This is a genomic window from Formivibrio sp. oc-25, assembly GCF_055810895.1.
Genome location: NZ_JBVVOL010000007.1, coordinates 112,543 through 161,663, shown reverse-complemented (window position 1 = coordinate 161,663; position 49,121 = coordinate 112,543). Strand labels below are relative to the sequence as shown.

The 49,121-nt window shown below is 59.2% G+C and carries 38 protein-coding genes, 5 tRNA genes and 1 riboswitch (1 of these 44 running past the window's edge); of the genes, 14 read left to right on the top strand and 29 right to left on the bottom strand.

All coding sequences use genetic code 11. The annotated features are described in order from the left end of the window. Positions 1–1,174 precede the first annotated feature (1,174 nt). Complete coding sequence (locus AC0KVQ_RS06935; protein ID WP_473420415.1) at positions 1,175–1,600, bottom strand: ProQ/FINO family protein; 426 nt, start codon at positions 1,598–1,600, stop codon at positions 1,175–1,177. Positions 1,601–1,826: 226 nt separating this feature from the next. Here AC0KVQ_RS06935 and AC0KVQ_RS06930 point away from each other — a divergent pair, with 226 nt between their 5' ends. Further along, the gene (locus tag AC0KVQ_RS06930) at positions 1,827–2,834 is read left to right on the top strand and encodes an aldo/keto reductase (protein ID WP_473420414.1); all 1,008 of its coding nucleotides are present in this window, start codon (positions 1,827–1,829) and stop codon (positions 2,832–2,834) included. 36 nt (positions 2,835–2,870) lie between these two features. On the opposite strand, the gene AC0KVQ_RS06925 is transcribed toward AC0KVQ_RS06930, so the two are convergent. The 3 genes from AC0KVQ_RS06925 to AC0KVQ_RS06915 all read right to left on the bottom strand — a co-directional run bounded on the left by AC0KVQ_RS06925 (position 2,871) and on the right by AC0KVQ_RS06915 (position 4,913). Then, on the bottom strand, positions 2,871–4,574 hold the full coding sequence (locus AC0KVQ_RS06925; protein WP_473420413.1) for a tetratricopeptide repeat protein: 1,704 nt from the start codon (positions 4,572–4,574) through the stop codon (positions 2,871–2,873). A gap of 181 nt (positions 4,575–4,755) precedes the next feature. Continuing rightward, positions 4,756–4,831 (bottom strand) — tRNA-Gly (locus tag AC0KVQ_RS06920). A gap of 6 nt (positions 4,832–4,837) precedes the next feature. Then, positions 4,838–4,913, bottom strand: a tRNA-Asn gene (locus AC0KVQ_RS06915). 126 nt (positions 4,914–5,039) lie between these two features. Here AC0KVQ_RS06915 and AC0KVQ_RS06910 point away from each other — a divergent pair. After that, entirely contained in the window at positions 5,040–5,645 is a 606-nt protein-coding gene (locus AC0KVQ_RS06910; RefSeq protein ID WP_473420412.1) for an IMPACT family protein, read from the top strand. 46 nt (positions 5,646–5,691) lie between these two features. Here AC0KVQ_RS06910 and AC0KVQ_RS06905 read toward each other — a convergent pair whose 3' ends face one another. Both AC0KVQ_RS06905 and AC0KVQ_RS06900 read right to left on the bottom strand, forming a co-directional pair. Next, positions 5,692–6,837, bottom strand: coding sequence for a DUF1513 domain-containing protein (locus AC0KVQ_RS06905; protein WP_473420411.1), 1,146 nt, complete (start codon positions 6,835–6,837; stop codon positions 5,692–5,694). A gap of 10 nt (positions 6,838–6,847) precedes the next feature. Continuing rightward, positions 6,848–9,106, bottom strand: coding sequence for a TonB-dependent receptor (locus AC0KVQ_RS06900; RefSeq protein WP_473420410.1), 2,259 nt, complete (start codon positions 9,104–9,106; stop codon positions 6,848–6,850). A gap of 199 nt (positions 9,107–9,305) precedes the next feature. Between AC0KVQ_RS06900 and AC0KVQ_RS06895 the strand changes: the two genes are divergently transcribed. Continuing rightward, positions 9,306–9,836, top strand: coding sequence for a YkgJ family cysteine cluster protein (locus tag AC0KVQ_RS06895; protein WP_473420409.1), 531 nt, complete (start codon positions 9,306–9,308; stop codon positions 9,834–9,836). 1 nt (position 9,837) lies between these two features. On the opposite strand, the gene mltA is transcribed toward AC0KVQ_RS06895, so the two are convergent. From mltA to mfd, 4 genes are all read right to left on the bottom strand, one after another. Next, on the bottom strand, positions 9,838–11,004 hold the full coding sequence (mltA, locus tag AC0KVQ_RS06890) for a murein transglycosylase A (RefSeq protein ID WP_473420408.1): 1,167 nt from the start codon (positions 11,002–11,004) through the stop codon (positions 9,838–9,840). Then, entirely contained in the window at positions 11,004–11,264 is a 261-nt protein-coding gene (locus AC0KVQ_RS06885; protein WP_473420407.1) for a PhaM family polyhydroxyalkanoate granule multifunctional regulatory protein, read from the bottom strand. The genes mltA and AC0KVQ_RS06885 overlap by 1 nt, the downstream gene beginning before the upstream one ends. Before the next feature lie 173 nt (positions 11,265–11,437). Then, a complete protein-coding gene (locus AC0KVQ_RS06880; protein ID WP_473420406.1) occupies positions 11,438–12,409 on the bottom strand; it encodes a M14 family metallopeptidase in 972 nt (323 codons plus the stop codon). Positions 12,410–12,413: 4 nt separating this feature from the next. Then, positions 12,414–15,812: a transcription-repair coupling factor gene (mfd, locus tag AC0KVQ_RS06875; RefSeq protein ID WP_473420405.1), complete on the bottom strand. Its 3,399-nt coding sequence runs from the start codon at positions 15,810–15,812 to the stop codon at positions 12,414–12,416. Positions 15,813–15,962: 150 nt separating this feature from the next. Here mfd and AC0KVQ_RS06870 point away from each other — a divergent pair, with 150 nt between their 5' ends. From AC0KVQ_RS06870 to AC0KVQ_RS06840, 7 genes are all read left to right on the top strand, one after another. Then, a complete protein-coding gene (locus tag AC0KVQ_RS06870; protein ID WP_473420404.1) occupies positions 15,963–18,839 on the top strand; it encodes a bifunctional diguanylate cyclase/phosphodiesterase in 2,877 nt (958 codons plus the stop codon). Between the two features lie 3 nt (positions 18,840–18,842). Beyond that, positions 18,843–19,598 (top strand): 23S rRNA (guanosine(2251)-2'-O)-methyltransferase RlmB, encoded by a 756-nt coding sequence (rlmB, locus tag AC0KVQ_RS06865; RefSeq protein WP_473420403.1) that lies wholly within the window; start codon positions 18,843–18,845, stop codon positions 19,596–19,598. Positions 19,599–19,796: 198 nt separating this feature from the next. Further along, positions 19,797–19,916: riboswitch (guanidine-I (ykkC/yxkD leader) on the top strand. A gap of 49 nt (positions 19,917–19,965) precedes the next feature. Next, positions 19,966–20,757 (top strand): urea amidolyase associated protein UAAP1, encoded by a 792-nt coding sequence (locus AC0KVQ_RS06860; RefSeq protein WP_473420402.1) that lies wholly within the window; start codon positions 19,966–19,968, stop codon positions 20,755–20,757. 11 nt (positions 20,758–20,768) lie between these two features. Continuing rightward, positions 20,769–21,422, top strand: a complete 654-nt coding sequence (locus AC0KVQ_RS06855; RefSeq protein WP_473420401.1) for an urea amidolyase associated protein UAAP2 — start codon at positions 20,769–20,771, stop codon at positions 21,420–21,422. A gap of 261 nt (positions 21,423–21,683) precedes the next feature. Further along, on the top strand, positions 21,684–25,283 hold the full coding sequence (uca, locus tag AC0KVQ_RS06850; protein ID WP_473420400.1) for an urea carboxylase: 3,600 nt from the start codon (positions 21,684–21,686) through the stop codon (positions 25,281–25,283). Next, complete coding sequence (gene atzF / locus AC0KVQ_RS06845; protein ID WP_473420399.1) at positions 25,280–27,085, top strand: allophanate hydrolase; 1,806 nt, start codon at positions 25,280–25,282, stop codon at positions 27,083–27,085. Before uca ends, atzF begins: the two co-directional genes overlap by 4 nt. Before the next feature lie 17 nt (positions 27,086–27,102). Continuing rightward, positions 27,103–27,513: a gamma-glutamylcyclotransferase family protein gene (locus AC0KVQ_RS06840; RefSeq protein WP_473420398.1), complete on the top strand. Its 411-nt coding sequence runs from the start codon at positions 27,103–27,105 to the stop codon at positions 27,511–27,513. On the opposite strand, the gene AC0KVQ_RS06835 is transcribed toward AC0KVQ_RS06840, so the two are convergent. The 7 genes from AC0KVQ_RS06835 to AC0KVQ_RS06805 form a co-directional block, all read right to left on the bottom strand. Further along, on the bottom strand, positions 27,485–28,486 hold the full coding sequence (locus AC0KVQ_RS06835) for a DMT family transporter (protein ID WP_473420397.1): 1,002 nt from the start codon (positions 28,484–28,486) through the stop codon (positions 27,485–27,487). The two genes, AC0KVQ_RS06840 and AC0KVQ_RS06835, sit on opposite strands and share 29 nt — an antisense overlap. Positions 28,487–28,640: 154 nt before the next feature. Then, positions 28,641–29,168, bottom strand: a complete 528-nt coding sequence (nikR, locus tag AC0KVQ_RS06830) for a nickel-responsive transcriptional regulator NikR (RefSeq protein WP_473420396.1) — start codon at positions 29,166–29,168, stop codon at positions 28,641–28,643. A 238-nt stretch (positions 29,169–29,406) separates the two neighbouring features. Continuing rightward, the gene (gene glnT, locus AC0KVQ_RS06825; RefSeq protein ID WP_473420395.1) at positions 29,407–30,768 is read right to left on the bottom strand and encodes a type III glutamate--ammonia ligase; all 1,362 of its coding nucleotides are present in this window, start codon (positions 30,766–30,768) and stop codon (positions 29,407–29,409) included. Between the two features lie 41 nt (positions 30,769–30,809). Next, positions 30,810–31,568: a creatininase family protein gene (locus tag AC0KVQ_RS06820; protein WP_473420394.1), complete on the bottom strand. Its 759-nt coding sequence runs from the start codon at positions 31,566–31,568 to the stop codon at positions 30,810–30,812. 13 nt (positions 31,569–31,581) lie between these two features. Further along, a complete protein-coding gene (locus AC0KVQ_RS06815; RefSeq protein ID WP_473420393.1) occupies positions 31,582–32,505 on the bottom strand; it encodes an ABC transporter ATP-binding protein in 924 nt (307 codons plus the stop codon). 10 nt (positions 32,506–32,515) lie between these two features. Next, complete coding sequence (locus AC0KVQ_RS06810) at positions 32,516–33,481, bottom strand: ABC transporter permease (RefSeq protein ID WP_473420392.1); 966 nt, start codon at positions 33,479–33,481, stop codon at positions 32,516–32,518. A gap of 86 nt (positions 33,482–33,567) precedes the next feature. Beyond that, positions 33,568–34,566, bottom strand: a complete 999-nt coding sequence (locus AC0KVQ_RS06805; protein WP_473420391.1) for an ABC transporter substrate-binding protein — start codon at positions 34,564–34,566, stop codon at positions 33,568–33,570. A gap of 375 nt (positions 34,567–34,941) precedes the next feature. On the opposite strand from AC0KVQ_RS06805, the gene yccS reads away from it, so the two are divergent. Beyond that, positions 34,942–37,095 (top strand): YccS family putative transporter, encoded by a 2,154-nt coding sequence (gene yccS, locus AC0KVQ_RS06800; RefSeq protein ID WP_473420390.1) that lies wholly within the window; start codon positions 34,942–34,944, stop codon positions 37,093–37,095. Positions 37,096–37,295: 200 nt separating this feature from the next. Here the strand turns inward: yccS and AC0KVQ_RS06795 are convergent, their stop codons facing one another. Genes AC0KVQ_RS06795 through AC0KVQ_RS06755 form a run of 9 tightly spaced genes read right to left on the bottom strand, consistent with a single transcriptional unit; the run spans position 37,296 to position 47,151 of the window. After that, positions 37,296–38,162 carry a MurR/RpiR family transcriptional regulator gene (locus AC0KVQ_RS06795; protein WP_473420389.1) on the bottom strand — a complete coding sequence of 289 codons (867 nt, stop codon included), beginning with the start codon at positions 38,160–38,162 and terminating at the stop codon, positions 37,296–37,298. Positions 38,163–38,172: 10 nt separating this feature from the next. After that, positions 38,173–39,108: an N-carbamoyl-D-amino-acid hydrolase gene (locus AC0KVQ_RS06790; RefSeq protein WP_473420388.1), complete on the bottom strand. Its 936-nt coding sequence runs from the start codon at positions 39,106–39,108 to the stop codon at positions 38,173–38,175. Continuing rightward, on the bottom strand, positions 39,105–40,358 hold the full coding sequence (locus tag AC0KVQ_RS06785; protein ID WP_473420387.1) for a Zn-dependent hydrolase: 1,254 nt from the start codon (positions 40,356–40,358) through the stop codon (positions 39,105–39,107). The genes AC0KVQ_RS06790 and AC0KVQ_RS06785 overlap by 4 nt, the downstream gene beginning before the upstream one ends. Next, complete coding sequence (locus AC0KVQ_RS06780) at positions 40,355–41,593, bottom strand: diaminopropionate ammonia-lyase (protein ID WP_473420386.1); 1,239 nt, start codon at positions 41,591–41,593, stop codon at positions 40,355–40,357. Before AC0KVQ_RS06780 ends, AC0KVQ_RS06785 begins: the two co-directional genes overlap by 4 nt. A gap of 23 nt (positions 41,594–41,616) precedes the next feature. Beyond that, entirely contained in the window at positions 41,617–42,627 is a 1,011-nt protein-coding gene (locus AC0KVQ_RS06775) for an ABC transporter ATP-binding protein (RefSeq protein WP_473420385.1), read from the bottom strand. Beyond that, entirely contained in the window at positions 42,624–43,658 is a 1,035-nt protein-coding gene (locus tag AC0KVQ_RS06770; protein ID WP_473420384.1) for an ABC transporter ATP-binding protein, read from the bottom strand. Before AC0KVQ_RS06770 ends, AC0KVQ_RS06775 begins: the two co-directional genes overlap by 4 nt. Before the next feature lie 11 nt (positions 43,659–43,669). Continuing rightward, the gene (locus AC0KVQ_RS06765; protein WP_473420383.1) at positions 43,670–44,560 is read right to left on the bottom strand and encodes an ABC transporter permease; all 891 of its coding nucleotides are present in this window, start codon (positions 44,558–44,560) and stop codon (positions 43,670–43,672) included. 20 nt (positions 44,561–44,580) lie between these two features. Continuing rightward, positions 44,581–45,519 (bottom strand): ABC transporter permease, encoded by a 939-nt coding sequence (locus AC0KVQ_RS06760; protein ID WP_473420382.1) that lies wholly within the window; start codon positions 45,517–45,519, stop codon positions 44,581–44,583. A gap of 60 nt (positions 45,520–45,579) precedes the next feature. Next, positions 45,580–47,151: an ABC transporter substrate-binding protein gene (locus tag AC0KVQ_RS06755; RefSeq protein WP_473420381.1), complete on the bottom strand. Its 1,572-nt coding sequence runs from the start codon at positions 47,149–47,151 to the stop codon at positions 45,580–45,582. Positions 47,152–47,537: 386 nt separating this feature from the next. Here AC0KVQ_RS06755 and AC0KVQ_RS06750 point away from each other — a divergent pair, with 386 nt between their 5' ends. Then, positions 47,538–47,672, top strand: a complete 135-nt coding sequence (locus AC0KVQ_RS06750) for a transposase (protein WP_473420380.1) — start codon at positions 47,538–47,540, stop codon at positions 47,670–47,672. A gap of 341 nt (positions 47,673–48,013) precedes the next feature. Here the strand turns inward: AC0KVQ_RS06750 and AC0KVQ_RS06745 are convergent. From AC0KVQ_RS06745 to AC0KVQ_RS06735, 3 genes are all read right to left on the bottom strand, one after another. Further along, positions 48,014–48,087: transfer RNA gene (locus tag AC0KVQ_RS06745), tRNA-Cys, on the bottom strand. Positions 48,088–48,140: 53 nt separating this feature from the next. Beyond that, a tRNA-Gly gene (locus AC0KVQ_RS06740) sits at positions 48,141–48,216 on the bottom strand. A gap of 32 nt (positions 48,217–48,248) precedes the next feature. Continuing rightward, positions 48,249–48,324 (bottom strand) — tRNA-Gly (locus AC0KVQ_RS06735). Positions 48,325–48,569: 245 nt separating this feature from the next. Here AC0KVQ_RS06735 and AC0KVQ_RS06730 point away from each other — a divergent pair. Together AC0KVQ_RS06730 and AC0KVQ_RS06725 are read left to right on the top strand one after the other, a co-directional pair. Then, positions 48,570–48,887 carry a PilZ domain-containing protein gene (locus AC0KVQ_RS06730; RefSeq protein ID WP_473420379.1) on the top strand — a complete coding sequence of 106 codons (318 nt, stop codon included), beginning with the start codon at positions 48,570–48,572 and terminating at the stop codon, positions 48,885–48,887. Continuing rightward, on the top strand, positions 48,884–49,121 hold the 5' portion of the coding sequence (locus AC0KVQ_RS06725) for an SRPBCC family protein (protein ID WP_473420378.1). The gene runs 314 nt beyond the window's last position; 238 of the gene's 552 nt are visible here — the first part of the coding sequence; its start codon is at positions 48,884–48,886; its stop codon lies off the right edge, out of view. The genes AC0KVQ_RS06730 and AC0KVQ_RS06725 overlap by 4 nt, the downstream gene beginning before the upstream one ends.

Genomic DNA, 49,121 nt, shown 5'->3' with positions numbered 1-49,121 from the left:
AGAAGACTACCCAAAACCTCGCGCGCAGTGGCAAGTTTCAGGATACGTTGCGAGATATGATCGTACGAAACTAGACAATTAGGCCGTATGTGGAAGCGTGGAGCTCTCCTGCGATGTCTGTGGACCAGCGAGCTCCCTTATCAATGTCTTCGGAAGAAACATACGGTTCAATACTTTGTATGACCGAGGGAAGCCAATCTCTCAAAAGCACAGCTACTTTGTGGCTTGTAGGGCCTGACCAGCTAATAAATACTTTCATTGGGTCCTCTATACGAGAGTTCTAACGAATAGCGTTTATCAGCCGCAGCGGAAACGGTTGATGAGACGGCTGCATCATGGCGGCGGATAAACCTTGTTGGACTGAACCGCCTCAATGGCGGCGACTATGGGGATTGTAAGCGGGCTGTATTCGGAGTCAATGGACTTTCCGGTATGAATGAAAGGCAAGTCGGGCGTTTGGGTGGTTTTTTGTGTTCAAGCCCGGCGGGCAGTGGCCGCCCGTGTGGTTTTTGTGTCTTGGCTGTCTGGTTTTTCCAGTGCGCTGGCAAGCGGCCCGTCAGGATGCAGATGCCGACCTGGCAACAGCGGCAATACACCCAGTTCATCCGCTCCACCCGGCGCAGGAAGTCGGCGGCAGATTCCACGATGACGGGATCGGGTTCCGGGACGGACAAGGCGGCGCGTGTCTGCTCCAGCTTTACGACTTTGCCGGCCGGACCCGACAGACCGTAGTGACAGATACGTTTGAAGCCGCTCGGCAGGATGTGTAGCAAGAAGCGGTCGAGAAGTTATACCCACGATCCGGGATCGTGGCGGGGTAGGCCTGCAAAGCCCGCTGGATCGCTTGCATACTGCAAATTTTTCCGGGCCTTAACTTCCTTCGCTAGATATTATCTTGCTGCGGATCTATTGATTCCAATTGGGGAATAATCCCGCCGCATCAGCTATTTTTATCTTGCTTCACCCATGAATGACTGGCTTGCAGACGAAGCAAAGACTTCGGATCTACTATACGGAAAGCCAGAAAGCACAGATGTGGGGCGCTGGCGAAAGGGTGAACATGCCCACCAGCATTCGCATTGAGGACTGATCGAAGGGGATGGTGAAGCGGAGGAATCCGGTTTTTACCAAGACCAGGCGTTGCAGCCCCGGGTGCGGGGCTGCATGGCAGCGATTACTTGCGCGCGAATTTTTCGGCAAGTTTCTGCAGTTTTTCCTGATGTTCACGCGCGGCAGCCTCGGCGGCTTCAGCAGCAAGCTGCGCCTTGCGCTCTTCGGCTTTCTTCTTGAAATGCGTATGCAGGGTTTGTGCGGCCAGCGTGCGCTGTTCTTCGGCAACTTCCCCGGCAGCACTGCCATCCAGATTGAAGCGCGTGCTGGCGGTTTGCAGCGATTTCAAATAGCGCACCGATTTGGTGTGGATGGCCAGTGCACCGCGCAAGAGCTTGCGGTTGATCTCGGGCTGCACGGCGATCAATTGCTTGTCGATGCCGATGGCCAGAGGCTGGCATTCGCGGATAACCGGGAATTCCTGTTGAAGCTGCTTGAGTACACTGCGGGCGGTTTGGGTTGGCAAAGCGGGTGAAGTCGATTCGGTCATGATGTACTGCGATAAGTTGAACGACGCAATACTAGACGTTGTCGGCGCAAGACTCAAACCCGGATTGCATGAAAGGCACTGCCTGTTGGTGTTTTGCCTATGCTGAACGCGAAGCCATGCTGGAAAAGTGTGTGGCCGGCATAAATTTGCCAGAATGACCCTTATTCCGAGAAATGATGCCTGGTTTGCTGTATCAGGTCGCTTGTTTGTAATGGGAGAACTCGCCATGCAATACCGCCGTTTGGGCAGCAGCAATCTGCAAGTCTCTGTGCTTTGTCTGGGTACGATGATGTTCGGTGATCAGACCGATGAAACGGAAGCTGCCCGGATTGTGGCCTCGGCCCGTGAACATGGCATCAATTTCATCGATACCGCCGATTCCTACAGCCTGGGCGCTGCCGAAGAAATGCTTGGCCGCCTGCTGGCTGGCCAGCGTCACGATTGGGTGCTGGCGAGCAAGCTTGGCAATACCATGGCCGATGCGCCCAATCATGCGCATTACTCGCGCAGCTGGATCATGCGCGAAACCGACCATATCCTGCGCCGCCTGGCAACCGATCACCTGGATATTCTTTATCTGCATCGTGATTTTCATGGAGAAAACCTCGAAGAGCCGGTGCGGGCAGTGGGGGATTTGATTCGTGCGGGGAAGATTCGTTATTTCGGCGTATCCAACTTCCGTGGCTGGCGGATCGCCGAAATCATCCGCCTGTGCCGTGAGCTGGGGGTGCCGCAACCGGTGGTCTGCCAGCCGTATTACAACCTGCTCAATCGCGGACCCGAGGTGGAAATTCTGCCGGCGTGTGCGCATTACGGTCTGGGCGTGGTGCCCTATAGCCCGGTGGCTCGCGGTGTGCTGACCGGCAAATATCTGCCGGGCCAGGCACCGGCAGCCGGTACGCGCGCGGGCAGGGCGGATCGACGCATCATGGAAACGGAGTTTCGCGAAGAATCCCTGCATATCGCGGCGCAACTCAAGGCGCATTGTGATGCTCGCGGCATTCTGCTTGGCCAGTTCGCCACTGCCTGGGTGCTGGCCAATCGGCTGATCAGCAGCGTGATCGCCGGGCCGCGCACGCTGGCGCAGTTTGAGGACTATTACGCCGCAGCGGATCTGGCGATCAGTGCGGAAGAGGAAGCATTGGTCAATGCGCTGGTTGCACCGGGACACGCTTCAACGCCGGGCTACAATGATCCTTCTTACCCGTTCTTTGGCCGGATCGTTGCTGAGTAAATTGCAACCGACCCCGTTTGTCATGGCTGCCGGCGATCAGTAGTTCAGATTCTGCGCGAAATTCGGCTGCCGGCCCTGCTGGATATCCTGAATCCATTGATCCAGCGGGTTGCGCGGATAGCTCCAGAATTTCTTGCACAGTTTCAGGTACTGAATCACGGCTTCCTTTTCGCCATGCTCTAGCAATTCCTTGGCGAGGCTCATGTTTGGCCCGAATGAGGACAGCGTACCGCCGCCCGAGACTTGCGCGGACTTGAGCAGGTAAGCCTTGGCCTGGGCGAGGTTATCCTGTTGCAATGCCAGCCTGCCCAGCACCGTATTGCCAGTGTGGACGGCATTATCGTATTTCGGATCCTGGGTGTGCTTTGCCGTAATGGCCAGCAATTCCTGGGCGTATTGGCTGGCTTTGTCGTTAGCCTCGGCGGCCAGTGCGGTTTTGCTTAGTTCTGCCAGTTGATGGGCGCGATGCTCCGCATCCGCTGTTTTTGCTACGCCTTTTTCCAGTTGCGCCAGCGATTTTCTCGACCAGAGCAGTTTTTCCTCGCGCGTGGCGGAAGCTGTGCTTTTAAGGCTATAGAGTTGACCCAGTATGGCTGCCCAGTTGGCGTTGGCAGGCTCCAGGGATTGCGCCTTCAGCAGAAATCTTTCGGCGACCTCGCTGTAATCCTGCTGGCTCAGGCGCATGGCCCGCAGCATCAGGCCATATTGGCCCAGTACGGCACCCGTGGTGCCGATAAGCAATGGGTTGCTGGATTCGTCGACCTGCTTGAGTGCATGCTGGGCGAATGCGCCATTTTGTTCGGTCTGGCTGGCGGATATCGGAATGCCATTGGTGTTGAGGCCATCGATGCCCAGAATGCCCAGTGTATAGAGATAGCCCAGGCGCGTGGACCAATCCTGCTGTTGCGGATAAAGGTTCGCACCTTTTTTCAACAGGGTTTCGGTGAGCGGTTTATCGTGCAATTGCAGGAAATTCGCGGCATGCAGCAGGACCAGCGGTTTATCCGGCATGGCATCTGCCTGTTTCAGCCATAGCGCCCTGGCTTGCTCATAACCCGTGCGATCAGCCAAGGCATGGGTGCTGGGCGCAAGCAGGGCTTCACCCAGGGAGGCAAGGGTTGAATCCGGTTGGTGCTGGATAATCCACAGGATATGACGGCGACGCGCCTGAATGATGGCAGGCTTGCCCAGATCCTGCTGGGCGCGGTGATAGTAATAGCCGAGCAGGCGTGCCCTTGCTGCCTGATCTTCCGGGTTGGTCTTGAGCTGTTTTTCCTGCGCAGCAGCCTGTTCACGGCTCAGGCTTCGGCCTTCGCGCGCAAGGTTTGGCAGGAAAATCTTGCCACTTGGCGGTGATGCGGGAGCGGGCCTGATTGTTTTCTGTTGGCTAAGATCCTTGCGTCGCCAGTTGTCAGCAGTGGCCTGGTCAGCCGCCACGCCCTCGCCCCGTTCATACATATAGACCAGCATATCGCGCGCTTTGCCATGGCCTTGTTCTGCCGCCTGGGTGAACCACTTGATGGCCTCCGGGCCATTTTTCTTCATGCCCCAGCCATACAGATGCATCTTGCCCAGATTGAATTGCGCCGTAGCATCTCCCGCTTCGGCGCTTGGGGTGAGTTCCCGCAGCGCGGTGGTGTAATCACTCAGTTCCAGGGCGTGCAATCCGGATTTCAAATCGGCCCAGGCAAACGTAGCGCATAAAGCGAATAGCCAGGTAACGAGCAGTCGGCGTTTCATGATGCGGACTCCATGCAAAGCATGCATGGTTCATTTTTGCAGCAGGGGCGCGAGCTTGTACGTGCGGCTGCCATGGAAATGTGACAGGCGGAATTTGCTCGCGAAACGTACGCAAATGCAGATACGCAAGGAATCCGATACCGGAATTGGGGGGGCTAATCGAAAACGGATTGGGTGAAACTGGAGCGGGAGACGAGTCTCGAACTCGCGACCTCAACCTTGGCAAGGTTGCGCTCTACCAACTGAGCTACTCCCGCTTGGAGTGGCTCCCCGACCTGGGCTCGAACCAGGGACCTGCGGATTAACAGTCCGTCGCTCTACCGACTGAGCTATCGAGGAACATCTGTGAAGGGGGCGAACTATATCCGAATACTTTGCCCATGGGAATACCTTCGCCCGATTTTTTTCTGGCAATTGCAACGCGCCTGTTACCATTGCCAGCTCTTGCCCAATCCCATTCATGCCATGCCGCAAACCCTCGCCAGCCCAGTTCATAGCGAACTGCTGATCAAGAAAAGCCGCTTTATCGGATGCGTGCAACCGATGACGGATCGCACCGAAGCGCAAAAAGTGGTGGCGTCCTTGTGGGAGCAGCATCCAAGTGCCGCACATGTGTGCTGGGCCCTGCTGGCCGGCGGGCAATCGGCGGCGGTTGATGATGGCGAACCGAGCGGCACCGCCGGGCGGCCGATGCTCGATGTGCTGCGCCATCAGGATATGGAAGGCGTACTGGCCACGGTGGTGCGCTATTTCGGCGGCGTGAAGCTGGGCGCGGGCGGTCTGGTGCGTGCCTATACCGACAGCGTGGCATCGGCCTTGCTGCAGGCCGAGAAAATACCCATCGTGCGCCAGCGGCACCTGCGCTGTGCTGTGCCCTATGCGCTGGAAGGGCTACTGCGCCGCGAGATCGAACAGGCAGGCGCCCAGTTGCAGCAAGTCAGCCACGGTGAACGCGTGGAGCTGGCATTCAGCCTGCCGGATGTTTCGGCAGAGCGGTTACTGCAGCGACTGAGCGAAGCCGGGCATGGCCGTATCGACTGGCTCGATCCGGACACACTGGCGGCCGGGTAGTCGAGACGCATGGCCCATGCCGGGAGAGTGGGCCTTGCGGTGCCAATCATGCCGGAAGCGGCAATTCTACCCAGTGGTTATCCAGTGCCATTGGTTCCGGCCAGGGCAACAGCAACGGGGAAAGTTTCGGATGCCAGTGCCCCAGCCCCAGTGCGCCGGCCATGGCCACGCCGCCTTCTGTCGATGCCACCGGACTGATGGCGCAGGCTTCACGCAATTCGGCAATCACCTGCAGTTTTTCCGGCTGGTCGTAGCGCCACCATAGTGCCTTGCCGGCTTTCTGTGCCGTCACAACAAAGCCGCCCAGTGCCGGGGCGATATCGGCACCGTAGCCGGAGACTTGCGCTTGCGGACTGGGTAGTGAAAGCGATTTGCCATCCCACAGTGCCAGTACCGGGGCGCGATTGCGCAGGGATTCCTGATCGTGCTCGCCCTGCAGCGCAATGCCCAGTACCGGGGTCTCGCCTTCCAGCGTGTTCCAGGCCATGTGGCGCAGGCTCAGACGTGAATCGGGCAGGCGCCATTGGCCCAGCAGCTTGCCGGTTTTTGCATCCAACCGGACCAGCGATGAATCCATGCGCTCCAGATTCATTTTGTTGATGCCGTCTGGCGTACGGGGCACGCCGCCGTTGGCCAGGATGATCTGGCCCTGGGCATCGGTCAGCAACTGGTGCGGGTCGGTGCCAAAGGTGCGCCATTCGTCGACCTTCTTCAGTGTATGCAGATCGCGCACCCCAACCCAGCCTTCGCTGTTGCGTGGGTCGACTTCGGTGGTGAGCAGATTGCCGGCCAACGGGTTAAGAATCACGTGCCCGCTGAAACGGCGCTCGCCCGGTTCCTGGCGGATATCGATCTGCTGCATGATCTTGCCATCCGGCCCCATGCGCAGCAGCCAGGTGCCGGGGCGGTAGGCCATGGCCAAGAGGCTGCCATCGGCTTCGGCAAACAGGCCGTGCGCGCGGCTTGGAATCGGTTGGGCCGCATGGATGCGGATGCTTTGCTTATCCCAATCCACATCGAGCATGCCAACCATCTGCTGGCTGTCGCTGGCCGGGCCGCGCCAGGCGGCACCCAGCCGGAATTGCGCGCGGCCACCCATTGGCAGCAGCGACGTGCTGCCAAAAGCCAGGGCCGGCAAGGCCCCGACTGTCATGGCGCCGGCGAGCGTTTGCAGGAATTGCCGCCTGTGCATGCCGATCTCCTTAGAAGCGATAGGTGGCGGACAACTGCACCGAGCGGCCCTTGCCCGGCACATAGTGGCCACGGTAGAGGTAGTCGGCATAGTGCTCGTCGGTGATGTTGTTTACGTTGAGCTTGAGCGCGTAGCTGCCCAGATCGTATTCCGCCATCAGGTCGCCAATCACGTAATACGGTGCCTTGAGTGAAGACGTGGCGGCCAGGCCTGCTGGTTTGTCGCTGCTGCGGAAACTGATGCCGCCGCCCACGCGCAATTCCGGTGTGATCTTGTAGGTGGTCCAGAGCGTACCGGTGTGGCGCGGCGTCAGGCCCGGGCGTGAGCCGACCGCTTCGGTGCCGGTGGCGCCGGAAGAGCTATCCACCCGCGCGAACGGAATGTAGGCGTAAGAGGCAAACACTTCCCACTCGTGCGTCAGGCGGCCGGCCAGGTCGATCTCGAACCCTGCCGCATGGCGCTTGCCGGAAAGCACGTAGTTACACGCGTTCACCGATTCCGAGTCGCGGTTGCGTTCGTTGTATTTGGTCGAGTGGAACAGCGCCAGGCGCGTGGTGAAACGGCCATCGCTGGAATCCAGTTTGGCGCCCAGCTCGAGATTTCGGCTGGATTCCGGATCGACCTTCACATTGCCGGCATCGTACTGGTAGGTGTCGCCCGAGGTGTTGAACGAGGTGCCGTAAGAGAGGTGGTACGACTGGCGCAGGCTCGGTTGGTACAACACACCCAGGCGCTTGCTCAAGAGGCTGTCGGTACGGCCAATTTCGGCATTCGGCGTGACATTGCAAGGGTTGGTCGTATTGGTGTTGGCGGCCAGATTGGTGTAGTTGCCCTTGAGCAGATCCCAGCGCAGGCCGCCCACCACCTTCCAGTCATCGGCAAGCTGCAGCGTATCCTGGGCGTACACGCCCACTGCTTTGGAATCAAACTTGCGGTTCATGGTGACGATGCGCTGGGATTCATCCACCGAAGCGCCGTCATTGGGTGTACCGACCGTGGTGTTGGATTTGGTCAGCGAAACACCGCTTGGCAGCGAAGCGCCATAGTTGTGGAACTTCTCGTGCGCGGCATCGATGCCGGCCAGAATGGTGTGGTTCAGGCCGAACCATTGGTGGTTGCCGCTGTAGTCGCTTTGCAGATACTGGGTCTGCATGTCCTGGATCTTGACGCTGGTGCCGCGCGTAAGCACGGTGCTGTCGCTGACGTTATCCGACGTGACGGTCTGCCCGGTGGGTTGCAGGCTGGCATTTCCCCAGCGGATGGTGCTGGCGCGCTGGTCGCGGTTGTAGGTCGCCACGCGCAACTGGGTCTTGATTTCGCCGCCGCTTTCCAGCCGGTGCAGGTGGCTGCCGTAATACTGGGTGGTGCCGGTCTTGTTGTAATCGCTGGCCATGCCGTAGTAATTATCGGGATCCGTGTTCCACAGGTAATCGCCACCGTTCTGGGTGCCGGGCGTGAGCCAGGGCAGGCCGTAGTTGATGCCGTTGTCGTTCTTCAGGTAGTAGAAACCCAGGGTGAATTCATCATCGGTGCCGATGCCCCAGCGGAAAGTCGGGGCAATGCCGGCACGCTTGATGTCATTGCCGCTGTTGTCGGCCACATTGCCCATCACGTTGAGCCGCACTGCCGAGGTTTCGCTGGTCTGGATGTTGAAGTCGCCCGTGGTACGCGCATAGTCACCCGTACCCACCGTCAGGCCGACTTCATGCTGGTCGGCCAGTAGCGGTTGCTTGTTGACCTGGTTGACCGCGCCGCCGGTCGAGCCACGACCAAACAGCATCGAGGCGGAACCGCGCAGCACCTCCAGCCGATCCCAGTTGAAACTGTCGCGTTCATAGAAGGCTGGATCGCGCATGCCATCGATGAAGACATCACCCGAGGATTGCAGCGAGAAACCACGCAGGCGAATGTCTTCTTCACCGCCTTCTGCCGCCTGGAAACTGACGCCGGAGGTGTTTTTCAGGGCTTCCTTGAGCGTGTCGACATTGCGGTCATCCAGCAATTTTTCCGTCACAACCGTAACCGATTGCGGGATATCGCGCAGTGCCTGCTTGCCCTTGCCAATCGACGTGGTAGTGGCTTGCAGGCTTTGTTTGCCCGTTTGTTGCTCGGTGGTCGCTTCCACCTTGACGGTAGGCAGAACCGTTTCGCCATCAGCTGCCATGACAACAGGTGCAAAACCGCAGACACCCATGCCGATGAGCAGGCTGGCCAATGTCGACAAGGATGACGGCGGTTGAGATGAAATGTGATGCTTGCTGGACTTCATGTGATCACCTATTTGTAAACATTTGTCTATTTATGCAAATGATAATTATTATCAGTTAAGCGGCGCGATTATGTCACAGCTGTGTCAAATTGTGGCGATGCCGATGTTTGCGAAATCATTTTTTTTGTATGGGATGAGGGCTACTCAAGCCATGTGCTTGTAGGCATGATTTCGTCTTTGTTTTGGGAGTGGATTCAGGATGGAGCCATCAGATTCCAGGCAGAAGCTGGTGCAGTTGCATGGCGAGATTGATCAGCGGGTGGGCATGATTCGTGATGCACATCCCGATTGGCTGTGTGCCAAGGGCTGCGGCAATTGCTGCCGCAGGCTGGCGGAAGTTCCGCAATTGACTGCAGGGGAGTGGGCCTGGCTCAGACAAGGATTAGCTTTGCTGCCAGCCGGGCAATTACAACAGATCCGCCATGCCGTGGCGCTGCTGGCCACTCAGGTAACGCGCCCGATCACTTGCCCCATGCTGGATCAGGTAAATGATGCCTGCCCGGTCTATCCGTATCGTCCGGTAGCATGCCGCACCTACGGGTTTTATGTTCAGCGTGAACTGGGCGTGTATTGCGGCGAAATCGAAGCCCGCGTGGCTGCGGGCGAACTGGCCGAGGTGGTCTGGGGCAACCACGACAGGATAGATCGCAGCCTGGGAAAATTGGGCGAGTCTCGTCCGCTCACAGAATGGTTTGCCGACTGGCAGGAGACAGGCTCGCCCAAGGAATAAATCATTGTGGTAGCGGCTGATTTTTTGGCCACAGCAACCACAGCCGGCCCGGCTGTTTCATGATGCCGGCCAGTTCCCCCGGTTTGTGGCCGGTTCCCCAGAAATAATCCGCACGCACGCTGCCCTTGATCGCGCCGCCGGTATCCTGCGCGGCGACCAGCCGTGCCAGGGCTTCGCCGGTATCGGGGCGGGTAGAGGCCAAAAATACCGGGCTGCCCAGTGGCACGGTGCCCGGGTCGACCGCGATACTGCGCTCGGGCGTGAGCGCGATGCCCAATGAGCCGATCGGGCCGCTGTTCGAGGGCGGCAGGGTGCGGAAGAACACATAACTCGGATTGCTGTTGAGCAATTCTTCCACACGGGCAGTATTGGCCTGTGCCCAGGCGCGGATGCTCTGCATGCTGACTTCGGTGGCCGGCAACACGCCTTGCTGCACCAGCCAGCGCCCAACCGGCTGATAGGGGCGGCCATTTTGGTCGCTATAGCCCAAGCGCAGTTCCTGGCCATCGGGCAGGCGCACGCGGCCCGAGCCTTGCACCTGCATGAACTGCACATCAAGCGGATCTTCCAGCCAGGCCAGTACCGGTGCTTTCAGTCCGTTGCGCACGATTTCGGCGCGATCCGGATAAGGCAGCAATTTCTTGCCAACCAGCCTGCCGCGCACACGCTTGCCCTTGAGTTCCGGGTAGACATCGGCGAGCTCCACCGTGATGAGGTCATCAGGTTGGCCATACAGCGGGTATCTGGCCTTGCCGGTAGGGGTCAGGCTGCCGGGGTAAACCGGTTCGTAATAGCCGGTAATCAGGCCGGTGTTGCTGCCGTCGCTGTTGTTCAGCTGCAGGGGCACCAGCCGGTTTTGCAGAAAGCTGCGGATGGCGGAATCGCTGTCGGCAAGCTGTTGTGCCTCGGCGCAAATCGGGCCCCAGATGGCGTGCGATTTCAGTCGTGTGCAGCCTGATTTCCAGGTCTGAAACCCGGCGCGCAGATCATCCGCCTGCCAGCCAGGCAGATCGTTGAAGGAAACCTGCTGGTAGCGCGGCACAGATGGCGCGGCAGGGGTGACGGGGGGAGTCGGTACGGTTGGTGTGGAGACGGGTGGCGCCACGCAGGCTGTCAGCGCAAGGCTGGCGGCTAGCAGCCCCAGGCGGTAGATCAACATGGCATGCATCAGGGGGTATCGTCCTGCTTGGGTTCCATGCCTTGGCGGAAGGCATGCAGGCCGGCTTTTTGCAGTTCCAGCGTCTTGATCGTCATCTGCAGCATGCCTACCTGCATGGTCAGCCACTGCTCGACCGTCTTGCATTCCAGGATCTTGCGCTCGATTTCTTCCTCGCTCAGCGGTGGCATGAACGGGTTGCTGGTGCCGCTGCCGCTTTTCCATAGCTGGTTGAAGAAGGCAAACGGATCATTCGGGTTCGGGTCGCTCATGGTGCTTCCTTTCGCGGGGGGCATACAGGCATTGTAGTCGGGATGGTGTGCGGTTTGTCGATCTGGCTGTTTCCCTCTCCCCAACCCTCTCCCGCAGGCGAGATAGGGGGCAAAACCGGTGATCAGGCACGGAACCCCTCGCCCGCGTGCGGGAGAGGGTAAATCACTATTGGTCAATCATCTTCGCATTGCCCGAACCGCACCACGGTTACGCCGGGAGCGAGCTGGCGCAGCGAAGGCATGATCAGTATGCAATTATCGTAAGGTGTACGGATTTCCCGTCCATCCTCATGCGCAATCAGTGTGCCGGCCTTGGGGATCACCTCCAGCCCGCGGAAATCCTCGGTAAAACGAAAATCACCGGTTTGGGCAACAACCGCATGCGTGACCCGTATCCGCTGCTGACGTTCCTCCGGCAAGGTCAGCCAATGCGCCAGCGTGCCGGACGCGATGCAGCCGAGCGTGGACAGAAAGCGGGCAGTGACCTGACGGGCGACGCTGACGGCTTGCGCCTGCCAGTGCTGGCCACATTCCACCAGCAGCGCATTTTTCGGGCTGGCCGCATCGCCGAAGCCACCATAATCGCGCAGGCGTTTGCCCTGGGCATGGCCGGCATCGATCACGATATGCGCCGGGTAGCCCAGTTGCTGCGCAAAGCGGATGCCCTTGTCGAGCGGGCCGGACAAAACCAGCGGAGCGCAGGCTTCGTGCATGGAGTGCAGGTCGAGCAGAAAATCCACACTGTCGATCAGCGAACGCAGTGCCCGCGCCCGTGCCAGTTCTGCGCTCTGGCGCGAACCTTCGAGTACTTCCGTTGACCAGACCCGGTTGAAATCTTCATCGACAAAGCGCGCACGATCCGGATCATCGGCGTCGAAGCGGGAATAGGCGGCCACGTTGGCAAAAGCCAGCGTCAACCGGCCGCAAAGCGGGCGGATGCCAGACCTGAGCAGCTCATCCACCACGATCGCGCCGCAGACCTCATTGCCGTGCGTGAGCGCATTCACCATCACATGCGGGCCGGGCGCGCCCGAGTCGAAACTGTAGACATATTCCAGGCCGCCATTGCCGCTTTGCCAGCAGGCAATGTCGGGGAATGCCACCTCGATCGGATACGGCGGCAAGTTCAGTTCAGGCGCAGTCATGCCATCAAGCCTTGAGTTCGTTGAGGATTTCCTTCACCCGTACCGCGCGCAGTACGGCTTCGGGCCAGTTGCCTTCCACGCGCAGGCGCTCGGGGCCGGCGAGCTTGTAGTTCTTCTTGCTCTGGATCAGCTTCAGGATCGTGAACGGCTCGACTGGCGTCGATTTTGCGAAGGTGATGACGATGGCGCTGTCGGCGGCATCGATCTTTGAAATGCCCAGCGGCTTGGCCAGCATGCGCAGGCGGTGGCAATCGAGCAGCACCTTGGCCGCATCGGGTAGCAGGCCGAAGCGGTCGACCAGTTCCTGGGTCAGATCGTCCAGGTCTTCCGGGGTGTCGCAGTTGGCCAGGCGCTTATAGAGGCTCAGGCGTTCGTTTACGTCCGGACTGTAGTCGGTCGGCAGCAGTGCGGGCGCATGCAGGTTGATTTCGGTGGTCACGCCCAGTGGCTGGCTCAGGTCCGGCTCCTTGCCAGCCTTGAGTGCCTTGACGGATTCATTGAGCATCTGCGAGTACAGCGAGAAGCCGATCTCCTGCATTTCGCCCGATTGCGATTCGCCCAGCACTTCACCTGCACCACGGATTTCCAGATCGTGCATGGCCAGATAGAAGCCGGAACCGAGTTCCTCCATGGCCTGAATCGCTTCTAGGCGTTTCTTCGCAGCAGGCGTCAGCGCTTCGGGTTCGTTCACCAGCAGGTAGCAGTAAGCCTGGTGGTGCGAACGCCCGACGCGGCCACGCATCTGGTGCAGTTGCGCCAGGCCGAACTTGTCGGCGCGGTTCATCAGGATGGTATTGGCGTTCGGGATATCGATGCCTGTTTCGATGATGGTGGTGCAGAGCAGGATATTGAAGCGCTGCTGGTAGAAATCGCGCATTACGTGTTCCAGCTCGCGTTCACGCATCTGACCGTGCGCCAGACCAATGCGCGCTTCGGGCAAGAGGGCGGCGAGCTTTTCGCGCATGTTCTCGATGGTGTCGACTTCGTTGTGCAGGAAGAACACCTGGCCGCCGCGCTTGAGTTCGCGCAGCACGGCTTCGCGGATCACGCCGTCGCTGAACTTGGATACGAACGTCTTCACCGCCAGGCGCTTGGATGGCGCGGTGGCGATCACCGAGAAATCGCGCAGGCCTTCCAGGCTCATCGCCAGGGTGCGCGGAATCGGCGTGGCGGTCAGCGTCAGCACGTCGACATCGGCACGCAGCGCTTTCAGCTGTTCTTTCTGGCGCACGCCAAAGCGGTGCTCCTCGTCGATGATGACCAGACCGAGCTGCTTGAATTGCATATCCGGTTGCACCAGCTTGTGCGTGCCGATCACGATATCGACCGAGCCCTCGGCCAGGCCCTTGAGCGCAGCGGTGGTTTCCTTCTGCGAGCGGAAACGCGACAGCTCAACGATCTTGATCGGCCAATCAGCAAACCGGTCGGAGAAGTTCTGGAAGTGCTGTTCGGCCAGCAGCGTGGTCGGCACCAGTACTGCCACCTGCTTGCCACCGGCGACGGCAGCGAAGGCGGCGCGCAACGCGACTTCGGTCTTGCCAAAGCCGACATCGCCGCAGACCAGCCGGTCCATCGGTTTGCCCACACGCATGTCGACCAGTACGGCTTCGATTGCGGCGGCCTGATCCGGCGTCTCGTCAAAGCCAAAGCCTTCGGCAAAGGCTTCGTAATCGTGGTGCGACCAGTCGAAGGCATGGCCCTCGCGTGCCGCACGCCGGGCGTAGAGATTAAGCAGTTCCGCTGCGGTATCGCGCACCTGCTCGGCCGCCTTGCGCTTGGCCTTCTCCCAGGTGCCTGTACCCAGCTTGTGCAAGGGCGCGGCATCGATTGCGCCGCCGGAATAGCGGCTGATCACATGCAGCTGGCTCACCGGCACATAGAGCTTGTCGTTGCCGGCGTATTCCAGCACTAGCAGTTCGGTTTCGCCTTCGCCCAGATCCATCGAGATCAGGCCCTGGTAGCGGCCAATGCCGTGCGCCTCGTGCACGACAGGATCGCCGACCTTGAGTTCGGACAGATCGCGCAGCATGGCATCGGTATTGCTGCGTTTCTGCTGCTTTTTGCCGCGCGCCTGGGCCACCGAGGGATACAGGCTGGTCTCGGTGACGATGGCAAGCTGGTCTTCGCGCAGCAAAAAGCCGTTGAAGAGCGGGCTGGCGGCCAGCATCAGGCGGGCACTTTCCTGCTGGAAGCCTTCCCAGGTTTCGACCAGTTGCGGTTTCACGCCGTATTCGGCGAAGTATTGCGCCATGGTTTCGCGCCGGCCCAGGCTCTCGGCACAGAGCAGGATGCGTCCCGGATGCGCACTGATGAAGCGCTGCAGTTTGGCCAGCGGGTTCTCGGCGCGCCGGTCTACCGCCAGATCGGGCAGGGCATCGGTCAGGCTGGTTTCGCCCGAGGTCAGTTCGATGCGGCGGTAGTTCTTCAGCGTGCCAAACAGCTTGTCCGGCATCACGAACAACTGGGCCGGCGGCAGGATGGGGCGATCCTTGTCGCCCAGGCTCAGGCGATGGCGCTCTTCGATATCACGCCAGTATTGCTGCGCGGCGCCATGCAGATCCCCTTGCAGGGCGATGACGGTCTCGCTGGGCAGGTAGTCGAACAGCGTGGCGGTATGGTCGAAAAACAGTGGCAGGTAGTATTCGATGCCGGCTGGCGTGCTGCCGGTGCTGATATCTTTATACAGGCGTGATTTGCTTGGGTCGCCCTCGAATTCCTCGCGGAAACGCTGGCGGAACTTGGTGCGCCCGCCTTCGTCCAGCGGGAACTCGCGCGCCGGCAAGAGGCGGATTTCCGGCACCGGATACAGGCTGCGCTGGCTGTCGATATCAAAGGTGCGGATGGTTTCGATTTCGTCGTCGAACAGATCGATGCGGTACGGCAGCGGCGAGCCCATCGGAAACAGATCGATCAGGCCGCCACGGATCGAGAATTCGCCCTGGCCATACACCTGCGTGACATGGCTGTAGCCGGCAAAAGTCATGTCGGCGCGCAGCTTGTCGGCATCGAGCTTCTGACCCTTCTTCAGAAAGAACGAATAGGCAGTCAGGTATTCCAGAGGCGGCAGCACGCCCATCGCGGTCTGCACCGGCACGATGATCACATCGGCTTCGCCATTCCTGATCTGCCACAGGCTGGCGAGCCGTTCGGAAATCAGTTCGTGGTGTGGCGAGAAATGATCGTACGGCAGCGTTTCCCAATCCGGCAGCATGACTACGCTTTTGCCCGGCAGCAGCCAGCCGATTTCCTCCTTGAGCCGCTGCGCCGCCTGCGCGCTCGCAGCCAGAATGGTCAGCGGCCTGGCTAGGCCGGCGTAGTGGGTGAGCAGCAGGGCATCGGCCGAGCCGTGCGGCGTGGCCAGTTGCAGACGTTCCTGGGGGCGGGGAAGGGCAGGGAGGTGCATGATGCCGGTACTTCAAAAAGGAAAGGATTATAACAACCGATGTGAGCGGGATCGCACTCTGTAAGATACCGGGTTGATTTTTTACCCGGAATCGGCAAGGATGCGTGCTCTTTGTAATATTAGAAACCGCTTTTATAACATTGGTTTTCAATGCGATCCCACCACACATTCCGGCAAGCAGGAAGCTATCTCTGTGCGGCATCCCTGCTGTTCGCACTGCTGATCGCCGGCCTGAATACGACATTCGGGGTCATCCGGTTTATCTGCCCGGTCAATGCCGTGATCGTGGGATTGCTGTTGTTGAATGGCCGCCAGTACTGGCCCTTCGCCGTGCCGGCACTGTTTGTTCTTCCCTTGTCCAGCGGCCTGCCCTTGAGTCTGGCGGCTGGTCTGGTACTGATTTCTCTTGCCACGATCCTGCTTGCCTGCCGTTTGCTGCAGCCCCTGCGCAAGCGTACCCGCCTGCGTTTGTCGGAAGCTCTGCAGCTGATGCTGATGGGTGGCCTGCTGATGAGCCTGCTGTCCGTGGTGCTGGCTGCATTGCTGCATATGGTCACTGGCGTGGTTGGTGTGCACGAGGTCAGTGCCTATCGCATTTTGTCCAACTGGATTGCCGAAGCTTCCGGTTATCTCGTGGCCATTCCACTGCTCTTGCTGGTGCGCGTTGACTGGCGCGAAATCTGGCGCGGGCGCGGCATGGAGATGGTATTGGTGCTGGCGGTTGCCATCGCTGCAGTCCGGCTGTTGTATGGCCGTCAGGATGTCGATGCGGCCGGCTGGCAGTTCCTGTTTTTTCCGCTGATGATCTGGGTGGCCTTGCGCATGGGGCAGGGCGCTGCGGCCTTGCTTTCATTGGCGATTTCCGTATCGCTGGGGTTGGTGCTGTCACAGGCACATGGGTCGGCCATGTTGCCGATCCAGTTGCTGGTGCTCAACCTGACAGTGACCGGTTTGCTGCTGGCGGCATCCTCTGAGGAAGAGCGTTCGGCCAAGCGCGATATCGCGACCGAACACAAATCGCTGGATGCCATTCTCAACGCGCTGCCGATTCACATCTTCAAGGAAAACCGCCAGGGCATGCTGGTGTATGCCAACCGTGCCTTCGCACTGTTGACGGGTTTTCTTCCGCGCGAGCTCGCAGGACGATCGAGCGTGGAAATACGCAGTCGTCTGGGTTTGCCGCAAGAGATGACTATCGAGGAAGGGTTTGAATGCACCGTGCATGCCCAATCCCGTGCGCGTACCTTGCAAGGCAAGCGTTTGCCACTGTATGACGCGGAGGGTGTGCATTACGGCGATTGTTTCATGGCCATCGATGTCACCGACCAGTTGGTATCCGAGCAGCAACTGCGACTGGCGGCGCAGGTGTTCGACAGTGCTTCCGAAGGCATTGCCATGGCCGATGTTGAGGGCAGGATCATCGCGGTCAACCCGGCTTTTTCCCGCATTACCGGCTATGAGGCCGACGAGGCGCTTGGCAATACCAGTGAAATGTTCTGCCACCTTGAAGCCAGCTCGGTATTGGGCTTGCAGATTCTGGACAGTCTGCGGCGCGACGGGCGCTGGCAGGGGGAATTGCCGGGCCGGCGCAAGAGTGGCGATCTTTATCCGGCCTGGGGCTCATTGAGCGCCGTGCGTGACGAGAACGGCGAAGCCACGCACTACGTGGCGATTTTCAGCGATTTCACGGCACGCAAGGAGGTCGAAGGGCGTTTGCAGTTTTTGGCGCAGCGCGATCCGCTGACCTTGCTGCACAACCGCAGCGCCTTGCAGGAAAAGCTGGTGCAGGCCGTGCAACAGGCCGCGTTGCGCAGTACGCGCCTGGCACTGTTTTTTATCGATCTGGATCGTTTCAAGGTCATCAACGACAGTCTTGGCCATGCGATCGGCGATGAGCTGTTGCAGGTGGTGGCCCTGCGGCTTGGTTATTGCCTCAAGCGCCATGATTTCATTGCCCGCTTCGGCGGTGACGAATTCACCGTGCTGATCGAAGATGCTCCCGAGGATGCGGAACTGAGCGTGATTGCCGAGCGCATCATCAGCGAGGTTGGGCGTTCCTGCATCGTGCGCGGACATGAACTGTTCGTGACCTGCAGTATCGGCGTCAGCCGTTTTCCGCTCGATGCACGCGATGCCACTGCGCTGATGCGCATGGCAGACATGGCGATGTACCAGGCCAAGGAACAGGGCAAGAACACCTACAAGCTGCATGCCAACGACATGAGCGAACAGGTAAGCGAGCGCCGCCAGCTGGAAGGGCGCCTGCGCAATGCGCTGGTGCGCAACCAGTTCGTGTTGCATTACCAGCCCCTGTATGACCTGGCCGGCGAAGACTATTACGGCGTGGAGGCGCTGGTACGCTGGCAGCATCCGCAATTGGGCATGGTGCCGCCGGCCAGCTTTATCCCGCTGGCGGAAGAATCCGGTCTGATCGAACCGCTGGGATCCTGGGTGATTCATGAAGCCTGCCGCCAGTTGCGTGCCTGGCTTGATGACGGTATCGATCCGCACCGGGTATCCGTCAATATTTCCCCGCGCCAGTTCCAGCGCACCCACCTGGTAAGCATCGTACAGAACGCGCTGGATCAGGCCGGCCTGGAGCCGGAACGCCTCACGCTGGAAATTACCGAGAGCATCATCATGCAGAATCCGGATGAAGCGCGCGCGATTCTGAGCGAGTTGCGCGAGATGGGCGTACGGGTGGCCATCGACGATTTCGGCTCCGGTTATTCGTCGCTCGCGTACCTGAAACTCTTCCCGCTCGATACGCTCAAGATCGACCGGGCCTTTATCGCTCCGCTGCCGGATGATCAGGACAGCGCGGCGATTGTGGAAGCGGTGGTGGCCATGTCGCGCAAGCTCAAGCTTGCGGTGGTGGCCGAAGGCGTGGAAACTTCGGGGCAATCGGCCTTCCTGCGCGGCATCGGTTGCGATGTGGCACAAGGCTTTTTGTACAGCCCGCCCTTGCCCGCCGATCAACTGCCCACTGCCTTGCGGCCGCAAGATCTTCCTTCACAGGTTTATTGAAACATGCAAAAAAAGACTATCTACGGTTTTCATGCCGTCAATGCGCGCCTGCGCCGTTTGCCCGACAGCGTGCTGGAGCTCTATATCAGCACGGGGCGCCATGATCCGCGCATGCAGGATTTGCTGGCGCTGGCCGAGCGCGCCCAGCGCAAAGTCGTGGCAATCGATGCCGAGCGCCTGGCCGGCCTGGCGGGTTCGCCACGACATCAGGGCGTGGTGGCGGTGATCGACGCAGGAAAGAGTTTTCTGTCGGTTGATGAAGTGCTGGAAGACCTGGATGAGCCGCCTTTCCTGCTGGTGCTCGATGGCGTGACCGATCCGCATAATCTGGGTGCCTGCTTGCGCGTGGCCGATGCCATGGGCGTGCATGCCGTGATCGCGCCAAAAGACAAATCCGCACCGATCAATGCCACCGTTTCCAAGGTGGCCTGCGGCGCGGCCGAAGTGGTGCCCTACATCATGGTGACCAATCTTGCGCGCACGCTGCGCGAACTGAAGGATGCCGGTGTCTGGATTGTCGGCACCGATGCTGATGGCAGCAGCGATCTCTACCACTTCGAGCAGACCGGCCCGCTGGCCTGGGTGCTGGGTGCAGAAGGCCACGGCATGCGCCGGCTCACGCGCGAACATTGCGATGCGCTGGTGTCGATCCCGATGTACGGCACAGTGGAAAGCCTGAATGTATCGGTGGCCACCGGCATTGTGCTGGCCGAGAGTCGTCGCCAGCGGCAGATGCAGGCCGAACAATCGCGCAAGTGATAGATGCAAATTTCGATGGATCCGGCCTTGGGATGCATTGAATTGGTGCGCTGGCCCCGTCCTTGGGCATCGGTGCGTGGCCGGATTACCGGTTGGTACCGTTGTTGGTGCCTGTTTCATGGTTTTAAACGTGGCACGCTTTGTGCTGAGTATTCCCGTATGAGAGGGACGAATACGCTGTTCTGATGTTCGTTCAATCGAAAAGGTTGCTAGGGTTCCGGTTTCACTTCGCTGAAACGACTGGTCCGAGAGCAGCCGGCCTTGCCAGCAGATTCCTGCACATGCATGGCTCCACGGAGGGACAAAAGCCCGGGAGGATCGCTTTGACCAAGCGCCCTCTCGCTATTGAACCTCGAAGGAGCATGCGATGTATCCCCACACTGCCCTGACCCTGGAAGGGGTTGATATCGACCGGCGCTGGCAGCAGTTTGCTGCCGATCTGCCCGCCGATGCCGTGATGTTTTCCGATGTGATCCCCGGCGGTTGCCATTGGTCCTGGCGCCTGCCGCGTGGCACAGCCCTGCGCCTGACTGCGCTGGATGCCGGTGCCAATCTATCGCTGGTGCTCTACAGCGCCCAGGAAAAGCTCGAACGCTACAACATGCCGGATTCGCTCAAGGCCCAGCATACCGCGCACTACACGCGCGGCCATGTACTGATGAGCGATATGGGCCGTGCCATGGCCTCGATTATCCGCGACGATCTGGGCTGGCACGATCCGCTGGGCTTGCTGCTCGATAGCCAGCGCATGACTGAGAAATACGGCACACGCCCTTACCAGCAGTTTCGCAATGGCATGTACCGGGCCGGGCGTGATGGCTTGCTGATCGAGATCGGCAAGTATGGTCTGCAGCGACGCGATCTGGTCGCGCCAGTCAATTTCTTCAGCAAGGTCAGCGTGGATGGGGAAGGGCGCTTCCAGTTTGTGCCGGATCACTGCCCGGCAGGTGCCAGCATCGATCTGCGCCTGGATATGGATGTGATCGTGGCAGTTTCTGCCGCCCCGCACCCGCTCGATACCCGCACCGAGTACGCGCCGGGCAAGGTCGGCGTAGCAGCCTGGCGTTGCGGCCCGGCACCAGCAGACGATTATTGCCGCAGCTTCCGCCCCGAAGGCGGGCGGGCGCTCTATAACACCGATCTCTTGTATCTGGCCTGAGGAGACAAAACATGACTGCTGCTGCCATTCGTATTCAGGAAAGCCGGCTGGACCCGGCACAGGCTTGCTACAGCCAGACGCTACCCTCGGGCGAGCCGTGGCTGCATGAAGTGAAAAAGGGGCAAACCCTGCGCATCGTCGATCTGGAAGGCAACCAGGCCGCCGATGTGATTTTCTACAACCGCCATGACATCCACGAGCATTACAGCGCAACGCAGACCATGCTGCAGCAGGGCGGTATCTACCTGACTACCGGCTCGGTGCTCTGCAGCAATGAAGGCAATCCGTTGCTGACCATCGTGGCCGATACCTGTGGCCGCCACGATACGCTCGGCGGAGCCTGTGCCGCCGAGAGCAATACCGTGCGCTATGCGCTGGCCAAGAAATTCATGCACAGCTGCCGCGACAACTACATGCTGGCAATCCAGCAATCCGAAAGCGGGTTGACCAAGGCCGATCTGGTGCCGAACGTAAATTTCTTCATGAATGTCCCGGTTACGCAAGAGGGCCAGTTGAAGTTCGACGATGGCGTTTCCGGCCCGGGCAAGTATGTGGAATTGCGTGCGGAAATGGATGTGTGGGTGCTGGTTTCCAACTGCCCGCAGCTCAACAACCCGTGCAATGCCTATAACCCGACGCCGGTGCAATTCCTGATCTGGGACTGATCCAGCGGCTGCGCCTTTGCAGCTTGAAGGCGTAGGTTGGGCGTGCCAGCCCGATAGCCTTGCCATCGAGGCTGCCCCTCTCTCCCAACCTCTCTCCCCCAAGGGGCGAGAGGTGAAAGCAGTGCCACAGCAACGCTCCCTCCCGTTCGGGAGAGGATTGGGGAGAGGGTGGAGCGATATTTGAGTCAGTAAAGGCTCCCGCCGGGACGACCCGGTCGGTAAAAGAATAAGCGGGACGACCCGCGACAGCGAGACACCATCATGTTCAGCAAAGTCCTGATTGCCAACCGTGGGGCGATAGCCTGCCGGATTATCCGCACGCTCAAAAAACTCGGCATAGCTTCGGTGGCCGTGTATTCCGAAGCCGATGCCGGTTCGCTGCATGTCGGTTTGGCCGATGAGTCGGTCTGTATCGGGCCGGCGCCGGCGGCTGAAAGCTACCTCGCCATGGACAAAATTCTGGCTGCCGCACAGCAGACGGGCGCACAGGCGATCCACCCGGGTTATGGTTTTCTTTCGGAAAACCCGGCGTTTTCCGATGCCTGTGAAGCTGCCGGTATCGCTTTCATCGGCCCGACCAAGGCGCAGATGCTGGCTTTCGGCTTGAAGCATACCGCGCGTGAGCTGGCGCAGACGGCAGGGGTGCCCCTGCTGCCGGGCAGCGGCCTGCTCGATGATGCGGGCCACGCCTGCGCCGAAGCCGCCCGGATCGGTTACCCGGTGATGCTGAAGAGTACGGCAGGCGGCGGTGGCATCGGCATGCGCTTGATCTGGTCGGAAGACGAACTGGCCGAAGCCTATGCCTCGGTGGATCGGCTGGCGCGTGCCAACTTCAAGGAAGCCGGCATCTATCTGGAAAAATACGTCGAGGCCGCACGCCATATCGAAGTACAGGTCTTCGGCGATGGACACGGCCGAGTGCTGGCGCTGGGCGAGCGTGATTGCTCGGTGCAGCGCCGCAACCAGAAAGTGATCGAGGAAACCCCCGCGCCGGGGCTATCCGTCCAGCAGCGCCAGCGTCTGGCCGATACGTCGGTACGCCTGATGCAGACCGTGGGTTATCGTTCCGCCGGTACGGTGGAATTCGTGATGGATGCCCAAACCGGCGAGTTTTATTTCCTGGAGGTGAATACCCGTCTGCAGGTGGAACACGGGGTGACGGAAGAGGTCACCGGCGTGGATCTGGTCGAATGGATGGTGTTGCTGGCGTCCGGCGATCTGGCCTTGCCGGCAGCAGCACCTGCTCCGCAGGGTGCTTCGATCCAGGTGCGCCTGTATGCCGAAGACCCGGCCAGGAATTTCCAGCCATCTTCCGGGTTGCTGACCGAAGTCGCTTTCCCGGCCGATGCCCGCGTGGAAACGGCGGTTGCCACCGGCTCGGAAGTGCCGCCGTACTACGATCCGATGGTGGCCAAGCTGATCGTGCATGCCCCCACGCGCGAGGCAGCCGTGGAAAAAATGCTTGCAGCGCTGGCAGATACCCGTGTCTGCGGCATTGAAACCAACCGCGCCTACCTGATGCAGATCCTGCAAGGCGACGTGTTCCGCAGCGGCCTGCAGACCACGCGCTACCTCAACAGTTTCCACTATCGTCCGCTCACGCTCGAAGTGCTCGAACCCGGTGTGCAGACCACCGTCCAGGATTGGCCTGCGCGTATTGGTTACTGGGATGTCGGCGTGCCGCCATCTGGCCCGATGGACGATCTGGCCCTGCGTGCGGCCAACCGGCTGGTCGGCAATCCGCAAGGGGTTGCCGCACTGGAATGCACCATGAGCGGGCCGACACTGAAATTCAACTGCGATGCTGTCATTGCACTCACCGGCGCTGAAACCGCAGCCACGGTGGACGACAAACCCATCGCTTTCTGGCAAAGCCATTTCGTGCCTGCCGGCAGTATCCTGCGCATCGGCGCCGTCAAGGATTGCGGCAGCCGCAGCTATCTGGCGGTATCGGGCGGTTTCGATGTGCCGGATTATCTGGGCAGCAAATCCACCTTTACCTTGGGCCAGTTCGGCGGGCATGCCGGACGCAGCCTGCGTATGGGCGATGTCTTGCATGTGCCGGCCGCGCAGGCCGTGCATAACCCGTGCAGCATGCCGGCACCGGCCTATGCCCACCAGTGGGAAATCGGCGTGTTGTATGGCCCGCACGGTGCGCCGGATTTCTTCACCGATCCGGATATCGCCACGTTCTTTGCCTCCGACTGGGAAGTGCATTACAACTCCAGCCGCACCGGCGTGCGCCTGATCGGCCCCAAACCCGACTGGGCGCGGACCGACGGCGGCGAGGCCGGGCTGCACCCGTCCAACATCCACGACAACGCCTACGCCATTGGCGCAATCGACTTTACCGGGGACATGCCGGTGATCCTCGGCCCGGATGGCCCCAGCCTCGGCGGCTTTGTCTGCCCGGCGGCGGTGGTGCAGGCCGAATTGTGGAAGCTGGGCCAGTTACGTCCGGGCGATACGGTGCGCTTTGTGCCGGTCAGTGCGCAGACGGCCGCGCTGCGTTTGCAGGCACTGGATCATGCCCTGTTGCACGACGGCATCCTGCCTGCTGCGCCCGTGGCTGAGCCGGAAAGCGTGACGACGCCAGTACTGGCCGAGTTGCCGGCGCAGGGCGAATGCCTGCGGGTGGTCTACCGTCAGGCTGGCGATGCCTATCTGCTGATCGAATATGGCCCGCTGGTGCTGGATATCGAACTGCGCATGCGGGTGCAGGCCCTGATGACCTGGCTGCAAGCCCATCCCTTGCCCGGCATCATCGATCTGACGCCGGGTATCCGCTCGCTGCAGGTGCATTTCGATGCCCGCAGCACCGATCGCAACGTCTTGCTGCAACACTTGCAGCAGGCCGAATCGGCGCTGCCCAGCATTGATGACATGGAAGTACCCAGCCGCACCGTGTGGTTGCCGCTCTCCTGGGATGACCCGGCCACCAAGCTGGCCATCGAGAAATACATGCAATCGGTCAGGAAGGATGCGCCGTGGTGCCCGTCCAATATCGAATTCATTCGCCGCATCAACGGGCTGGATTCGATTGATGACGTTTACCGCACCGTGTTTGATGCCAGCTATCTGGTGCTGGGGCTGGGTGATGTGTATCTGGGCGCGCCGGTGGCCACGCCGATGGACCCGCGCCATCGTCTGGTTACCACCAAATACAACCCGGCCCGCACCTGGACCCCGGAAAATGCAGTGGGCATCGGCGGGGCGTACATGTGCGTCTACGGCATGGAAGGCCCGGGTGGCTACCAGTTTGTCGGGCGCACCGTGCAGATGTGGAACCGCTGGCATCGCACGCGCGAATTCAGCAAACCCTGGCTGCTGCGTTTCTTCGACCAGATCCGTTTCTATCCGGTAAGCGAAGGCGAGCTGCTGCAGTTGCGCAAGGATTTCGTCGCCGGTCGCGCTTCACTGCGCATCGAGGAAGGTGTTTTCAAGCTGGCCGATTACCGCCGCTTCCTGGCGGACAACGCTGCCGGGATCAATATCTTCAAAACCCGCCAGCAGGCCGCCTTCGATGCCGAGCGCGAGCGCTGGAAAGCCGCGGGCCAGGCCGAATACATCAGCGAGGCCGATATTGCCGCAGCCGGCGCGGATACCGAACTCGATCTGCCTGAAGGTGCGCGACTGGTGCCGGCGCATCTGCCCGGCAATGTCTGGAAAGTACTGGTGGAGCCAGGCCAGCAGGTAGAGGCCGGCGATGCGCTGGTGATTCTGGAATCGATGAAAATGGAATTTACCGTCACTGCACCGGCTGCAGGCGAAGTGTTGCAGGTGTTTTGCCGCGAAGCTTCGCCGGTTTCGGCCGGACAGGATTTACTGGTACTGCAAACCCTGGAAGGAGCTGCAGCATGATTCCCGCAAGCCTTGATCTGACAACCCTGGCGCAAGCCTACCGTGATGACCTGAAGCCCAGTGCCCTGATGGCGTATTTGCATGCGCAGGCCAGTGCCGATACCCGCCACGCCTGGATCAGCTTGCTGCCGCTTGAACGCGTGCTGGTAATGGCCAAGGCGCTGGAAGGGCAGGATCCGACCAGTCTGCCGCTGTATGGCGTACCGTTTGCGATCAAGGACAATATCGATCTGGCCGATCATCCGACCACGGCCGGCTGCCCGGACTACGCCTATGTGCCCGAATCCAGCGCCTTCGTCGTGGAGAAACTGATCGCGGCCGGTGCGATTCCGCTGGGCAAGACCAATCTCGACCAGTTCGCCACCGGGCTTAACGGCACGCGCTCGCCTTATGGTGCCTGCCACAATGCGTTCGATCCGGCGTTCATCTCCGGTGGTTCCAGCTCGGGCTCGGCTGTGAGCGTGGCCTGTGGGCAGGTCAGTTTTTCGCTCGGCACCGATACCGCCGGCTCTGGACGTGTGCCAGCCGCATTCAACAATCTGGTCGGACTGAAGCCCAGTTGTGGCCTGCTCTCGACACGTGGCGTGGTGCCGGCGTGCCGCTCGCTCGATGCCGTTTCGATCTTTGCCCTCACCGCAACCGATGCGCAGCAGGTCTTTGCCGTGGCGCAGGGTGAGGATGCGCAAGATCCGTATAGCCGCCAGGCACAGCCGCATGGGCGCGGGTTTGCAGCGGGCGATGCCTTCCGCTTCGGCGTTCCCAAGCCCGAACAACTGGCGTTCTTTGGCGATACGGAAAACCCGGCGCTGTTTGCTGACGCAGTCGCACGCCTGGAATTGCTGGGTGGCACAGTGGTGGAAATCGATTTTTCCCCCTTGCTGGAAACCGCGCGCCTGCTCTATGGCGGCCCATGGGTGGCCGAGCGCTACCATGCGATAAAGGATTTCATCGAGCGCCAGCCAGAATCGGTTTTCCCGGTGACGCGTGACATCACCCTGGGTGCGAAGAAGTTTTCTGCCGCTGATACCTTCGATGCGTTTTACCGGCTGCAGGCGCTCATGCGCCGCTGCGCCGAACTGTGGCAAGGCGTGGATGTGATGCTCACGCCGACGGCAGGGCGGCAATATACGATTGCCGACATGGTGGCCGATCCCCTCCGGCTCAATACCGATCTGGGCTATTACACCAATTTCATGAACCTGCTCGATTATTCCGCCGTGGCCGTTCCGGCCGCGATGCGATCGGACGGCCTGCCGTTCGGCGTGACCCTGTTCGCACCGGCGCATCAGGATCAGCCCTTGCTGCAACTGGCTGCTCGCTGGCAGGCCGATACAGGTTTACTGTTGGGCACCACGCAGCAATCCTTGCCGGTGCCGGAGAGTGCGCCACCAGCGGTGGTCAATGGCCAGGTGCGGGTGGCCGTGTGTGGCGCGCATCTTTCCGGCTTGCCGCTGAACTGGCAGTTGACGCAGCGCGGTGGCCGGCTGATCGCCGCCACCCGTTCGGCCCCGGAATATCGCTTCTACGCGCTGGCCGGTAGCCCGCCCTTGCGCCCGGGCATGGTCAAAGTGGCAGAAAGCGGCGCCAGCATCGATGTGGAAGTCTGGGAGTTGCCGGCCAGCGCGTTTGGCAGCTTTGTGGCAGGTATCCCGGCGCCATTGGGCATCGGCAAAGTCAGGCTGGTGGATGGCCAGGAGGTATGCGGCTTTATCTGCGAACCGGCCGGCTTAGTCGGAGCGGAAGATATCACGGCGCTGGGCAGCTGGCGCCGATGGCTGGCGCAGCGTTCCGCTGGCGTTTGAGCTAACGGGGAGTTTGCATGTCACACAACTGTTTTACCTATGGCTCGCTGATGTGCGAGGACATCATGGCTGCGGTGACAGGGGCGCACTACACGCACGAGCAGGTCACGCTCGGCGGTTATCGGCGCGGCCCGGTACTGGGGCAAACCTATCCGGGCGTGATCCCGGATGCGCAAGGGCGAGTGGAAGGCGTGTTGTACCGGGGTGTATCGGAAGATGCCTGCGATCTGCTCGATGCCTTTGAAGGCGAGGAGTACATGCGGGTCGCCGTGCAGGTGTCTCTGGCTGACGGCAGCTTGGTCCCGGCCTGGGCGTACGTGTTCAGGCCAGAGCATGCCCACCGGCTAGGTAACGAAGACTGGGATTTCGCGGAGTTCCTGCGCACCGGCAAGGCCCGCTTTACCGCGATGTTTCTTGCCGACAAATAGCCTGGCCAGCATTGAACTGGGTACGTGATGGCGGCCGAGCGGCGGGCGCTGCAATAATCGGCCTGTCGCGAGTCGCACGAGACTCGCTCCAATAGGCATACAGACCGGACGCTGCGACTATTGCGCCGCCGGCCAGCAGTGGGCCGCCCGGCACTTGGTCGAACATCAACCAGGATAGGAGTGCCGACCACGCCAGCGTCGTGTATTCGAACGGCGCCGTTACCGATACATGCGCATGCCGAAGGCTCTGTGCCATAAATATATTCGCGCCACCGCCAAGCACCCCGGCCAACATCAGGAGCATTAGCTGGTGCATATCGGGCACCACCCAGCCGAAGCAAATCGAGGCTGCGCCTAGCACGCCGGTAGTCATCGTGTAGTAGAAAACAATGGCCTCGGGCGGCTCGGTCACGGCCAAGCTGCGGATCTGGATCGTCGACAGTGCAGAGAACAGGGCCGCACCCAGCCCCGCCCCGATGCCGAGTAATCCTATGGCCGAGAACTGCACCGGCCCGCTCCACGCATCCAGGTGTGGTAACAGCGCGATCGTAACCCCGGCTGCGCCGGCGATCGCTGCCGTCCAGCGGTAGCCGGGCACGCGTTCATCGAGAAGCGCGCGGCCGAGCACCACGGCGATCAACGGTGCCGCGTAGCCCAGCAGTACAGCGTCGGCCAACGGCAAGCACGCGAGCGTGGCGAAGCTGAGGAACATGGCGATCGAACCCGATATGCCTCGCGGGAGATGCCGCTTGAGCTGGCTGAGCCTGAACACTTCCGCGCCCCGGCGCTCCCACATGATCCAGGCAAGCATGGGCAACAGCATCACCGACGACCGGTAGAACGCGATTTGCCCCGCTGGCACCGTACCATCGAGACCCTTCACGCATGCCAGCATCAGCGTCAAGCAGAGCGCTGATGCGACCCTGAACTGGATACCGCGCGTTGTCGAATTTTGGTTGAGTTTGTTCATCATAGGGTGTGTCAGCCTAGATGAATCTCTGCGTGCGATCCAATATGATTTTTCGATGCGGGCATAGGGCTTCAAATCCCTAGTGCGCCTTGATCACGCATGCCGGAATGGGTGTGCGTATGCCATAGACAGAAGATAGCCGAGCGGTTCGGTTCGCCTAGCTGCCGGCATTGTCCACCTTGATGGGCGGAATGATCGCGGCGAGCAGCTGCAGCTGGCCGGTAATCACGCCGCGTTGGGTGATCATCTCGTTGGCAATCTGCTGTAACTGTTGCGCGTGGCCCTGGATCAGGATGACTTCCATCATCTGGTTATGGCTGAGGTGCACATGCAGCGAGCTGATCACCTCGTCGATATGCCTGAACTGCAGGTCGGCCAGGTTCTTTTGCAGCCCGCGCGTGCTGCGGTCATACAGCAGGGTGATGGTGCCCACCATCACATCGTTGCCCATCTTGCGTTTATGCTCGGCCAACTGGTAGTTGACCATCTCGCCGATAGCCTGCGAGCGGCTGCCATAGCCGCGATTGGCCACCATGCGATCCAGCTCCTCCAGCAGGGCCGGGGGGAGTGAAACGCTGATGCGGCTGACGGGAAGGTTGTTTTTGTCGTCCTCGGCCATGGCAGGTTCCTGGAAAAGTGTTGTGGTTGCAGGGTAGGCCGCTACCCTGCGCTTTGGTGATGCCATGAAGCGATTCAGCTATAGGACGGGATTTAACCCGTCATGGCATGCAATTTTGCAGCAGGTGCTGACGGACTGAAGTCCGCCCTACGGCATGGTTAGAACTTGTTCACGCTCTGTGGCGAGAAGCCGTCAGCGGGGTGAAGAGCAGCGCAAAAAACCGGAATGTACAGGGAGTACATGAGGATTTTGAGCAGCACATGAGCCCCGATCACGACTTCGCAGAAAGATCGTGAACAAGTTCTTAGAACATGTAGCTGTAGCGATCGATTTCCCACTTGCTCACGCTCAGGTGGTAAGCCTCCCACTCTTCGCTCTTGTAGCGGATGAATTCATCGCGCAATTCCTTGCCCAGCACCTGTTCCACCAGCGGATCGGCAGCAAAGGCGGCGACGGCTTCCTGCAGGGTTTGCGGCAGGAATTCGATGCCGCGCGCATGGCGTTCGGCTTCGCTGATGGCGTACAGATTGTCCTCGTTGGGCTTGCCCGGATCGAGTCCTTCGCGGATGCCTTCCAGTCCTGCTGCCAGTACCAGTGTCGCGGCCAGGTAGGGGTTGACCGCACCATCGGCATTGCGCGATTCGCAGCGTCCGCCGCCGGCCGGAATCCGGACCGAGTTGGTGCGGTTGTTGGAGCCGTAGGAGTTGAAGACCGGCGCCCAGGAAAAATAGCTCATGGCACCACGGCGCACCAGGCGCTTGTAGCTGTTCACGGTCGGGGCGAACACCGCGCATAGCGCACGGCCATGCTTGAGAATGCCGGCAACAAACTGGTAGCCGAGCGGGGTGAGGCCAATGCCATTGGGATCATCCTTCGGATCGCACGAGAACAGATTTTTGCCACTGGCCAGATCGTAGAGCGACATGTTGAAGTGCGCGCCATTGCCGGTTTTGTCGGCAAAGGGCTTGGGCATCATGGTGGCGAGCAGCCCTTCTTCGCGGGCATAGTGTTTGGCCATGAAGCGGAAGAAGGTCAGGCGATCACAGGTGGTGAGCGCATCGGCATACTGAAAATCGAACTCGAACTGGCCGTTGGCATCTTCGTGGTCAAACGAGTAGAGATCCCAGCCCAGGTCATTGATTGCGGTGGCCATCTTGTCCAGCCAGCCAAAGCTGTTGGTAAAGCCACGCACGTCGTAGCAGGACTTGGTCAGCTTGTCCTCAGGATCCGGCACCGACAGCGTGCCGTCTTCGGCCTGTTTGAGCAGGAAGATTTCGCACTCGATACCCAGATTCATGCCAAAGCCCATCCTGGCGGCTTCTGCCAGCTGGTTTTGCAGGGCAACACGGGTATTGAGCGGGTAGGGCTTGCCCTTGAAATGATTGTCGGCCGGAATCCAGGCAATCTTGGGCTCCCACGGCAACTGGATGATCCGGCTCAGATCGGGTACCGATGTGAGTTCGTCATCATTGGGTGCCTGGCCCAGGCCATCCACGGCGTAGCCGGTGTAGCGCTCGGAGCCTTTGGCCATGTGCCCCAGATGGTAAATGGGCACTACTTTGGCTTTGGGAACGCCATGTATATCCACATAAGCCCCAATGCAGTATTTAACCCCTTTTTCACTCAGGGTTTGCTGGATATGGGCAATATCTTCCGGGCTGGTCATGTTAGGTCCTTTGTATATGATTGTTGGTGGTGTGTATTCGGTCAGGCCTGACTGAAATAGGAGAATTCAAGCGGCGGGTTTTCTTGGCAGCCCTGGCGGATCAGATCGCTCAGATCGTCCACCAGCCAGTTGTACCAAAGCTGGCCTTTTTCGGCGCTGGCCTGGCTGGGGCGGCCGGTGACGCCATTGAGGCTGGTGCGATTCACCGGGTGGGAGAAAATACAGCTGCAGGTGCGGTCCGGGTCATCGGCTTCATGCAGTTTGTCGGTGCGCACCCCTTCTGGGGCGATGGCCAGCATCATCGAGGTTTCCGCATCGTTGGCATGCCAGTCCTCGCCATCGGCAGCATGAAATTCGCGTACCCGCTGGCTCAGGCTGGCGGTGTTGATCACGGCTACCATCAGATCATCATGTTCGGCGCGCAGCATTTCCAGCGCGCAGCGCAAGGGGGCGGCATTGGTCACATGGGCATTCACGATAAACAGCCGGCGCACGCCGCTGTGGTAGGCCCAATCGCCGATCTGTTTTACGAACTCGATCAGCGCAACGGGCGTCACGGCAATGGTGCCGGGCCAGCGGCGGCTATGCCCCAGCGAGCAGCCATAGGGCAGGGTGGGCAGCATGGGTACACCGGTACGGCTGGCCACGGTACGGCACAGGGTATCGGCGATCACGCTATCCACCCCGCAGCCCAGATGCGGGCCGTGTTGTTCGGTAGCGCCCACGGGCAGGATGGCGGCGTGGTTGACTACTGCCAGCGCATCGGGCAGTTCGGACCAGGCAAGATCGGACCAGAGCATGGCGGATTCCTTTTTACTCAACGTTGTCGATCACATTGGTCAGCCGGATCATGTGGCTGTCTTCCACTGCCGCTTCTTCCGGGCTGCTGGTTTCTTCGGCCTCGGACGGGTGGATCAGCGCTTCCAGACGAGCCTTGGTGGCGCGGAATTCCGGATCACCGAATTGCCGGGCAGAGCGCGGGCGCGGTACCGGCACTTCGATGACTTCCTGCACTTCACCCGGATGGGCCTTGAGTACCAGTATGCGGTCGGCCAGATAAATGGCTTCGTCCAGGTCGTGGGTGATGAACAGCACGGTGATATCGAGGTTTTTCCAGACATCCAGCAGGTGGCTCTGCATCTTGGCGCGAGTCTGAGCATCGAGTGCGCCAAATGGCTCATCCATCAGCAAAATGCGCGGCTCGTTCACCAGTGCCCGGGCAATCGCCACGCGCTGGCGCATGCCGCCCGATAGCTGGTGCGGATAGGCATCGGCGAATTTGGTCAGCCCCACCAGATCCAGCCACTGACGTGCCTTGCTTTCCGCCACGTTGCGGGTGTGGCCACTCATGAGCGGACCAAACATCACATTGCGTTTCACGCTCAACCACGGAAACAGCGAATAGCCCTGAAACACCATGCCGCGATCGCGTCCCGGGCCGCTGACGGGTTTGTCGTCGAGCAGAACCTGGCCGCCGGATTGCTTTTCCAACCCGGCCAGAATGCGGATCAGGGTGGATTTGCCGCAACCGGACGGACCGATCACGCACACGAATTCGCGTCGATGTACCTTGAAGTTGATATCGCGCAGGGCTTCGGTTTCGCCGCGCAGCGAGCGATAGCGCTTGCCCAGGTTTTTGACTTCCAGAATCACTTCGCGCTGGTAAATGCGGGAAAAACGCTCACGCACCTCTTCCGATTGATCGAGATAGCTGGGCAAGGGAGCAGGGGTCGTCATGGCGGCATCCTTATTTGCGATCCTGGATTTGATCCCAGGGGAAAAGCTTGCGTCCCAGGCGCCCCAGCAGCAGATCGGAGCCAAAGCCGATGATGCCGATGAGGATGATGGCGGCGTAGACATTTTCGAAATGCTGGTAGCGGGCCTGCTGGGTGATGTACCAGGTAATGCCGGAGCTGGTACCGATCAGTTCGGCCACGATCAGGTAAGTCCAGGCCCAGCCCAGCAGGATGCGCTGGTCGCGATAGAGGTCCGGCAAAATCCCCGGGATGACCACATGGGTGATCAGGTGCAGCCCGCGTGTGCCCAGGGTTTTGGCGGCTTCAATCAGGGTGTTTTCCAGCTTGCGCGTGGTATTGGCAATGATCAATACCTGCTGGAAAAACGTGCCGATGAAAATGATCGCGATCTTCGGCCCGTCATAGATGCCGAGTACGGCGACTGCCAGCGCACCAAACGCCGGGGCCGGCAGATAGCGGAAAAATTCGATAAAGGGTTCGTTCAGCCTGCCGAGGCTCGCGTAGGTGCCGCACAGAATGCCCAGCGGTACACCAATGCAGGATGAGATAAAGAAACCCCAGAAAATGATCTGGATACTGTGCCACAGGCTTTCATGCAGCCATGGCATGCCCCGGCCTTCCGGGGCTTTGGTAAAACCGGTGTACAACGCTTGCGCCACTTCGTGCGGAGCGGGCAGGTAAATCGGGTTGGCAGCGCTGCCGCTGGGCAGGGGCAGGCCCTGTTTTTTCATCTCGGCCAGTTGCTGCTCGAACTCGGGCCGATCCACCAGCATGCCGGTCTGGAAATAATCGACACCACCCACTTCTTCCACCAGCACCTTGGGGTGCCAGACAAAAGGCGCATAACTGACCACACACCAGACCAGTATTGGCAGAACAAATGAGCCGATGGTCAGCAGGGTGCGTGCGTGGCGCTGTTGCGCAAGGGTATCCAGCCAGCGGGTGATGGCGTTCATCGCAGGGTATCCTGTGTTCAAAAAATGGATCTAGTCGTGTGGTTCGCCACCGCTTGCTACGGCAAGCGGTGGGCAGCCTGGCAGGATTACTTGGCGTTGATGAAAGAAGAGTCCAGGTAGCTGTCGAGGTTTTCTGGCTTGGCGTAGACCTTGTTCACCACGTTGAAGGCATCCACGATCTTGGTCGAGCCGTACAGGGTCTTGAAGCCTTCGCCCTTCACATAAACCTTGCGGCCTTCAGCCAGAGACAAGAGCTTGGTGCCCTTGAGCAGCGGCAGGTATTCCTCCGGGCTGATGCCAGAACGGGCAGCCATGATCTTCACCGCATCGGGCTGGGTTTTCGGATCATTGATATAGCTCACCACCTTGTCCCAGACCTTGACGACCTTGACCCACTCGGCCTTGCGGTTCTTGGCGCTGGTCGGGTTGGCGGCCAGCACGTCATAGATCAGACCGGGTTCGTCAGCGGAGGTGTAAACAGGGTGAGATCCGGGAACCGCCTTCATGGCTTCACCGGCAACCGGCTGCCAGGCACCCACGGCGGCAATATCCGGTGCAGTCAGGATTTGCGGCATTTCATTGGTTTTGGCATTGACGATGGTGACGTCTGATTCCTTCAGACCGGCCTTTTTCAGGCCATTGAGTAACAGCAGATGCTCCACCAGGCCTTGTTCCACTGCCACTTTCTTGCCCTTCAAATCCTTGATGGATTTGATATTGGCCTTGCCCACCAGCATGTCATTGCCGTTGGAGTAGTCGGTCAGCATCAGCATCACGCTCTTGCCGCCGCCGGAGCCTGTGACCAGCGCATCGCCATTGGTCATGGTGACAGCATCGATCTTGCCGGCAGCAAAGGCATCCAGCGAGGCGGAATAATCAAACCACTCGAACTTCACATCGACGCCGGCTTCCTTGAACCAGCCCTTTTCAATGGCCACCTGCCAGGCCACCCAGCCCGGCCAATCGCTGTAACCGATTTTCAGCGGAGCAGCCATGGCGGAAATTGAACAGCCAGCTGCGATGATGGGTAGCGCCAGACGAGTAAGCCAGCGTTGCATGAAGCGTGAAGTAGAGCCTGTATTCATGGTAAACCCCCGTAGGTTGGTATTACGAAAACATACAAAAGTAATACTGACATCGGGTATGGAAGCAGGATGCGTGCCAAAACGGTTTTGATGATTTTATCTTTATGATTTTTATGAGTTTTGTTTGGATTTTATTTGAGGAGGAAAGCACAATGAGCAGCCGGGAGGCATTGTCTTGGTGCTGGTTGCACCAAGGTCGATCAGGAAGGCGGAATGGAAATAACTGCTGTGTTGTTTATCGATCGGGCCAATTGATGTACTTAAACCCCGGTTTCTACGCTTCGATCAACCTTATTTCCATGCCTATGCGACTACAATCTCGCTCGACTAGGCAACCGGATATTCGGGTTGCCGATTTTGTGTGGAGCTTTGTGCATGCAGATCAATTCTGTACTCATGCGTCGTTTGTGGTCGCATAAAAAAACCCTCGATAGCCTGAAGGTGGCGCTCGGCTTGGGCGGGGTTTTGGTGTTCAGCTTCGGTCTTGGGTACAAGAACTGGCTGGTTGGCTTGATCCTTGGCGTGATCGCCGCCGCTCTGGCAGAAACGCAGGATAGATTTGTTGGGCGCGTAAAATCACTTTTTGTGATGCTGCTCTGTTTTGCAGTAGTCGCGTTTTCTGTGCAATTGCTGTTCCCGTTTCCATGGTTGTTTGCTTTCGGGTTTGCCGGGGCGACCTTTTTGTTTGTAATGCTGGGTGCCATGGGCGAGCGTTACGCTACGATCGCTACAGCATCGGTTATTCTGGCCATCTATACCATGCTGGGTATCGCGCAGCATGCGGGTGGAGGCGAATCTTTCTGGCAGGAGCCGCTGCTTTTGCTCTCTGGTGCTGCGTGGTACGGCTGTATTTCGCTGTTGGCTGTTGTGCTGTTCCGGGATCAGCCTGTTCGCCAGGCTGTTGCCCAAGTGTTCGAGGCACTATCCATTTACTTGGAAATCAAGGCGCGCTTGCTTGAGCCTGTACGCGGGCGCGATGTCAATGCTTTGCGTATCGATCTGGCTACGCAAAATGGACGCGTGGTTGGGCTGATGAATCAGGCACGTCAAATCCTGGTGCAGTGGACGCAGTCTGGCCGTCCGGCACGAGGCAGTCGTCGTTTTTTGTTGTGGTATTTCTTGGCGCAGGATGTGCACGAGCGGACCAGTTCTTCACACCATCCTTATGCGGAACTGGCAGAGGCTTTTGCGCGCAGTGATGTGTTGTTTCGTGCGCAACGCGTGATGAATTTTCAATCAAAAGCCTGCAGGCAGCTCGGTGAGGCTATAGCGCAGGGTGAGGCTTTCTTTTATGCCCAGGAGGGCACCTTGGCTTATGAGGAGCTTGGCGCTTCTTTGGCGGCGGTACAGGCAGATGGCAAGCAGAAAAGAGCCATGATTGATTCGTTGGCCGATTTATGTCGTAACTTGAGCGCGATCGAGGCACGACTTGCACAAGCGGCCCAGCCGGAAGAGTTGGCCGAGTTGGAAGACAGTACATTGCGCGACGCTGATCCTCAGGGAGTTGCCGATATGTGGTCGCGGCTGCGGCAGCAGTTCACGCCGGCATCGCGCCGTTTCCGGCATGGCTTGCGCTTGTCGGTTGCTTTATTGCTGGGTTATGGATTGATTCATCTGCTGAATTTGCCTCAAGGATATTGGGTGATGCTGACGACGGTATTCGTTTGCCAGCCCAATTTCAGTAGCACTTGGGAGCGTTTGGGGCAGCGTATCAGCGGAACAGTGGCAGGTCTGCTTTTCACGGCTTTGTTCATTTCTGCTTTCCCGCATCCGCTGGCGCAGCTCTCGCTGCTCCTGGTAGCCGGCGTCGCATTCTTTGCTACACGTGCTGAGCGCTATGCTTTTGCAACGGCCTGCATCACCACGCTGGTCTTGTTGTGTTTCAATCAGTTCGGTAGCAGCTATGCGCTGGTATGGCCAAGGTTGCTGGATACCTTGTTGGGTTGTTTGCTTTCGGTCGGGGTGGTGGTGTTGATTCTGCCGGATTGGCAAAGCCGCCGCCTGCATGAGGTCATGGCGCATGCGCTTAATTCCACCGGTGCATATTTGCGTGAAATTCTGCGCCAGTATCACAGCGGGAAGATCGACGATATCCGTTACCGGATTGCCCGGCGCGAGGCGCACAATGCCGATGCGGAGCTTTCCAGCAGCCTGACCAGCATGCTGGGCGAGCCGGGGCGCTATAAGCTTACGCCGGATACTGCCTATCGATTCCTGTGCAGTAGCCACACCCTGTTGAGTTATGTGTCGGCGTTGGGCGCACACCGCGAACGTGTGCCGGCATGGCAGAACGAGGCAGCCATTTTCCAGCAGGAAGAACGCATTCACCGCAGGTTGACAGAAATTGCTGCCGCACTGGCTGCACATACCCATACACTAAACGAAATGCCCGAACCTTCAGAATCCCCGGATGTGCAGCTTGCATCAGAAATGGTTACGGACGCAGAACGCCGTGTCATGCGCCAGTTGGCCGTGATTGAATCATATTTGCCGGAGTTGGCTGATCTGGTGAGTGAAATCCCGAATTAAAGAGGCAGTGAGGTAGCCATGAAAACCATGGCAGGCTGGTGAAAAAGTCCGAGACACCCCATAGAAAATCGAAAATGTGCGGAGTCCCGGGTCGAAAAAGGATAAATCAGGCTCAAAACAGGCTGTTTTTGCCTATTTGTTGAGCAATTATCGGTGGCCTTCGAGTTTTATCCCACTCGAGAACGTTTTTCACCACCCTGCTAGAGTTCTTCAAGCAATTCATGCAATTTCTCGGCAGTCCGGAGTCTGCTGGTTGCATTTACTTCTGGGCGCAGGGTGAGTACGGATACCAAAAGGTTGAGCACGCTCATCGGCGCGGCATACGAATCGAATTGCGCCGATCCTTTTGTCTCGCAGACGATACGCCAGGTTGCGTCGAGCTCGCGTGCCGGCGTGGCGGCATCTGTCAGAACCAGTACCGGTATACCCACGCGATGCGCATGACGGGCGATCTGGGTCAGGATAGGTACGCGACGCCGGAATGCCAGGATGACGATCATGTCGTCCGGCGTAAATCCAGCCAGATCTTCCCCCACGGTCTGCCCGGCCTGCGGCAGCAGATGTACGCAATCCTTGAGTAGCACGAGCTGCCGCGCCAAATACTGCGCAAGGGCATGACTGTTGCGATAGCCGATAACGGCCACACGCCGAGCACGAGCCAGGCTTGTAATGGCAGGCTCAACAACGCCCGAGGAGAGCTTTTCAAAAGTTTGCGCCATGTTTTCCATATCGCGGCGCAGGTGTTCGCCGAATGCTTCTTCCGAGGCCGGCGACAAGCTGGGTGCCAGCTGGAAAGTCGGCGCACCCCAGCGCTGTGCCTCGCGCGCTTCCCGCCGCGCATCGGCGAAGGTTGGATACCCTACGCGCTGGATGAAGCGGGTGACCGCCGCCTTGGAGCTGCCCGCCATCGCCGCCAGTTCAGTCGCGGAATAGGTGGCAAGCAAGGCGGGCTGGGCGGTCAGCAACTCGGCCAGTTTGCGCTCGGAATCGGGCAGCGCCTCTGTGAGTGCTTCGATGCGTTCGTCGATGGGCTTGAAATTGCGCTTGATGGTTGTGCTCCCTGTCATGCTGGATCGCTCAGGCTGGCTCGATCATGCCTTTTGTTTCCACGATCAACCGGTAGGTTTCCGGTTCGCGGTGCAGGCCGAAGTTGAAAACATTGTCCTTGAGTTCGCGACAACGGTCGAGATCGCAGGTGGCGGTGATCAGTTCGTCTTCCACTGTGGAGCACATGGCGACGATTTCACCGGTTGGCGCGATAATGCAACTCTGTCCCAGCAGGTCGCAGCCTTCCTCCTTGCCAGCCTTGGCGATGCCGACGATCCACATGCCGTTCTGGTAGGCCCCCGCCTGCAGAACCAGATGGTTGTGGAATCCTTGCAGGTGATCGTGTTCTGGCACAGGCGGGTAATGGATCGGCGTGTTGTAACCGATGAAGGCCATTTCCACACCTTGCAAACCGAGTACGCGGTAGGTTTCCGGCCAGCGACGATCGTTGCACAGCGCCATCCCCATGATCCCGCTCATGGCACGAAACGCAGGAAACCCCAGATTGCCGCGCTCGAAATAGCGTTTTTCCAAGTGCTGGAAGGGGCGCCAGGGTTCGTTTTCGCGATGGCCTGGCAGGTGGACTTTGCGGTACTTGCCGACGATAGTGCCGGTCTTGTCGACCAGGATGGCGGTGTTGTAATGGTGTGGGCCATCCGCCTCCTGGGCGAGTTCGGCGTAACCCAGGTAGAAACCGATGCCAAGCTTTTTCGCTTCATCGAATAGCGCTTGTGTTTCCGGGCCGGGCATTTCGCGCTCGAACCAGCTGTCGATCTCGGCCTGCTCTTCGAAATACCAGCGTGGGAAAAAGGTGGTTAGCGCAAGTTCGGGGAAGGCAACGGTATCGCAACCACGCGCCTTGGCTTCGCGCATCAAGTCGATCATGCGTGCCACGACTTGGCGACGCGATTCATCACGGGCGATGGGGCCGAGTTGTGCAGCACCAACAATGGTTTTTCGGGTCATAGCGGATCTCCTGTGGGATGTACGGTGCCTGCCAGTTCGCACAATACGGCGAGCAACACGTTGGCTCCGGCTTCGATATGTTGGGGATGGGTGTACTCGCGTACGTTGTGGCTGATGCCGTCCACGCTTGGCACGAAAATCATCGCGGTCGGGCAGACTGCGGCCAGCATCTGCGCATCGTGACCGGCACCACTGGGCATGCGTCGGGTGGATAGCCCCATTGCAGTCGCGTGTCGTTCGATGCGCTCCGTCATGTCTGCTGCAAAAGGAACTGGCGCGAAACGGGCCAATTGGCGTGTGGTGATCTCCACCTGTTCGGCATTGCGCAAGATGTCGAGATGCGTCATCAGCCGGTTTTCGGCTAGGCGCAGGCGGGTTTCATCAGTGTTGCGCAGGTCCACGGTGAGCACAGCCCGGTTGGGCACCACGTTGACCAGATTGGGGAAGAATTCAATGCGCCCGACAGTGGCTACCTGATCACCGCCGATTTCATGCGCCAGTTCACGCACAAAATGGATGATCGAACCCGCTGCCCAGCCGGCATCGCAGCGCATCGCCATCGGCGTGGTGCCAGCATGGTTGGAGGTGCCAAGGATTTCGATCTCTGTCCACGAGATGCCCTGCACCGATTCGACCACGCCGATGTCGATCCCTTCGCGATCGAGTACCGGGCCTTGTTCGACATGCAGTTCGACAAAGGCGCGAGGCATCGTTGCAGGTACCGGCTCAGGGCCGTCATAGCCAATACGTATCAGATTCTCGGCAACAGTACTGTCATCGATGCCGTGTGTCTGCAGTGCGGTATCCAGTGGCAGTACGCCGGTGAAAACCAGGCTGCCCATCATGTCCGGCGCAAAACGCGCGCCTTCCTCATTGGTGAAGAAAGCCGCTGCCAGCGGAAATTCGGTCTCGATGCCGGCTTCGTTCAGAGTTGCGATCACCTCCAGTCCGGCCAGCACGCCCAGATTGCCGTCATAGCGACCGCCCGTGCGTACGGTGTCGATATGCGAGCCGGTCATTACTGCTGGTCCAGACTGGCGACCTGGGCGAGTGCCAACCACATTGCCGATAGCATCCACGGTAACGCGCAGGCCAAGTTCACGCATCCAGCCGCAAACCAGATCACGGCCGGCTTTGTCTTCATCGGACAGGGCCAGGCGTGCGCAACCGCCACCATCAATGGCGCCGATGGCCGCCAGCTGGGCGATGCGCGTCTGTAGACGCTCCCCGTTGATGTGCAGGTTCTTCATTCTGCACCACGCTCCACGCTGTTGGCACTACGGCCAACCAGTTGTTCATACAGGGCGGGGTCGGTGGCGCCCTCACTGCCAAACAGCAGTACTCTGCTATCCAGGCCCAGGCCTAATGTGGCAGCGACATCCGGCTGGCTTGTGGCCATCAATAGTCCGGCCAACCCAGCTACCGCCGATTCGCCGGCTGCAATCGGCATATCGTCAAAAGGCGTTTCAGCCAGCAGCCGCATGCAGGTCACGGCTGCTTCATCAGGCAATGTCAGGAAATCGCTGGTGCCAGCTTCAAGAATTTCCCAGGCGATGAGCGAGACCTCACCGCAGGCCAGGCCAGCCATCAGGGTGTCGAGATCACCGTGCACGGCGGTCGGCTTGCCTGCGCGTGCCGAGGCAAATAGGCAGGCCGCCTTGTCAGGCTCGACCACGATGAAGCGACCCCGCTTGTCGCCCAACCGTTCCCATAATTGGGCACAGACTGCAGCGGCCAATCCACCGACACCACCCTGGATAAAGACATGCGTGGGCGGCTCGGCTTCCGGCCACTGGCGCAAGGCTTCTTCCACCATTACCGAATAACCTTGCATGACATCTCGCGGCACATCGGTGTAACCGGGGTAGGAGGTATCGGAAACGACAAACCAGCCATTTTCCTTGGCTGCCACATCGGCAGCGCGGACCGCGTCATCGTAATTACCGGCTTCGCGGATCACCTGTGCGCCGTAGCGGGCAATCGCCGTGCGCCGACCTTCGGATACGGTGGCATGAATGAAGATCACGCATTGGCAGCCAAACACCTGCGCGCCCCAGGCAACCGAGCGGCCGTGGTTGCCATCGGTGGCACAAGTAACCGTGATTCTGGATACAACCTCCTGAAACTTACCGGCCAACAGATCGCGGCTGGTCGCCTGTTGGCCTGTCTGGCGAACAATCTCTTTCTTCAATAAGCGCAGTACCGCGTAGGCTCCGCCAAGTGCCTTGAAACTACCAAGCCCAAACCGACCGGCTTCATGCTTGTAGTGAATCGCGGCAACACCTGCTGCGGTTGCCAGTCCCGGCAAGTCAACCAATGGAGTGGGTGCATATCCCGGCCATTCGCTGATTTCCTGCATGGCCTCTGCATGTGCGGACAGGCTCAGAATAGGTTTCAGATGTTCAGGATAAGTACCTTGTTGTACCTTGGGGTTGGCACAATGTTCGAGTGGAAGGTTAGTAAGGGTATTGAGTAACGTATTCATATATGTTCCAGGATCTGGTGCATTCAAGCGAAATGGCAGGCGACAAGGTGAGTGTCATTTCCGGCCAAATGGGGGGATTTGTCGGCACATTCCGGGCGTGCCATCGGGCAACGTGTGCGGAAGGTGCAACCGGAGGGTGGATTGGCTGGACTGGGTAGGTCACCTTTGAGCAGGATGCGTTCGGCTTTGCTGTGTGAGCCGACTTTGGGGACGGCAGAAAGCAATGCGCGGGTGTAAGGGTGGCGTGGATTACCATAAATTTCGGCAACCGGGCCGATCTCGACGATGCGTCCGAGATACATCACCGCCACGCGGTGGCTGATGTGGCGCACGACGGCCAGATCGTGGGCGACGAACAGGTAGGAAAGCTGCATATCTTCCTGCAGCTCTTCGAGCAGGTTGATCACCTGGGCCTGGATCGACACATCCAGCGCTGAAACCGGCTCATCGCATACGATCAGCTTGGGGCGCAATGCCAGTGCGCGGGCGATGCCCAGACGCTGGCGCTGGCCGCCGGAGAATTCGTGCGGGTATTTGCGCATGGCATCAGGAGCAAGACCGACACGCTTGAATAGATCGGCTACGCGAGCGGGACCGTCAATATTGTCCCAACCGAAATTGCGCAGCGGCTCGGCCACGATGTCGCCGGCGCGCATGCGTGGATTGAGCGAAGCGTAGGGATCCTGAAACACCATCTGCATCTCGCGACGGCAGGCGTGGAAACGATGCCTGGGCAATTGGGCGACATCCCTGCCTTCAAGCAGAATTTCGCCCGCAGTGGGTTCGATCAGGCGTAGCAGCGCCTTGGCAGCGGTGGATTTGCCGCAGCCGGATTCGCCTACCAGGCCCAGGGTTTCGCCTTCATTCAGCACAAAGGAAATACCGTCCACGGCCTTGATGGGCGGGCCAGCACGCCAGCCTTTGCGAGTTGGATAATGCTTGATCAGATTTCTTACTTCGAGCAATGGCGGACGAATCCCAGTTGCGAAAGCGGATTGCGTGTTGGCTGCAGAAGCCAGTGAGGGTGTGCTCATGCCAGAACTCCATGAAAAGCTTCGCCAGCCCGGAAACAGGCTGCACGGTGCGACGGCAACGTCGTATCCACGGCGGCTAATGCGGGAATGGCGTGATGACAGTGTTCCTGTGCCACGCTGCAACGCGGTGCAAAACGGCAGGCTGTGGCGGCCTGCTTGAGCGAGGGCACCATGCCAGGGATTTCCGCCAGCCGCCGGTGGCCGGCCACCAGGGGAGCGTCCAGATCGGGCATCGCGCCGAGCAGACCGCGGGTATAGGGATGACAAGGCCGGGCAAAGAGTTCGTCTGTCGAGGCCTCCTCGACCTTGTTACCGGCATACATAACCACGACACGGTCGCAGCTTTCGGCGACCACGCCCAGATCGTGCGTAATCAGAACGATGGCAGTGCCCATCTCGCGGCGCAGACGGTCGAGCAAGTCCATGATCTGGGCTTGGATGGTGACGTCGAGCGCGGTGGTGGGTTCGTCTGCGATCAATACGGCCGGATTGCATGCCAATGCCAAAGCAATCATCGCGCGCTGGCGCATGCCGCCGGAGAACTGGTGTGGATATTCGCGCACACGTCGCTGTGGGTCGGGAATGCCGACCAGATCGAGCATTTCCGTTGCGCGGGTCCAGGCTGTGCGCTTGGCCAGCTTCTGGTGCAGCATCAGCACCTCGGCGATCTGTTCCCCGATGGTGAGCACCGGATTCAGCGAGGTCATCGGATCCTGGAAGATCATCGAAATTGCATTGCCACGCAGTTCGCGCATGCGGGCTTCGCTGGCAGTGAGCAACTCCTCGCCGCGAAAACGTATCGAGCCACTGGCATACATCGTGGGCGGGCCAGGTAACAGGCGCAGTACCGACATCGCCGTTACACTCTTGCCACAGCCAGATTCGCCGACAATGCCCAGCATCTCGCCCGGCTGCAGTTGCCAGGACACGCCGTCGACAGCGCGCACGATACCGTCCGGACTGACAAAAGCGATGTGCAAATCATCCACTTCTAGGATGGGGGCGCTAGGGGAAGTCATCGAATGGGTCATGGGCGTTTCTCTCAAAGCTTCTTGGCGATGCGCGGATCGAGCAGATCACGCAGTCCGTCGCCGACCAGATTGACCGCCAGCACCGTCAAACCGAGGAACAGGCCCGGGTAGAGAATCGTGCCGTAGGCAAGCTGCACTACCGAGCGGCCTTCGGCCATCATGTTTCCCCAGCTCGGCACTTCCGGCGGCGTGCCGGCACCGAGGAAGCTCAGGTAGGCTTCGAAGATCATGGCCGAGGCCCAGATGAAGCTGGCTTGCACAATCAACGGGGTGAGCAGGTTGGGAATCACATGCCGCACCAGGATCAGTGGCAGTCGGGTCCCTACGGCTTGTGCGGCCTGGATATAGGGCTGTTCGCGAATCGTCAGTACCAGCGAGCGCACCAAGCGGACCACGCGCGGGATTTCCGGCAAGGCAATGGCGATGACTACGGTGGTAACGCTGGCCTTGATTAGAGTCATCAGTGCCACAGCGAGCAGGATGCCGGGAATGGCCATCATGCCGTCCATGACGCGCATGATCAGTGCGTCCGCAATCCGTAAATAACCGGCAACCGTACCGATCAGGATGCCGACTATGCTTGCCAGTAATGCCACGGAAAGCCCCACCAGCAGCGAGACGCGGGCGCCATATAACGTGCGTGAGAAAATATCGCGGCCCAGGGCATCGGTGCCAAACAGGTACTCGGTGGAGGGCGGCTTGAGGCGCATCACCACGTTCATCTCGGTCGGATCGTGACTGGCGATCCAGGGCGCCAGCAGGGCCACGGCCAGCATGGCCAGCAACAACAGTGCACCGGCAACGAGTACTGGGTGGCGCAGCGCAAAATTCAACGACTGTGGCCGCTGCCGATGCCGCTCGAGGCGGTTTTCCAGCGTGGCGATCAGGGTGTTTTCCATCATGCGGATTCCTTTTACGCGGCTCAGTAACGGATACGGGGATCGAACAGGCCGTACAGCAGATCGGTGATCAGGTTGATGGCGACATAGGCGGAGGCCGTCACCAGCACGATGCCCTGGATCACCGGGTAGTCGCGGCGCAGGATCGAATCGACGGTCAGGCGGCCGATGCCGGGAATGGCGAACACGCTCTCGGTGACGATCACCCCGGATAACAACATGGCGATGCCCAGGCCAATGGTGGTAACGATGGGAACAGCCGCATTTTTGAGCGCGTGACGCAGCAGCAGGCGCCGACTCGACAATCCTTTGGCACGTGCGGTACGGATATAGTCTTCGTTCAGCACTTCGAGCATGGTCGAGCGGGTCATGCGTGCCAGCAGCGCCATGTAGATCAACCCACCGCTGATGACGGGCAGCGCGAGATGACGGATAAACGGGATGAAGCCATCGGAAAGGCTCTTGAAGCCTTGTACCGGAAACCAGCCAATGTGGGTGGAGAAGCCATAAACCAGGCTATAGCCGATTACGAATACCGGCAGAGAGAAGGCCGCCACGGCCAGTCCAGAGATGGTGCGGTCGATCCAGGTACCCGCCTTCCAGGCAGCGAGGATACCCATTGGTAGAGCGAACACTACCGCGAACAACATGGTCAGCACTGACACCCACAACGTCGGTTCCACGCGTTGCATGATCATCTCGGCGACCGGCATGCCGGTAAACACGGAAATACCGAAATTGCCTTGCAAGATCTGTCCTAGCCAGCTCAAAAACTGTTCCGGCAACGGACGATCCAGGCCTAGCGTGTGGCGGATATGTTCGATGTCCTGCGCACTGGCAGTGTCTCCGGCGATAATCACGGCGGGATCGCCCGGCGAAAGACGCAGCAGCAGAAAGACGATGATCGCGACAACGGCGAGCACCGGGATTACCGCCAGAATGCGCTTGATCAGGTAGTTCATGTTCGGATTTCCGCAGGGTGTGTTCAATTGGGGCGGCGCACGGCCGCCCCGGCTACGCGTTTATTTCTTTTCAATATTCCACATCACCGGCACCCCGACATTGAGCACACCGCTCAGATTGGCGCGATAGGCCATTGGTTGGAAGAATTGGCCGAAATTGACATACGGAACAACGTCATACATGCGCTTCTGCAGCTCGTCGGTGATCTTCTTACGCTTGGTAGCATCGCCTTCTGCTACCCAGGCTGCGCGCAGTGATTCCAGCTTCTCATCGCATGGCCAACCAGATGGCGCCTTGTCGCAGTTGGCTTGGGCATAGGCATTCACGGCAGGCGAGAAGACGTCGGCACCTACTGAGAATGTATGGAAAATGTGCCAGCCATCCTTCTTCGAGCGGCGAGCCAGCAGCGTGCTCCAATCCATTGCTTGGGCCTCAACGTTGACACCGATCTTTTTCAGGTTCTGGATGGTGACCATGGCCGCAGCGGCCTGCACAGGTGGCTCAGAGGGTGCCAGCACCACGATTTTTTCGCCCTTGTAGCCAGCTTCCTGCAGTAGTTGTTTAGCTTTTTCCAGATTTTGCCCCTTTGTGTAAGGGGCAGCGCCTGCAGTACTGTCATTCACGCTGCCGCACATGAAATAAGCGGTGCAGGTCTTGTGACGATAGTTCGCCGGGAAACCGGCGGCGGCCAGGTATTCGTCCTGATTGACCAGATAGATCAGTGCCTGGCGGGCCTTGGGATTGTCGAACGGTGCTGCCAGATGGTTAGGGCGCAGCCAGCCCTGATTGCCCAAGGAGTCGGTGGCAAGCTTGATCTTGGCATCGCCGGAGAGCTTAGGAATGAAGTCGGCAGGTGGAAGTTCGTAGACATCCATCTCGCCACTGGTGAAAGCTGATAGTGCGGTGTTCTGGTCCGGGATGTAGTTCCATTCGACGCGATCGACCTTCACGACTTTACCGCCCGCCAAGCCATCTGCCGGCTCCTTGCGCGGCACATAATGCGGGTTCTTTACGTAGACCACCTTGCTGCCCGGCACCCATTCATCGCGCTTGAACATGAAGGGGCCGGAACCGGTTGTGTCTTTGATCTGTTCGTTCGGGTCAGTCGCAGCCACGCGCTCCGGCATCATGAACGGTACGTTGGACGAGGGCTTGCCCAGCATTTCCAGTACCGGACCGAACGATTCCTTCAGCACAATGGCGAAACTGCTGGCATCTGTCGCCTTGATCTCGCCGATTGCGGCAAACAGCAGACGGCCAGAGACATCCTTTGCACCCCAGCGCTTGAGCGAGGCCACGCAGTCTGCAGCCGTCACCGGCGTGCCATCGCTCCACTTCAACCCGTCACGCAGTTTGAATGTCCAGGTTTTCTTGTCAGGGGACACTTTCCAGGTATCGACCATCTGCGGCTTCACGGCACCCTTCGCGTTCTGCGAGAACAGGGTGTCGTAGATCATGTAGCCGTGGTTGCGGGTGATATAGGACGGGTTCTGGATCGGATCGAGAATCTTCAGATCGCCCTGCGGAATCATGTGGATGGTGGCCGCCATGGCTGGCACGGCAGTGAGTGCCGCAACAGAGAATAGGCAGGTGGCTAGAAGTCGGGTGCGGAAGCGTGCTGGCAAGGTCATGACTGGCTCCTGGATGTTGGCTGAAAAGTGTTTTTTTTTCGGCCCGTTTCCCGGGCCTGCGAAATCACTCTAAAACATAAATTTCACTAATGTCAAATTGAAAAATATGTTTCCAAAAGGGTGCGGGATGCCCGTTTTCCTGCACTGGTGTGGTGCTGATTAAGTCAATGAAAAATAATGTAAAAAACGAATTATTTGTGTGGATGTTGGAGTGCGCACATTATTGGCGCAATCTCATGTTGGTATGGCGAAAACCAACCTGCTAACTCTGTAAACACACCAAAATCAACCTTCCCATCTTCTTGATTGCATGCGCTTGGATTTGAGGTGGCCTGAAATCCGCAGGCACGCCTGTTTGGTAAACTTTGAACCAACAGGAGTGGGGTATGAGCAAGAGCGTAGCGCAAAGCTATACGCCGGAATTCCGTGTGGAGGTGATAAAGCTGGTGCTTGAGCAGGGATTTTCAGTGGCAGAAGCCACAGTGCGACCGAATATGAATCAGGGTACGCGGGCGTATTAGGTCGAAACTTCTACCCCTAGGGTGGCGATTACGCCACTTACGGATGGTCGGAAGCGTAACGCCATAGCGCTCGGCCAACACCGGGTTGGAAACAGAGGCAGGCGCGGCCTGGATTTCAGCGCGGATGGCAGGTGTGGTACGGGCTTGTTTGTGTAATCAGACGATCATAATCTCTGAGCCTTGAGGCCTGCCAGAAAACTACCCAAAACTTCGCGCGCAGTGGCAAATTTCAGGATACGTTGCGAGATATGATCGTACGAAACTAGACGCATAGTGCGTACACGAGACAGAAAAACAAAAAGCCCAATCGGTAAAGATTGGGCTAAGTGCTTGATTCCAAATGGAGGCGGGTGGCGGAGTCGAACCGCCCTAAACGGATTTGCAATCCGCTGCATAACCGCTTTGCTAACCCGCCGTTAGCGTGAATAAAAAGGGAAAGTCTACTGCTTTCCCTTTTTATCTTTAAACTGGAGCGGGAGACGAGTCTCGAACTCGCGACCTCAACCTTGGCAAGGTTGCGCTCTACCAACTGAGCTACTCCCGCATGGAGTTGTCAGGACAATGCAGATTTTTATTTGGAGCGGGAGACGAGTCTCGAACTCGCGACCTCAACCTTGGCAAGGTTGCGCTCTACCAACTGAGCTACTCCCGCTTCGTTTCTGCGCTGTGTCCTGCAGCAGAGGACGCGAATTATGGTGATCCGCTGCTTGGGTGTCAAGCGCTTTTTCCTAAAATACTTGAAGAGTGGCGGATGTCGCCATTGCAGTACGTTTGTTCTGGTGCATTCAGAGCGGAGGCGGGTGGCTTGGTGTTGTATGGTTCCGGAATTGCGCTGGCAAATTTCAAATCCGTCAATTCCTGTGCCATTATTCAAGGCTGTTCAGGGATGGATTGCAGATGAGCCAAAACAAGGTTTGGCGGGATACGCGATCTGCGCGGCGTGTGCCCGTTCAATTCAAAGCCAAGATCAAGACGGATTATCCCGGGCCGACAGAATATGGCGAATGTACTGATCTGAGTGTGGGCGGCATGACGCTGCGTACCAGCTATGTGCCGCGGCCGCAGGAGGAGTTTGAAGTCTGTCTGGTTCCGCTGCGCATGTCGGCAGCGCCTGTTATGCCTTTCAGTGCCCGGGTCAAGGTTGTGCGCTGTCATGAAATCGAAAGCGGGCAGGTCTATGAACTTGGTTTGCGCATTCTTGAGGTGCTGAAATGAGGCATTGGCTGGTCGGAATTTGCCTGGGTTTGTATGCCATTGCCTGTCAGGCAGCCATTCTGGATGATCCGATAGAGGTTACGGTGGGGAGCGAGAGCGACCACGTCGTGCTGTCTGCCCATTTCTTTGTCCCGGTCTCCCGCGAGCAAGCCTGGGGTGTGTTGGTGGATTTCGAACGCATGCCCGGCTTTTTGCCCTACCTCAAGGAAAGCAAGGTGCTTTTCCGGCGCGGCA

Coding starts and splice junctions, on each gene's coding strand:
- AC0KVQ_RS06935 (WP_473420415.1), bottom strand. CDS start 1,600: ATGACCGAATCGACTTCACCCGCTTTGCCAACCCAAACCGCCCGCAGT.
- AC0KVQ_RS06930 (WP_473420414.1), top strand. CDS start 1,827: ATGCAATACCGCCGTTTGGGCAGCAGCAATCTGCAAGTCTCTGTGCTT.
- AC0KVQ_RS06925 (WP_473420413.1), bottom strand. CDS start 4,574: ATGAAACGCCGACTGCTCGTTACCTGGCTATTCGCTTTATGCGCTACG.
- AC0KVQ_RS06910 (WP_473420412.1), top strand. CDS start 5,040: ATGCCGCAAACCCTCGCCAGCCCAGTTCATAGCGAACTGCTGATCAAG.
- AC0KVQ_RS06905 (WP_473420411.1), bottom strand. CDS start 6,837: ATGCACAGGCGGCAATTCCTGCAAACGCTCGCCGGCGCCATGACAGTC.
- AC0KVQ_RS06900 (WP_473420410.1), bottom strand. CDS start 9,106: ATGAAGTCCAGCAAGCATCACATTTCATCTCAACCGCCGTCATCCTTG.
- AC0KVQ_RS06895 (WP_473420409.1), top strand. CDS start 9,306: ATGGAGCCATCAGATTCCAGGCAGAAGCTGGTGCAGTTGCATGGCGAG.
- mltA (WP_473420408.1), bottom strand. CDS start 11,004: ATGCATGCCATGTTGATCTACCGCCTGGGGCTGCTAGCCGCCAGCCTT.
- AC0KVQ_RS06885 (WP_473420407.1), bottom strand. CDS start 11,264: ATGAGCGACCCGAACCCGAATGATCCGTTTGCCTTCTTCAACCAGCTA.
- AC0KVQ_RS06880 (WP_473420406.1), bottom strand. CDS start 12,409: ATGACTGCGCCTGAACTGAACTTGCCGCCGTATCCGATCGAGGTGGCA.
- mfd (WP_473420405.1), bottom strand. CDS start 15,812: ATGCACCTCCCTGCCCTTCCCCGCCCCCAGGAACGTCTGCAACTGGCC.
- AC0KVQ_RS06870 (WP_473420404.1), top strand. CDS start 15,963: ATGCGATCCCACCACACATTCCGGCAAGCAGGAAGCTATCTCTGTGCG.
- rlmB (WP_473420403.1), top strand. CDS start 18,843: ATGCAAAAAAAGACTATCTACGGTTTTCATGCCGTCAATGCGCGCCTG.
- AC0KVQ_RS06860 (WP_473420402.1), top strand. CDS start 19,966: ATGTATCCCCACACTGCCCTGACCCTGGAAGGGGTTGATATCGACCGG.
- AC0KVQ_RS06855 (WP_473420401.1), top strand. CDS start 20,769: ATGACTGCTGCTGCCATTCGTATTCAGGAAAGCCGGCTGGACCCGGCA.
- uca (WP_473420400.1), top strand. CDS start 21,684: ATGTTCAGCAAAGTCCTGATTGCCAACCGTGGGGCGATAGCCTGCCGG.
- atzF (WP_473420399.1), top strand. CDS start 25,280: ATGATTCCCGCAAGCCTTGATCTGACAACCCTGGCGCAAGCCTACCGT.
- AC0KVQ_RS06840 (WP_473420398.1), top strand. CDS start 27,103: ATGTCACACAACTGTTTTACCTATGGCTCGCTGATGTGCGAGGACATC.
- AC0KVQ_RS06835 (WP_473420397.1), bottom strand. CDS start 28,486: ATGATGAACAAACTCAACCAAAATTCGACAACGCGCGGTATCCAGTTC.
- nikR (WP_473420396.1), bottom strand. CDS start 29,168: ATGGCATCACCAAAGCGCAGGGTAGCGGCCTACCCTGCAACCACAACA.
- glnT (WP_473420395.1), bottom strand. CDS start 30,768: ATGACCAGCCCGGAAGATATTGCCCATATCCAGCAAACCCTGAGTGAA.
- AC0KVQ_RS06820 (WP_473420394.1), bottom strand. CDS start 31,568: ATGCTCTGGTCCGATCTTGCCTGGTCCGAACTGCCCGATGCGCTGGCA.
- AC0KVQ_RS06815 (WP_473420393.1), bottom strand. CDS start 32,505: ATGACGACCCCTGCTCCCTTGCCCAGCTATCTCGATCAATCGGAAGAG.
- AC0KVQ_RS06810 (WP_473420392.1), bottom strand. CDS start 33,481: ATGAACGCCATCACCCGCTGGCTGGATACCCTTGCGCAACAGCGCCAC.
- AC0KVQ_RS06805 (WP_473420391.1), bottom strand. CDS start 34,566: ATGAATACAGGCTCTACTTCACGCTTCATGCAACGCTGGCTTACTCGT.
- yccS (WP_473420390.1), top strand. CDS start 34,942: ATGCAGATCAATTCTGTACTCATGCGTCGTTTGTGGTCGCATAAAAAA.
- AC0KVQ_RS06795 (WP_473420389.1), bottom strand. CDS start 38,162: ATGACAGGGAGCACAACCATCAAGCGCAATTTCAAGCCCATCGACGAA.
- AC0KVQ_RS06790 (WP_473420388.1), bottom strand. CDS start 39,108: ATGACCCGAAAAACCATTGTTGGTGCTGCACAACTCGGCCCCATCGCC.
- AC0KVQ_RS06785 (WP_473420387.1), bottom strand. CDS start 40,358: ATGAAGAACCTGCACATCAACGGGGAGCGTCTACAGACGCGCATCGCC.
- AC0KVQ_RS06780 (WP_473420386.1), bottom strand. CDS start 41,593: ATGAATACGTTACTCAATACCCTTACTAACCTTCCACTCGAACATTGT.
- AC0KVQ_RS06775 (WP_473420385.1), bottom strand. CDS start 42,627: ATGAGCACACCCTCACTGGCTTCTGCAGCCAACACGCAATCCGCTTTC.
- AC0KVQ_RS06770 (WP_473420384.1), bottom strand. CDS start 43,658: ATGACCCATTCGATGACTTCCCCTAGCGCCCCCATCCTAGAAGTGGAT.
- AC0KVQ_RS06765 (WP_473420383.1), bottom strand. CDS start 44,560: ATGATGGAAAACACCCTGATCGCCACGCTGGAAAACCGCCTCGAGCGG.
- AC0KVQ_RS06760 (WP_473420382.1), bottom strand. CDS start 45,519: ATGAACTACCTGATCAAGCGCATTCTGGCGGTAATCCCGGTGCTCGCC.
- AC0KVQ_RS06755 (WP_473420381.1), bottom strand. CDS start 47,151: ATGACCTTGCCAGCACGCTTCCGCACCCGACTTCTAGCCACCTGCCTA.
- AC0KVQ_RS06750 (WP_473420380.1), top strand. CDS start 47,538: ATGAGCAAGAGCGTAGCGCAAAGCTATACGCCGGAATTCCGTGTGGAG.
- AC0KVQ_RS06730 (WP_473420379.1), top strand. CDS start 48,570: ATGAGCCAAAACAAGGTTTGGCGGGATACGCGATCTGCGCGGCGTGTG.